Below are 57,671 nucleotides of genomic sequence, written 5' to 3'. Positions count from 1 at the left end.
GTGGCAAGGGTGGATAATGAGTAACCAAGTGTTAATATAATGGAAGCAATTACTTCAACTTTTGAAGAGGTGATTTCCCCAGCTAGTAAACCTGATTCTTCCGTTAAGTCCTCTGCCTTGTTTTTTTTCATCTTTTCCCCTCCCATACAGCTAATATATGGGATATGTAGCCCTAACGTATCTTGTCCACTTTTTATCTTTAGCAAGCAAATGATTCATCATGAACAGAGTGTTTACCATTGATAATTTTTAAAAAGGATGTCTCCAAAATTCTTTGAGACATCCTTTCTATGTTAAATTTCAGTTACTGTTACTGGAGGAGCACCAAAGCGAGATTTCGCTCCATGCATGACTGGTCCTACATATTCATTTAGCGCCCAGCCATGGGCAATGGCAGCAGATACAAATTCTTTCGCTTCAATGACAGAATCTTTAATAGAAAGACCGTTAGCAAGGTTGGCTGTTACAGAAGCTGCAAATGTACAACCAGCGCCATGATTATAAGTAGACGCGACCTTTTCCGATTCTAATAAGAAGAATGTTTCACCGTCGAAGAAAAGGTCTGTTGCTTTTTCAGTAGCTAATGCTTTTCCACCTTTAATGACAACAGCCTTAGCCCCTAGTTCGTGAATTTTACGAGCAGCAATTTTCATGTCGTCAATGTTTTTTGGTGTACCTGTGCCAGCTAATTGTCCTGCTTCAAAAAGGTTTGGTGTTGTTATAGTTGCTAGTGGTAGAAGATGTTGCACCATAGCATCAGTATTTCCAGGATTCAGTACTTCATCGTCACCTTTACATACCATAACAGGGTCGATGACGACATTTGAAGTGCCAGATTTTGCGATAGCTTCTCCAGCGATACGAATAATCTCTTCTGTTGAAAGCATTCCTGTCTTAATGGCATCAATTCCTGTTGAAAGGGCGGTATCAATTTGTTTTTGAAGAAGCTTTGTTGGCAATGGTGTGACGTTATGTGTCCAGCCATTCGGATCCATTGTTACGACTACTGTTAAAGCCACCATCCCATATGTACCGTGCTCCTGGAATGTTTTCAGGTCAGCTTGCATACCTGCGCCACCTGATGTATCTGAACCAGCAATTGTTAATGTTTTTTTTAGAGTCATCTGAAAGATCCCCTTTAGCATTGAGAGTTGTAAAATTACCATCTAGTATAATCCGAAACTGATTCTATAAAAATAGTCAGAATATGATATTTACATATGGTCAGTTTGAACTGATGCTTGAATTCATGTTTGATTTTTTGTACCGTTGTAAGAAGAGAAAGGGGCTTAAAGAACGATGAAACAAGTATTCCCGAATGATTGGCAAGAAATACTCGCAGAAGAATTGAAAAAACCATACTATCACAAACTACGTCAATTTGTAGCAAATGAATATTCGACGCAAATGATTTATCCACCAATGACTGATGTGATGAATGCCTTTTATACAACAGCTTACCATGATGTAAAGGTTGTTATTTTAGGGCAAGATCCTTATCACGGTCCGAATCAAGCACATGGCTTAAGCTTTTCCGTTAAACCAGGTATTCCACATCCACCAAGCTTGCGAAACATGTTGCAAGAGCTGCAAGATGATTTAGGCTGTCCTATTCCTCCAAATGGAACATTAACAAAATGGGCAGAGCAAGGTGTTATGCTTTTAAATACTGTGCTTACTGTTCGAGCAGGACAGGCTCATTCTCATAAAGATCAAGGGTGGGAGCAATTTACCGACGCTGTTATCGACCAATTAGCAGCAAGGGAAGAGCCGCTAATTTTTGTACTGTGGGGTAAACCAGCACAGCGTAAAAAGCAATTGATACGTAAATATAAAACACCACATGTTATACTCGAAGCGCCACATCCGAGTCCACTCAGTGCTTACCGAGGATTCTTTGGTAGTAAACCTTATTCAAAAATTAATCAACAATTGGTGGAATGGGGCAAACAGCCAATTGATTGGTGTCTAGTATAGATTGGCACAAATCGTTTTCTTTATACACTTTATAAATCATGATACAGTTAATATAGAAGAAAGTGTGGGACAATAATGAAGGTGAATTGTTTCAAGTGTCAATTTTTCAAAGTAACCTGGGACCCTCAAACGCCACGAGCCTGTGCAGCATATGGCTTTAAAACAAAGCAAATACCATCCGTTGTCGTGAAGCAATCTTCAGGCATGGAGTGTTTAAAATTTGTGCCAAAAATAGAAGGGGGGAGAATGTCATGATTCCTTATCAAGCCGTGATACAGCAACTTGAAAAACAATTATCTGGCGCAAAAAATGCAGGAAATGATCAGCAAATTCGCGAGGCACTTACAGCTATTCGAGCATTATGTGATGTGGTATTAGATTCTCCAAACGATACGCCAGCCATCACAACACCTAAGCATATACCTCAAATGCTTGTGTCTGAGTCAAAACAAGCAACTTTATACACATCAAAAATTGAAGAAGATGGAGCAAATGGTGACTCCATTTTTGATTTTTAATCCATTTAAAAGGTAGGGTACGAGAAATGAAAAGATTCATCGTGACAGGTGCTCTTCATGGCCTATTAGCAGTGGCATTGGGTGCATTTGGTGCACATGCGTTAAAGGAAATATTAGATGAATATAGCCGAGGAATTTGGGAGACTGCTGTTCAATATCAAATGTTTCATGCAACAGGGCTGCTGGTCATTGGTCTATTAATGAGCTCTAAACTATTAGGTGAAGTAAAGCAATTAAATGTAGCAGGTATTTTCTTTAATCTGGGCATTGTGTTCTTCTCAGGTAGCTTATATGTACTGGCGATAAGTGGAATTAAAGTATTGGGTGCCATTACACCAATTGGTGGCGTCCTATTCTTAGCTGGATGGTTACTCATTATTTTATCTGCTTTAAAACATGCTCGCTAATTTAAAGTTAAGACTCTCTTACATTATTTGTAGGAGAGTTTTTTTGTTATAAACGAATTTTTTACGTTGGCGATTTAAATCCTATTCATTTTGTAAGAATTTATAGTACACTACTAATATTACTTGCAATATTTCGAAAATACAAAAAGAGAGGTTATGTAGTATGGAAAAACTATTTGCATTAATAGATGGGTACTATAATGAAATGGTAGGGATTCGTCGTCATTTACATGAATACCCTGAATTATCCTTTGAGGAAGTGGAGACGCCAGCCTATATAGCTGCTTTTCATAGAGAATTGGGTCATGAGGTTCGTGAAGGAGTAGGGGGACGTGGCGTAGTAGCTATATTATGTAGCGGAAAACCTGGTAAGACAGTAGCATTACGTGCTGATTTTGATGCATTAGCGATACAAGAGGAAAATGATGTATCTTATAAATCTAAAGTAGCTGGAAAAATGCATGCATGTGGACATGATGGTCATACAGCAACATTGCTTGGGCTAGCTAAAGCACTCAATGCGATGAAGGATGAAATAACAGGCAATGTGGTGTTTATTCACCAGCATGCAGAGGAAGTAGCACCAGGTGGCGCAAAGCCGATGATAGAGGATGGTTGTTTAGATGGCGTAGATGTTATTTTTGGTACGCACTTATGGGCGCCTATACCACTAGGAGAAATTTTAGTGAAGGATGGAGCCATTATGGCAGCTGCGGATAAAGTAGAAATCACGGTTCAAGGGAAAGGCGGTCATGGCGCAGAGCCACATCATTCCATCGATGCTGTTACCCTTGCCTCACAATTTGTGGTCAATGCTCAACAACTTGTTTCAAGACGCATTGATCCATTAAAATCAGCTGTTTTAACAATTGGTCATTTGGAGGCTATTAATCCGTTTAATGTGATTGCGGATCGAGTGATTTTAGCAGGAACAATTCGTACCTTTGAAGAAGAAGTACGTTCACAAATGGAGCAGGAACTAGAAGCAGTTTTAAATGCGACATGTCTGGCATTTGGGGCAAGCTATGAATATCGTTATACAAGAGGTTATCCGCCTGTATATAACCATCAAAAAGAAACAGAGTTTGTAGCACAGTTGGCGTCTACTGTTCCAGGTGTGGAGCAAGTAATAACATGTCCACCGTTTATGATTGGGGAAGATTTTGCCTATTATTTAGAAAAGGTACCGGGTACTTTCTTCTTCACAGGTGCTAAAAAGCCGGAATGGGAAACTGCCTATCCACATCATCATGCACGCTTTGATTTTGATGAACGTGCCATGCTAATAGCTGCGAAAACTTTAGGGAAAGCAACTTTAACGTATCTAAAAGAGCACTAAATATAGTGAATGATAAAAATCCGCCTACACTCATCGACTTTTGTCAGTGAGCGTATAGCGGATTTTTACATTACAAGATGGCATTATGGATTTTGATTAAAGTAAGCCATTTCCTCATCGTATTCAGCAAAATCGAAATAAATCATAGGGAATAGGAAGCGATGATTGGATTTTAGTTCACGAATAATGACATGATCACGACCAGCGGCTTCTACCACACCACGAACAGTTTTTGTATTTTTTCCCTGTTCCACAGCATGTTCGAAAGAAAAATGGAAGGTAGCTGGTTTTCCGCGATTCAAACGTAAAATATTTTCTATATAGGACTCCTCACGACCAGGTGGTCGTCCGCTCGGAAGAGTGACTGGAGGAGGAGTCATTTGTTGTTGCGTTGTTGGTGTCCAATAATAAGGCATCATCAATTATCAACCTACTTTCTTTTTAAATTTGAGGACAATCTTGTTCAGATGGCGAGAAAAAGCAATGAGATTTGAATCTGCCAGTATTCCATTGACCATACCATTGTGCGGGACAATCCCCCGCTGGCATGAAAAACCACAAGGAGCGAGTAGCTGGATGAAATCTTTCCCCTTGAATCACCCTTTTCGCTAAACGAATGTCTTGTTCACGGGCCCGCTGATAAAAATAACCCTTTTGTGTTGCTTCAAAGCCTCCCGGACGCTGATAAACCATTTGCTCAATCGTTCGAATATCACCAAAATCTAAACAGTCACCTCTTACACGATTAACGCCAACATTCCCAACCATCAGCATGCCTAGCTCTCCTTCACCTTCTGCTTCGGCACGCATTAGCCTTGCTAGTAGGGCAGTCTGTGCATCATTCGTCTTGATAACAGCGATTTTCATACCTCCTCGCAGACAGTATATGCACGAGGGTATTGTAGACATGTTCAATTTTGATAAGAAAGACAATCACACATTAAAGTTACTATGCATATAGTAATCATAACGATAAGTGCCTAGAAAATAATTGAAAACGCTACAAGATCCGATAGTCTTTTAGTCAAAACGGGTAAATAGAAAAAGATAGAATTAGGGGAATGTGAGATGGATGATTTGCATGTGTATTCAATACATGTGAGGTGAGTACTTATGGAAATTGGAGTTTGGTTTGGAATTTTATTAAGTGCGGTACTGGCTTTTCTATTGGGCGAGTTTTATGGACAGCCGCTCCATTGGTATCTCTTTATTGTCATAATTGTAATCGGTTTTTTTATTCAAACTGTTATTTTGATTTTAAAAGTAAAGGACGAACACTCTTGAGGAAGTATGCAAAAATTGAATGGATGAATGAACAAAGTGTCATCGCAGAGAGATGGCACTTTTTTATATTACAAGTATATTAAAGATAGAGCGAGACATACTAAAAGTGACTTTATTTTTGCTTTCAAGAAGGAGCGTTTTCATGCGTATTTTTAGTATGTTTGTAGCCATTATCATCAGTGCTTTTTTAGCAGTTGGGATAGCAGAATACTATCATCAACCATATAATTGGTATTTAGTTTTTCTCATGGTTCTTACTGGGTTCTTTATTCACATCATTATTTTAATATTTGAATCTGAGAATGCTGAAGAAAACGAAATTTAAAAATGCGAGTCCGTTGTGGAGGACTCGCATTTTCTATGTGTATTAAACAGTTAAGAACTTAACTAATTTATCGTTATCAAGTAGGTTTCCGACGAAGAATGCACCGAACTCACCATAGCGAGCAGACACTTCATCAAAGCGCATTTCATATACTAATTTTTTGAATTGTAATACATCGTCTGCGAATAGTGTTACGCCCCATTCGTGATCATCGAAGCCTACTGAGCCAGTAATAATTTGTTTCACTTTACCTGCATAGCCACGACCAATCATTCCATGAGAACGCATTAATGATTTACGCTCATCCATTGATAGCATGTACCAGTTATCGTTGCCTTGACGGCGTTTATCCATTGGGTAGAAGCATACATATTTGGCACGTGGAAGTTCTGGGTATAAACGTGCACGTACATGTGGGTTTTGGTAAGGATCCTCATTTGATTCGCCAGCTAAATAGTTTGAAAGCTCCACAACAGATACATAAGAATATGTAGGAATTGTAAAATCAGCAATTGCTAATTTATTGAATTCTGCTTCAATCTCTTGTAGTTCATCCATTGTTTCACGCAATGTCATAACCATAAAGTCAGCTTTTTGACCCACGATAGCATAAAAGGCATGAGCGCCTGTTTTAGCGATATCTGCTTCGTTCAATTTTTCTAAATAAGCAATAAATTCCTCTATTGCTGCTTGACGTTCTTCTGCAGAAACAAGTTTCCAAGAAGCCCAGTCGATTGAGCGGAAATCATGTAAAGCGTACCATCCATCTAATGTAATTGCTGCTTCATTCATTATTGAAACACTCCTTTATAAGTGAATACCATTCAAAATTAGTTTATCATAGTTTGTACAAAATCCCTAAGTTCATGACAGTAATTCACGAATTTGACACCAACTAAAGATGATGTATTCTAAGAAGAAGATATGTGACTAGAGGAGTATCAATATGAAAAGTATTTTACAACAGCCAATTTGGCGTTTTTATGATCAATCCATTAGTGCCAAGCAACGATCACCATTAGAATCGTTTGCAACGGATGATACGTTGTGCCAATTAGTTGGACAATTAACTTCTCCGCCAACTATTCGTACATGGGTCCATGAGGCATCCGTTGTGCTTGGTATTCAAGATCATCGTTTGCCGTATGTTCAGCAAGGTATGGATTTACTAGAGTCTAGAGGCTATCATCCAATCGTTCGTAACTCTGGTGGATTAGCAGTTGTGCTAGATGAAGGAGTCCTCAATATTTCTATTGTATTGTCTGAACAATCAGAGTCGCTTAGTATAAACGATGGCTATGATGTGATGGTAGACCTTGTGAAGGGATTGTTTCCAGAAGTAGCTGATAAAATAGAAGCTTATGAAATTGTAGGCTCCTATTGCCCTGGCTCTTATGATCTAAGTATTGAGGGGAAAAAATTTGCTGGTATATCCCAAAGACGCTTACGCCAAGGAGTGGCTGTGCAAATTTATTTATGTATTGAAGGAAGTGGCTCACAACGTGCGGCACTCATTCGTGACTTTTATGAAGTAAGCTTGCGACAAGAGGAGACAAAGTTTATTTATCCTCAAATCGTACCTGAAGTGATGGCATCATTATCAGAGCTTGTTGACCCCGATTTAACAGTAGAAGGGGTGGTTATTCGTCTACAGCAATTACTTCATCAGTTGTCCGAGGAAGTTCGTCCACAATCTTTCTATGATGAAGAATTAATATTATACGGTTTCTATTTACAGCGAGTATTTGAGCGTAATGCCAAAATGCTTGAACGAAAATAATAGGCTGATTATATGAAACATAAAAGGGAAAAGCGATGCTGCTAATTTAGCGCATCGCCATTTTCTGATTGATAAACTGGGCCACTTGTTACGAGATTTCCGTTTTTCTCCATTTTGAAAACGGGTGCAATTCGCTCTTCTTCTTCATCCAGTGTTACAAGACGTCGAGCACGATTCATAATTTGAACAAACTGCTCGTAATCTTTGCGGATTGCTCGATTTTCTTCCTCTAGTTTTGTAATAGTTTTCTCTAGTTTTTTATTTTTCTCAGATGTTACATGTACTAGCTGTCTCCATTTTGAAGATTCATTTCCTACTTCACCAGAATGCTGTAAACGTAGTAAATAAGCTATCACAATATCAAGAGAAAGAGCAGATAGCGGAATTGATTTTCCTTCCGCAGCACTATTATTCACGGTAAACATACTAGAGGCACGACGTCTCGCTGGTGCTCCTAACACTCGCATTCTCTCTTTTCTTTCTTTTTTAGCCTCTGCTAATTGTTCCTCATATTCTTTACGAACAACCGCATTCCAACGGAAACCACAGGCTGCAGCAGTACGATTTAATGCATCACCAGCTTCTTCAAAAGCATTGAGCTGTGTGCTACCTTCCGTCACATGACGAATAACCGCCTCTGCTAATAATTCATCGTTTTCTTGTAACCAAGCATCTTGTCTTATTTTACTCATCTTAAAATCCTCCCACCTTTATTTGGAACTTGTTATGTAAGACTAGCATGACCAATCTTTTAACCTTTTATTCATCTATGTAGAAGGAATTATGCTTGAATAGAAGGGGAAAAGTACGATACAATACCCGATGTAGGTTTGTGCACATGCTGCATACTTAAATATGTGAAGGTCATGTGTTCAATAGAGCGATATTGTGTTGAAAAAATACTATATAGAAAGGGTTGTTGACAAAATGGCAAACGAATTTAAAGTTTGCGATGAATGTCAGGCCGTTAACTTAAAGACGTTAATTCCAAAATTAAAGGAAATCGATCCTGATGCAACCATCGAAATTGGCTGTCATTCTTATTGTGGCCCAGGACGCAAAAAAACATTCACCTTTGTAAATAGTCGCCCTGTTGCAGCACTAACAGAAGACGAACTAATGGAAAAGGTTTTAGCAAAATTAAAGAATAAGTAAAATAAAAAGCTATCTCTATTTGTTAGGGATAGCTTTTCATGTTGTTGAAAAAAGATAATGTCATTAGTAGAAAATGACCTTTTGGCAAGGTGAGGAGGTGATTTCCGTTCCGCCAGCGTCCTTTCCAGGGAGACGTCACTCTAATCAACCGTACTACAAAAGTGTCTTTTTTTGTCTTACATACTAGTAGTGAATAAAATAGTCCATGATTTCTATTTTTAAAGAAAGGATAGCCTCTTAATTTTCAATGTGGAGAAGTGATTGATTTCAACAACCATCACCTTCGTTTGATTTGTGAAAGCTTTGCTAAATTTTGTTGAACGGAAAATCTTTCCCACCTCTCATCTTTCATAAAAATGCCATTGTTTTGTTTTTCAACACTTTGCTATCTCTACATATTAGGTATAGCATTTGCTTTGTATATTTTTAAGTTGCTGTGAATATTAGATCAATAGAAATTTACAATAAATAGGCATATGGCGAAAAAAGGTTGTTAGTATCTATAGAAAAAAGTTAATAAGTATGCTAGTCCTAGATTTATGGCATATAATAGAACTATCACAAAATGGAGGTGCTATCCAAATGACATATGCAAACGCTAAATTACAAGAAGAGAAGGTATTTAAAGACCCTGTTCACCGATATGTACATGTTCGCGATCAAGTGATATGGGATTTAGTGGGTACAAGAGAATTTCAGCGTTTACGCAGAGTTCGTCAGCTAGGTACCACATTTTTAGTATTTCATGGGGCGGAACACAGCCGCTTTAGTCATTCACTTGGTGTTTACGAAATTGTACGCCGCATAGTAGATGATATCTTCGTCGGTCGTCCCGATTGGGATGAAGGGGAAAGACTATTAGTATTATGTGCAGCCCTTTTGCATGATTTAGGGCACGGTCCATTTTCACATGCCTTTGAAAATGTCTTCGAGCTGGATCATGAATACTATACAAGGCAAATTTTATTAGGGGATACAGAGGTAAATGCTGTTTTAAGAAAAGTAGCAGATGATTTTCCAGAAAAGGTCTCGCAAGTGATTGAAAAGACATATCCGAATAAGCAAGTCATCAGTTTAATTTCCAGCCAAATTGATGCGGATCGTATGGATTACTTACAACGTGATGCTTATTTTACAGGTGTCAGCTATGGTCACTTTGATATGGAGCGGATTTTAAGAGTAATGCGTCCACGTAAAAACCAAGTGGTTATTAAAGCAACAGGCATGCATGCAGTGGAAGATTATATTATGAGCCGCTATCAAATGTACTTGCAAATTTATTTCCACCCTGTGTCACGGAGTGCGGAAGTTATTTTAAATAATATTTTAAAAAGAGTTAAACAATTAAGCCAAGAAGGTTATACATTTAAGCATGAACCTACTCACTTCTTAGCATTTTTTCGCAATGCTATTACATTAGAGGATTATCTTGCTTTAGATGAGAGTATACTTTTTACATATTTTCAGCTATGGATGCAAGAGGGGGATGCTATTCTAAGTGATTTAAGTCGACGCTTTGTTAATCGTAAGCTATTCCAATACATTGATTTAGATCCCGGTGTTGAGCTAGATAAATATCAAAAACTACAAGAGCTTTTCAAGCAAGCAGACCTGAATCCAGATTATTATCTTGTTCATGATACAACGGCAGATTTGCCCTATGATTTTTATAGACCTGGGGAGGAAGAGGTGCGTGTGCCGATTTTTCTAGAAATGAAAAATGGCGAGCTACGAGAGCTTTCGCGTGAATCCATCATCGTTGATTCCATTTCAGGTCGTATGAAACGAGACCATAAAATCTATTTTCCATTAGATTTCTTAGAGGATGACTCTATTCACTCAACTATTAAAAAACAAATCTTAACACTGTTAAGAGAAGACAGCAAATAAAATAAGAATAAACAAAGCAGTAAACACGTTCAAATAAGAGCGTTGTTTACTGCTTTTTTGTATGTATACATGATTTGTTTAGAATTTGTTCAGGACCCCTAGTTATAATGGAACAAAAATCCTAAAGGGGGGTGAGGCCAATTATTGTAGGTGTCACAAAAGTAGTGCTTATAAAATAAAAAGTGAAAAAGGCTATAATTTGTTAATTCTTATGACCTATGTTAGCATACAATTTGGCTTTTATTCACAAGAGTGACAAGTTAATTTTAGGAAAGAGGGAGCAACTGATTGTTTGTAGCACGCCTTTCCTAAACAGTGAAAGGAAGCTATCGTCATAGCAAACAATTCAAGCTCTCTATCTATTAGAAAAGAGGAGAGACATGAGGAAAAAAATGAACATTGCTATGCTGACCATGTTGTTAGTGTTCCAAACACTACTAAGTCCACTGTCAGCATTTGCAGCAGATGACCTTTCAACACCACCAGTCGCAAATGACAATGGTGCGGAGGCCGGAATGGCAGAAAACCTATCTACGCCTGTCGACGATGGCACAGATTTGACAGAAGACAACACAGGTGAAGAAGACCTTTCTACAACTCCATCGGAAAATGAAAACACGGAGCAAGCTCCTGAGGGCGAGGCTCCTGAAGAAGAAAAAGCAGCAGATGAGCCTGTGAAAACATTGCCAATGAATGAGGCACCATTAGCGGCTCAAGAAATTCCAGCTTCACTATCATCATTTGTGATGAAAATTGGTGGAACAACGGTTGGAGCAGGTGAATTTGGTACAGAGCTAGATCCAAATACAACAGCTAACTTCACTGTTAAATTTTCCGTACCAATGCAAGATAGTCAAGGCGAAGCATGGGGAGACGGGAGCTGGTTTGAATTCCAACTGCCGCAATCATTAATTGACTTTGATGGGGCATTTACAGGAAGCAGAACAGTGAACGGTATCACATATAATTATGTAACTACAGATAATAAAGTACGTGTAGAGTTAAGCGGTATGGAACCAGGCTCAGGCAGCTCTCAACCGGAGGAATTAAGCATTACATTTAATTCTGGATTTAACCTCCTTTCTGATAACATTGAGCAAGAGCTGGAAATTCCAGCAGCCACTGGTGGTAGTGAGATAATTAAAGCTCAATTTAGTTTTTTACCTTCAACGAGCAACAAAAAGGTAAGTAAGTCAAAACTAGGCACTCCTACACCAACAGCAAGTGGTAACCATGAAATGGAATGGCAAGTATGGGTTAATGAAGCGGGTAAATCATTAAGCAATCCAACTTTGACAGACGATCCAACATCACATGAAATTATGGCTAATTCCGTGAATGTATATCAATATGTGGTTGGTCTTAATGGTGTAAGAACAAGTACTGAAACGAATGTTCTTACAAATGGTAGTTGGAGCGATATTGAAAGTAAGTTGACTGGTAAATATGCATATAAAATTACGTACAAAACGTCTGTAACATTAGATGCTGATAAACGTGATGGTGCAGTTAACTTTCATAACAAGGTACTATTTACTAACAATGGGCAACTAGAAACTTCTAATACGGCTACTCACACCATTACGTATGGTAAAGCACTAGATAAAAAGCTAGTGAGCAATACAAACTATGAAACAAAATGGCGTATTGATTATAATCATAATCTGTTAAGTATCGATCAAGCTGATGCCTATATTGAAGATACAATCCAAGGTCCTCACGAAATTGATGCATCAAGCATTAAAGTATATAAAATGAATGATGCGGCTGGCAATGTGGCGACAACAGTTTCGGAAGCTAATAGAGTAACAAGTGGATTTACTATTACTCCTACTCCTGCAACTGGAGATGTTAAAAGTTTCACATTAACCTTTGATAACGGTATTTCAGATGCCTATACAATAGTGTATGATGCGAACTATACTAAACAGGATTTTTATGAAAATGAAGCAGGTCTGTTTAACAATAGTGTGACAAGTGGTTCAGGTAAAGAGAAGAATATAGACTATGCACTTACAGAAAACTTATTAAAAAAATCATATACAGTTGATTTTGATAAAAAAGTAATTACATGGACGGTCGACATTATATCTGATAATCCAACTAAACCAATTAACAACCTAAAACTAACAGATACATTTACAGCAGGTGCTGCAGATGGGGTGCATGAGTTAATAGATAACACTGTAAAGCTTAATGGTATAGCAACAACTTATATTCTAATTGATGGAGATAAGAAAAAAGGCTTTACAATTTCAGGTATTAATGTACCAGCAGGTAGTACATCAACTATCACTTATCAAACGAGCTTCGCAATTGGTGATGAGGGTACTGTACAAAAGCAAGGGTATGGCAATACAGCTGCTACAGAGTGGACTAGTGGCGGTAAAACATATAAAAAGTCATCTTCAACGAGTTATATCCCACAGTCAACTACTGTTAACAATGGCAGCAAATCGGGAACCTTTAACTACTCCACGCAGCGATTTACATGGGATGTGAAAGTGAATATCAATAAAAAGGATATTAATGGAGCCGTTTTAATTGATACAGTTGGTGAGGGACATAAGTATTTACCAGGAACAATTGAAGTATTACCTTTAACTGACTTAGGTGGTAGTGATACAGGTGGAACGATTGGTACTACACCGATTAACTCGAGTAATTACACAATCTCGGCTGAATCAGATAAAGGCTTTACATTAAAATTCAGTGATTCCTTAGCAGGAGACATAAACTACCAAGCATACGTTGTTCGTTATAACACAATGGATGACGATCATATTTTAGGTATTGGTTCTGATACGGCTACTGATAGAGGGAATGTTTACACGAATGATGCCACATTTAAAACAAAAGGTACGCAAGAATTTACGCTTGAATCAAAGCCAGTAACGATTGACGAGGATGTAGCGAATAATTTAGTGACAAAAAATACACCACAACAAAACGCGAATACAGAAACAATTACTTGGACATTAGATGTGAATAGATCTCATTCTAATTTAGGTCAAAATGTCATCTTAACAGATTTACCAGGTAATAATTTAATGTTATTGGAAAGTAGTATTCTATTAACACCATATACAGTATCTAAAACTGGTATTCAAAAAGGAACTACTTGGCAAACACCTTCGCAATTAGGGGTAACGGTCACATTCGATACACAAGGTGGCTTTAGCCTCGAATTTCCTGATTTAAATCAAAAGGGGTATCAAGTACAGTATAAAACAATAGGCTTTGGTCAATTTGGGGATGCATTGGAAAATACAGCAACATTGCATTATACGGGTCAAACAAAAGCTAATCAAAAAACAGAGAGCGACTATAAGGATAAATTTAGCTTTAGTAGCTCTGAATCAGATTTTACGTCAACACGAGGCAGTGCTAAATTTAAAAAGATTGGTATCGATTCAGCTACAGGCCAATTTAAAGAAAATTTAGCTGGTGTTGAATTCCAACTTATTAAAAAAACTGCAAAACCGAATGAATATATTATCCAAACAGCTACTACAGATGTAAATGGTGAATTCACATTTGAAAATGTACCGTACAACGATTATCTTATTCGTGAAGTAGCTGCACCAACTGGTTATAGTAAAATGTCTGACTTTAAATTTAAGTTAGATGAAAACACGACACTAGATAAGCAACCAGACTTCATTACACAACTTGTCAATACAACACCAATCATTGGTGGTAGTTGTACACAATTTGAAATAGCGATTAAGGATGTTGATGGTCATTCCATTACAACAGGCACAGTTACATTAAAGGATCACAATGGTATAGAAACAGCGCCGTACACAGTAACAAATGGCAAAGTGACATTACCGAATCATTTTACTGCTGGTGAGTATACAGTAACTCATTCAGTTGAAGGTGAATTAGGGAAGGTAACAGTGAAATATGACGGCGGATGTAAAGCTGAGGTTCAACCAGTACCAAAATGTGAAAACTACACAATTGTTGTGAAAGATGATCAAGGTAATATTCGTACTAATATTTTAGAATTAACATTAAAGCAAGGTACTACAGTAGTGACAAAGGTATCTCCTGACGCATCAGGTAAGTTTATTGTTGAATCCAATCAAAACGATCCTACTAATGGTGTAAAACCTGGTGAATATACATTGTATGAGGGTAATCAATTCTTAGGTACAGTCACACTAACGTACAAGAAAAGCTGCGATTATGAATTTACAATTATACAAGCACCGAAGTGCGAAACATTCGAATTAACGGTCAAAGATGTTGATGGAGAATTAGTAGCAGATAAAACGGAAGTAACAATTAAAGATATAGATGGCAAGACGGTAGCTACTGAAGAAACAAAAGACGGTAAAGTAGAATTAAAAGATTTAGAACCAGGTGTTTACGTAGTATTTGATAAGGATGGCAATAAAATTGGCGATTTCGCAAGTAATATTCATTGTCAAGCAACGGTTCAACCAAAACCGGCTTGCGAGCGCTTTACTGTAGCATTGAAAGATGAAAATAATGTGTTGGTTAAGGCTGGTAAAGATGTTGTCATTAAAGATAAACAAGGTAACATTATTTCAACAGTAATAGAAGCAGATGGTAGTATTACATTTATTTCTGAAGATGTACCTGCAGGAAAGTACGAGGTTTACGACAACAAAGTTTATTTAGGCGAAATTGAAGTTTCTTATAAACAAACTTGTAAAGCTGAATTACCTATTGCTCCAGCTTGTCCAAACTTCACATTAACAATCAACAATATGTATGGTCAGCCACGTGAAGGTGTGAAAGTTACGTTTACAGATGAAAATGGTAAAGCGGTAGAAGAGAATGGGTTAATAGAATTTGTTACAGATAGCAAAGGGCAAATTAAGATTAACCACTCATTGATCAAACCAGGTAAATATATAGTTAGGGAGAATGGTAATACCATTATTGGGACAGTTACAGTAGGTAATACATGTGAGGCTAAAATACAGCCGACACCACCTACAACAGATCCAGGACAACCAGTGGAGCCGAACAATCCAAACCCAGATCCGACTAAACCAGTAGATCCAAATAACCCAAACCCAGATCCAACTAAACCGGTAGATCCAAATAAGCCAAACCCAGATCCAACTAAACCAGTAGATCCAAATAATCCAAATCCAGATCCAACTAAACCGGTAGATCCAAATAAGCCGAACACAGATTCAAATAAACCAGTGGATCCAAGTAAGCCAACGACAGATCCTAACAAACCAACGACCCCTGATAATGGTGGTACATCAGTACAAAATGTGATTGATCAAGGGAAGCAATTACCACCATATCATCCATCTAACGCTACAAAAGATACGTTAGATGCCTATAAAGATTTCCTTAATAGATATAGTAAGCTATCTAAAGACCAACAGGCAGAGGTAGCCCAAGCGATTGATATTAATCAAATCAAGGCAGACACAGCACGCTTAGAAGCGCTGCTAAGAGCACAAGGTAAATTACCACAAACAGATGGAGCAAATCAAACAGCTCTTGTCTTTGTTGGTTTACTACTTGTAGCTGGGGCAGTATGGTTTATGCGCCGCCGTGAAACAGAGGTATAATAAGAAAAAGCGTCATCCTTTTTAGGATGGCGCTTTTTGCGTATTGCTTGCATCAAAAGGTTCCTTTGGCATTTTCTAACGAGTAGCTTTGAACAAAATCTGCTTGTAATGCCAGTCGTTTAGAACCTTTTTCTGCACATGTAATCAATGTTAGTGTAGTTTGATTGGGAATATCGTCAATGATATAAACATCAGTTGCAGCAATGATTTTTTTCGTTGTTAATTTATACTCATAGACATCTTTCATATCCGTGATATAGATGATATCGCCAATTTGTGCTTGATAGAGTGGGCTGAATAAAATATCTTTTTCCTCAAAGTAGTGACCAGCCAATGCATAGTTCCCTTGACCGAGCTGTTGGTTGGGTTTCATCGTACCTGCTCCAATAGCAAGTACAGAATGGCCAACACCTTTTAAAATTGGTAGCTGCATATGTACACTTGGAACAGTAATACTGCCGATAACAGGCATATTACTAGCTTTTACTTGTGCTTGGAGTACCTCAGCGATAGATAATGATTGAACGGCTTCAAACTCAAAATCAGCTGCTGCTTTTTTGTTTTTTTCAATGTCTTTAACGCTGTAGTCAGTTGTATTTAATTGGTCACTCAAATGAGCGATAATAGCATGTTGAATCGGATTAATAAATATTAATAATAGGCCAAAAAGTAACACGCAAACGAGCAAGGTCAGTCTAAATTTATTCATTTTGTATAACACATCCTAGTTATTGAAATAACGGAACGATGATTGTCAGTTTAAAAATGGGTAGAGCTAAGATGCTCTACCCATCTTCATCTTATTTATCACTAAAACGAACGCCTGCAACCCCATAATGGTTTTTTGACATTTCTTCGATAAAAACTGTTACATTTTCTGCAGGTGCATTAACTGTACGCGAAACGGCCTCTGTTACTTCCTTTACAAGGGCGCGTTTTTGCTCCTCTGTACGACCTTCAAGCATTTTCACTGTTACGTATGGCATAATATTGCCTCCTTTATAGAATAATGTTGTATAGTTAGTTTATAAGAAAGTATAAACTTCTTACTTGCGTTGAGGCATAAGTGCGCGTTAGAAATAGTGTGTTATACGACAAAATATACGCGATATGCTTTCCTTTATAATAGCAGAATGGAGGATATTTAAGTATGGCAAATGAAGAAAAACCAAAACAAAAAATGGGTTTTACCATTATAAAAAACGATCCAACAGATGGACATAAAGGGTTTGGAATTGGTTCACTTTCATTAGAGAATGTATCGCCTGTTATGATTGATGTAGAAGAGGGGACAGCTACTGTTGAAATTGGTGCCATGCATGCACGAAGTGATGTTGAGCGAGGTATTAAATTTACGATGGACCGTGCTGATTCAGAAGGTGGGAAATCCTATTGGTTAGTGTGGGTGACGGTAGACCATAAAGAAGATGGACCCTATTATGCGGGTGTAACAGCTTGTGAAATGGTCGTTAACCGTGAAAAGAGACGTGGCTATAAAATTCTAGCTGACCATGTGAACAAAATGGATAAATCCATGAAGCGTCAGATTATTGTAGAGCATATGGATGCACCATCTAAAAAAGTGTTGGCTACTTTCCTAGAGCAACTTAATCCAGATTTGTGGGGACGTAGTGATGAGCAACTGCGTCAAGACTTATTTGTCGAATAGACCAATAATGATTGAACAATCTGTGACATTTTGCGATCGCTTTCGATATTAGGTTGAAAGTGGGTTTGAAACAAAGTACACTTGATGCAGAGCTTACATTTTAGTAAGCTAGGACACTTGGTATCGCGAATATGATGAGCGCTATGCGGCATTTGAATAACCCAAACCCAAGCCAAATGCCCCATGATGCTCATACTTCGCGTACCATAAAAAAAGAAAAGCTTTCTGTTCCCACGGACACGTCTCCGGGGAAGAGAAAGCTTTTCTTATTTATTCGTCTATTAGTTACTTTGTCGAGAGCCTTCATAACATAGAACGAGAGCTGTTCAAAAAGGTTTCCGCATTATTGTTTATTTTTATTATCACCTTTAAAAAGTGAGAATGGCAGCATGTTCCAAAATTCTCCCCATGTATCACTGTCGAGAATATCGAAGTTTGTACATTTTTCAGTTGGTACATCCTTAGCTTCTACATAAACAAGACGTTGTTTTGGACAAGCATCGGTAGCGAGTTTACCTGTTTCGATATCAATGACAACGCCCTCTACACCTTTAGGTTTTTTGAAATCCTCATTTTTCGTTCCTTTGTTGACGCTCTCCATAAAGTCAATCCAAATTTGCTTAGTGGCAGCAGTATCTTCCTTCGTTGTAAGGTTTTTACCCTGATCATAGCCGTTCCACACACCAGCAGTTAGACTTGGTGTAAAACCAATTAGCCATTGGTCACTGTTGGTAGAACCTGATTTAGCCGCATAGGTGTGTGTCATGCGGGAACGAATACTAATGCCTGTAGCAGGAGAATAATCACTGAAAACCGGGTCAAAAATACCTGTCATCATCTCAGTTAAAATGTATGCATTTTCTTTTGAAATGGCCGTTTCCGCCTTGCTTGAAACATCTTTATTTTCATAAATAACGTCTCCATGAGCATTTTTTATGGACACAATGGTTGTTGGAATGGTTTGCTGTCCCTGAGATGCTAAAATATTATAAGCATTCGTCATCTCATATAATGTCGTTTCAATTGTACCGAGAGCGATAGATAAATTATCTTTAGCACCAATCCCTACACTAAAACGGTTTGCCATATCATGAAATTCCTTGAAGCCAATGTCCTCTAACGTTTTTACGGCGTAAATATTGTCTGAGATCGCAATCGCTTGAGCCATCGTCATATCATGATCTGCAAACTGACCATTGACATTTTTAGGTGCATAAGTGCCACGTCCGTTATCATAAGTAAAGGTTGTCTCACCAACATCTAAAAATGTAAGCGGTGTGTAACCATTTTCTAGTGCCGCTGCATATAAAATCGGCTTGATAGTAGAGCCTGGTTGACGTTTAGCCTGTGTGACACGGTTAAATGAACTTACTGAATAGTCACGACCTCCAACTAATGCAGTGACAGCACCTGATTTCGATTCCATACTAACGAATGCTGTTTGAAGATCATTGGCAGGCATGTTTTTTACTACTGCTTCTTCAGCGGCTTTCTGGTGTTCCAGATTAAGCGTTGTTTGAATTGTCCAGCCACCTTCGCTAATATCGAGATTTTTTGACTTTAAAATTTCGCTAGCCTCTTGCCATGCCACATCAAGGAAATAAGGGGCGACAGATTTTGTGGCAACCCAGCTATCATTTTTTAAGACAAGCTGTTCATTTTCAGCTCGTGTTTTTTCTTCTTGTGTAATGGCACCTTGATCCGCCATTAGTTTTAAAATTACGTTTTGGCGATTCGTAGCCTTTTCTAAATTGGCAATAGGTGAATAGATACTTGGTCCCTTTGGTACGCCTGTTAGCATTGCAGCTTCCGCAAGTGTTAAATCAGCGGCAGATTTACCGAAGTAAAATCTACTTGCTGCTTCTACTCCATACATGCCGTGTCCATAGTATACCGTATTTAAATAGCCCTCTAATATTTCGTCCTTGTCATAAAAAACTTCTAATCTATAAGCATACAGGGCTTCATTTAATTTACGTGTCCAAGATTTTTCATGGGAAAGATAAAGATTACGTGCATATTGTTGCGTAATGGTACTAGCCCCTTGGACTTTTCCGCCCGCCTTAATATCCACTAAAATGGCACCAGCAATACGTGAATAATCAAAACCACCATGTTTATAAAAATCTTTATCCTCAACAGCAACTACTGCTTCTTTTAAATAAGGTGACATCTCATCAAGACCAACCCAATAACGTCGTTGATTTGTAAAGTGATCTCCAATTTGGTTCTCATTTTCATCTAAGAAGATGGAAGCTTTCGGTACGGTTAAAGGCGGTGCACCAGCCACTTGAACATAGATGCGTAGAGCGACAAATGCTACGACAATTGCAGATGCAAAGGCGACAAAAAGAGTAAGGGATTTCCGTGTGCGCTTTACACGCTTTTGCTTTCGATGATAGCTTTTTCGTTTCATCCGACTTCACCTCGTTTTCTTACAACTTCTAATTTTAGCTTTAGTATGTGTTTGAACACTCATCTTTAATCGAAATTCTAACTAAAAACTATTGCACTTTATTCAAAAACATCTATACTTTTTTTGTACTACTTGAAATGCGAGCATTCGACAGAAAAATCACACCTTGTAGATTTTAATCGAAATTTGCTAGATGTTCCAATAATGTATACGAGGACGAAAGGATACAGGTTTCATTACAATCCTGTAAGCCATAATAGAAGAAGTTGAAGAGAATTGATAATCAATACAATTTGTTAATGATATGGAGGGCAAGCAATGAGATTTGATGAAGCTTATTCAGGAAATGTTTTTATAAAAAGTCATCCTACCTATGAGGATGCACAAGCCGTTATTTATGGCATGCCAATGGACTGGACAGTAAGTTACCGTCCAGGATCACGTTTCGGTCCACAGCGTATCCGTGAGGTATCGATCGGTCTTGAAGAGTATAGCCCATATCTAGATCGCGAGCTTGAGGAAGTAAAGTACTTTGATGCTGGTGATATTCCACTACCTTTCGGGAATGCACAGCGCTCATTAGATGAAATCGAAAAATTTATTGAAACATTATTAGCAGATGGCAAGATTCCTGTCGGTATGGGTGGGGAGCATTTAGTGTCTTGGCCAGTTATGAAGGCTGTCTCTGCTAAATATGATGATCTTGCCATCATTCATTTTGATGCACATACCGATTTACGTGTGGAATATGAGGGAGAACCACTTTCTCACTCAACACCAATTCGTAAGATTGCGGAACATATTGGACCGAAAAATGTTTATTCTTTCGGCATTCGTTCAGGCATGAAAGAAGAATTTGAATGGGCAAAGGAAAACGGCATGCACATTTCAAAATTTGAAGTGCTTGAGCCGTTAAAAGAGGTTTTACCAACATTAGCTGGGCGCAATGTGTATGTAACGATTGATATTGACGTTTTAGATCCAGCACACGCTCCAGGCACTGGTACAGTAGATTGTGGAGGTATTACATCAAAAGAATTACTAGCTTCCATCCACGCGATAGCAGCTAGTGGTGTAAATGTTGTAGGCTTTGATCTAGTAGAAGTCGCACCTATCTATGATTCATCAGAAATGACGGCAAACACAGCTTCTAAATTATTACGAGAAATGATTTTAGGCTGGGTAAAATAAGTAAGGCATTGAAAACAGATTGATTGGATGGGGTTAGCTATAGGCTTGCCCCATTTTGTATTTTCTATTGAAATGAAGAATAGCTATACGTCATAAATTTGAAACTTATTTTACGTAGTTGCGTAGATAAGTTAAGTAATAGTTTCTATTTTATAGAAGAGAGAAAAATTGATGAAACAACTGTCATCTATTGGTCAGTAGAATGTATGGTTCTTTAATTTAATTAGTGATAGGAAGGAGGAGTATTATGATTTGGTCACTTCTCATCAATGATTTATTCATTATTGTCAGTACAATGGAATACTTTTGGCTATTAGCTTCTTTGGTTTTAACTGTGCTAAGTGTTCATTTGCATCTGTATCTGGTTAATAAAATAACAATTCAAGAAGTAAAGGACGAAGCGTTTGAAGTTGACTATAATATCACGAATACTTGGACTCCACCTATGCTAACGTGGTTTGTTCTATGTATTAGGACGTCGGAAAACAGTGAGGAAGAAAGTGTATCTCCTAGTTTCATGTAAACTTTTAAACTAGGAGGAATATCATTGTTAACCTTTTTAGCACAACCGATTATTTACTTCATTCATTTCATCCATTCATTTACAGGTAGCTATGCAGTGAGTGTCATTGGCATTACGATTGCAGTAAGATTAATTCTAATGCCGCTATTTATTCAATCTGCAAAACATCAAAAGCGCTCGAAAGAACTAATGTCAGCCATTAAGCCTGAACTAGATGCGCTTACCACTAAATATAAGAACAGTCAAAATGAATCTGAAAAAATAATAGTACAACAAAAAATGCAAGCATTAACGTCAGATTCATTGAAAAGTTCTTTATTAGGCTGTTTACCTATTATTGTTCAATTGCCTGTATTATTTTCACTGTATTACGCGATTAAGTTAGATACCGTCATCGCAAGTGAAAATTTCCTATGGATGAATTTAGGTACGATAGATATTGGCATTTCGATCATTGCTTGTTTGATTTATTTGATGCAAAGTGTTTTCTCCTTAGAGAAAAGCCAACCACTTAATATGAAGATTATGGTGTTCATTAATCCAATCATGATCCTCATTTTTAGTTTGTTCAATCCAGCGATTATCCCTATCTATTGGACAGTTAGTGCTATATTATTAATAGTTCAACAATTAATCATTAAAAAATGGTATAGATAAAATGAAACTTCTCTCTTTCGATTATGTAAAGAGAGGAGTTTTTATTTATTCTCCATCTATATTTGTGAGATGCTTTACATGACTTCTATCTTGAAAAAACAGGAGTATTCATCCTATAATAAAAAGGTTATAGTAAAAGACTAAAAGGGAGCGTCCATTATGGCGAACGAAATAAGATCGCAAGTGAACATTAAGCTCATTTCTACAATTCGTCCAAGTGATGGAGAGTCCGAAAGTTATGAAATGTGGCTCAAAGGGCAGCTACTTGAAAAAGCAGGAAGCTTATATTTGAAATATGATGAGGTGCAGGAGGATAAAACTATCCGCACAACAATGAAATTAGGACATGAGAAAGCGCTGATTATGCGTGCTGGCTCGGTCAATATGCGCTTACCACTTAACATAATTGAGCAACAAAAAGGGCATTATGAGAGTGAGTTTGGTTCCATGCCACTCATTATTGACACGAAAAAAATGACCTTTACGAAACAGGCATTAAGCGGAGATTTCCATGTACAGTACGATTTACTAATGGGTGGGCAATCCGTTGGCAACTATACATTAGATATTACATTTACGGAGGTACAATGATGAACGCAGTAGAACAAGTACAACAGGCTATAAAAGCAGCAATAGCTCAGGCTGTTGAAAAAGCAGGCTTAGTTGAGGCTGGTACAGAATTATCGATTCACTTGGAATCACCAAAGGATAAAGCGAATGGGGACTATGCAACAAACATTGCAATGCAATTAACGAAATTGGCTAAAAAACCACCTCGTGCTATTGCGGAAGCTATTTTAGAAAATCTTGATACAGCAGGTACAGATATTGAAAAGATCGACATTGCTGGTCCTGGCTTCATGAATATCACAGTACGTAAAGATTTCCTAACTGGGGTAATTACACAGGCTCTTGAACAAGGTACTGACTACGGCCGTTCAAATGCTGGTGCTGGGGAAAAGATTCAAGTGGAGTTTGTTTCAGCAAACCCTACAGGGGACCTTCATCTAGGACATGCACGTGGAGCTTCTGTTGGAGATTCATTATGTAATGTATTAGATATGGCTGGTTACAGCGTCTCTCGTGAATATTATATTAATGATGCGGGCAATCAAATTAATAACCTAGCTTACTCATTAGAAGCACGCTATAAACAAGCACTAGGTATGGAAGCGGAGATGCCAGAAGACGGCTATCATGGGCAAGATATTATTGATATTGCGGGTAAATTAGCGGAGGAGCATGGTGAAGCTATTTTAGCAAAATCAGAGGATGAACGTTTTGCATTCTTCCGTCAACACGGTTTAGCCTTAGAATTAGATAAATTAAAAACAGACTTAGCAAACTTCCGCGTGAACTTTAATGTCTGGTATTCTGAAACGTCTCTATATGAAAACGGTAAAATCGAAGTAGCGTTAGATAAATTAAAAGCAAATGGTCATGTCTTTGAAGAAGATGGTGCTACTTGGTTCCGCTCTACAACATTTGGTGATGATAAAGACCGTGTGTTAATTAAAAATGATGGTTCGTTCACATACTTAACGCCAGATATTGCTTACCACGAAGACAAAATTGTCCGTGGTTTCGATAAATTAATCAATATTTGGGGAGCTGACCACCACGGTTATATTCCACGTATGAAAGCAGCTATTCAGGCCCTTGGCTATGATCGTGATACATTAGAAGTAGAAGTTATTCAAATGGTTCAGCTTTATAAAAACGGTGAAAAATTCAAAATGTCTAAACGGACAGGGAACGCGGTAACAATGCGTGAGCTTGTAGAAGAGGTTGGCCTTGATGCAGTACGATACTTCTTCGTGAAAACTGCAGGCGATTCTCATATGGACTTTGACCTTGATCTTGCTGTATCACAATCCAATGAAAACCCAGTGTACTATGCACAATATGCACATGCTCGTATTTCATCTATTTTACGCTCAGCAAATGAGCAAGGATTTGCTGTAGCAACAGATCATCTTAATCTGTTAACAGCAGAAAAAGAAATTGATTTACTGAAAAAGATTGGCGATTTCCCGAGAGTGGTGGCAGAAGCGGCGAAACACCGTACACCACACCGAATCGCTAACTATATTCAAGAGACAGCAGCAACATTCCATAGCTTTTACAATGCAGAAAAAGTATTGGATGCTTCCAACAAGGAGTTAACAGAGGCTCGTTTAGCATTAATCACAGCTGTACGCACAACAATTGCTAATGCACTACGTTTAATCGGCGTATCTGCACCAGAAAAAATGTAATACTTTTTAAGCCCCTAACATGATGAATGTTAGGGGTTTTTTAGTGGCTAGAAGGCCAAAAATGGACGATAACATTCTAAAAGTGGTTGATAAAACAGTAAATGTGAAAGATAAAAAGGCATAAGGAACGGATAGCACTAAAAATTAGCTGTTTCAAACTTAATTTTTCTGTTAATTTCGAAAATTTTGTTGAAGTTTACGTCAACGTCAATGATATACTGTTGACAATAAGGAAAGGGGAGATGGTTTTGAAGACGATTCAGGAGGTAGCAAAGGAATTCAATGTGTCTACTCGCACAATTCGTTATTATGAAGAACTTGGTCTTCTTCGTCCCGATCGCTCATCTACCAATCAACGAACCTTTTCAAAAAAAGAATTGGCGAAGCTCAAGCTTATTTTCAGAGGCAAGCGTTACGGGTTCTCACTAGAGGAAATCAAAGAGATGGTTTTACTTTTTGATTTTGATCGCTCAGGTATTCAGCAATTAGAGCGAACAGTAGAGTATGGAGAACAAAAAATTCAAGAGATTGAGAGTAAAATTGCTGAGCTGACGCAAATGAAACAGGAATTACAGCAAATGCAAGGCATGTTTAGTGAAAAATTAGCTACTTTAAAGGGAGAGATGCATGATGAATAGTTCCAGTTTGTTAGCACGAAATGCCCGTAAGTATCCAAAAAATGAAGCCATTATTTGTCATGGCAGAAGAGTGACCTATCGTGATTTAGATGAACAAGTAACACGTTTTAGTCATGCTTTGCTAGAGCAAGGAGTAAGTCAGGATGATAAGGTTTTAATCTTTATGCCGAACGTTTTAGAGTTTGTTGTAAGCTATTTTGCTATTCAGCGTATCGGGGCAATCGTTGTTCCAGTCAATGCGAAATTTACATTGCAGGAAGTAGAGTATGTGGCACAGCATGCCGAAGCGAAGGCGATTGTTGTTCATGAGGCGATTTTTGCCGCAGTTGAACAACTAGCTGCTGTACCATTAAAAATTAAAACCGGCCAAGAAAAAGCAGGTTGGCAGCATTACGAAACAATGCTTCAAAATGCGAGCACACAAACAATTGATTGCCAACTACAAGAAGATGACCCTTCGACTATTTTGTATACATCTGGTACGACAGGAAAACCAAAGGGTGTGTTATTTAGCTACCGTAATATTTTAACAGTGGCACAAATGATTGCTGTTGAAATGGAAGTGAAACCTGAAAGCCGTATATTGCTCATGATGCCATTAACTCATTCAGCACCATTGCATTTATTTTTAATGGCGGGCGTATTTGTAGGGTCAACAAGCGTATTAACACCAACCTTTACACCAGACCTTTTTATCGATGCCATTGAGCAGGAAAAAACGACGCATTTCTTTGGAGCGCCTGTTGCTTATTTATTAACGGCTCAGATGCCAAGGCTACAAACGGCTGATTTGTCTTCCATGAAGTGGTGGGTATATGGTGGAGCACCATTATCTCAAAATGAGGTTCGCTTCATTCAACAGGCATTCCGAACAACTAATTTAACCTGTGTTTATGGATTAACAGAGGCGGGTCCGAGTGGCTCACTGTTATTTGGCAAGGAGCATGAAACGAAGGCTGGGAGTATTGGCCAACGGGCGCCACTTGGCACAGAGCTTCGTATTGTCAATGACAATGGAGAAGATGTAAATGTGGGCGAAGTAGGAGAAATTGTCTTATTTGGTGAGGGTAATATGCTTGGCTACTTCAAGGATGAAATAGCAACCAAGGCTGCTTACATTGATGGGTGGTTAAAAACAGGAGATCTGGCTCGGATGGATGAGGACGGCTTTATTTGGATTGTGGATCGCAAAAAAGATGTCATTATTTCAGGTGGTGTCAATATTTATCCGAAGGAAATTGAAGATTGCCTATTAAGCTTTGAAGGGATATTTGAAGTTGCTGTCATTGGTATACCACATCCGCAATGGGGGGAAACCGTGAAGGCTGTATATGCTACGAAACAAGACATAGATGAGGATGCATTGAAAGCTTATTTAGAGGAACGGCTTGCGAAGTATAAACTACCACGTATTTTCGAAAAAGTGGAAGCGCTACCACGCAATGCTTCAGGCAAAATTTTAAAACAATCCTTGAAAGGACAAGAGGTGAGATAGCATGAAGGTTTTACAGCAGGAAGAAATGCGTGCAACAAACTTTTTTACAGAGGAAGAAACGCTTCAAAAAGTGTTAGAAATGATGTTAGATAAAGAGTTTTTGTCTTATGCACACAGAGAACTGACAGATTTCGGTGAGTTATGTGCAGGTGATATTGACGTAAGGGCAAAACATACTGATCGGCAGGGAGAGCCCCGCCTTGAACGGTATAATGCTTATGGAGAAGAGGTATCAGAGGTTTGGGTGAATGACGGTTACAAAAAAACAATTGAAGAGACATATAATACGGGAATTGTTGGCTACGTGTACAAAGAAATTCCACAGTTAGGTCACAAAGGGAATTATGTCTATAGCTTTGCACAAGGTTATTTACTATCTCATGCAGAGCCCGGTTTTTATTGTCCCGTGACTTTGACGATGGCTACGGCTTATCTATTAGATCATTATGCTGATGAGGATGTAAAGCAGCGTTTCTTGCCACATGTTTGTGCAACAGGAGAGACGGAGCTATACGAAGGAGCAACATTTTTAACAGAACGTCAAGGAGGGTCAGACGTTGGGGCGAATGTTGTGGAGGCCAGAAAAGTAGGCAATGAGTACCGTCTCTATGGAGAAAAATACTTCGCATCCAATGCAGGTATGTGTGGCGTAGCAATGGTGTTGGCACGTTTAGAAGGCGCACAAGCAGGCTCTAAAGGGTTAACGTTATTTGCAGTTCCATGGAATAATGAAGATGGTACGGCTAATCATCTTCGTATTCGTCGATTGAAAGATAAATTAGGCGTTCGAGCAGTCCCATCGGGCGAGGTAGAGTTTGATGGTGCCCTTGCTTATATTGTAGGGGAACAAAATAAAGGGATTTATTACATGCTAGAAGCACTAAATCTTTCAAGAATTTGTAATGCAGTCGCATCGATTGGTATTATGCGTCGAGGCTTTTTAGAGGCAAAGCATTATGTGACCAATCGATATGCATTTGGCAAGCCCTTAACACAATACCCAATGATCCAGGATACATTAGGGAAGTTTGCTGCTAAGCTGCATGTGGAAGTAGCGACAGTATTTGATCTTATTCAATTATACGATAAAGTGACAAGTGGGCAGGGAACACAACAAGATCTCATTATGAATCGTTTATATATTGCCATTATGAAAAAGGAAACGGCAGAGCAAGCCGTTCATTATGCTAGTGAAGCGATTGAATTACATGGTGGTAATGGCTATATTGAAGACTTTGTAACACCACGCTTACTAAGGGATGCACAAGTATTGACGGTATGGGAGGGAACGGCAAATATTTTGGCTTTAGAACTTATTCGTTTAGTGGATAAATTCCATGCACATGAACTGTTTGTCCGTGAAATGGAGACAAGGCTAGAGAAGCTAGCGGATAGTCCACTAGTGCAAATTGTGGAAGAGCAGTTGGTAAATCTTGCGGCTACATTACAAATTTTTAGCGCTTTAGATGAAGCAACTAAAACTTTTGAAGCCAAAGATATAGCGAAAAAGATGGCCCATCTTTATGAAAGTGTTGTAGCGGTGGAATGGGCACTAAAATTTGGCGGGAAGTACGAAAAGCTAGCGGATATCTATTTAGAGCAAACGTGGTCATTGCGACAAATAGGTGCACAAATGAAAACCGTACAATATTTTTCTGAAATTGTATAATTGCCAAGGAGTCGTCTGGAATGGAGGCGACTTCTTTTATTTTCATGTATAATGAAATCAACTGAATATTATAAAGGTTCTTTACTTAAGTAAAGTGAAAAGGGAAGTCGGTGTAATTCCGATGCGGTCCCGCCACTGTAAGTGTGAGTTTTTTCAAATAATGCCACTGAAGATTTCGGGAAGGCTTGAAAAACGCAATAAGCACGAGCCAGGAGACCTGCCTTTATAGTATAGACATGACAACCTACGAGGATAGGGTGGTGGATTTTGTATCAGTTTTTTGGTGCGATTTTGACCCCTCATCATTCGAAGATGAGGGGTCTTATTTTGATGGAGAAAATATTTCTAACCAATTGACGCACGGATCAACAAAGGAGGATTCACATGAAGAAATTTTGGAAAATAGGATTATCAGCATTTTTAGCAGTAGGTTTGTTAGCAGCATGTGGGCAAGAAGCCAAAAATGACAAGCCAGTAGCTACGGAGCAGCAAACACAGCAAGAGACTCCACAGGTGGATGAAGCAACATTCCCAATGACCATAACAGATGCCATTGGCAAGGATATTACACTTGAAGCACCGCCTGAAAAAATTGTTTCTCTTATTCCAAGTAACACAGAGATATTATTTGAACTTGGTTTAAATGATGAAATAGTTGGGGTGACAGACAATGATGATTATCCACCAGAAGTCGCTGAAAAGGAGAAAGTTGGGGGCATGGAGTACAATATTGAAAAAATTATTGCCTTAAAGCCAGATATCGTGTTTTCGCATGAATCTAGCATGTCCCTTTCAGAAGCGGCGATTGAACAGCTTGAGTCAGCAGGTTTGAAAGTATTTGTCGTAAAAAATGCACAAGACTTTAATGAAACTTACACAACGATTGAGCTGCTTGGTCGTGCAACAGGGAAATTACCAGAGGCTGAAAAAATCGTTGCTAATATGAAGGAAAAAGTGGAAGATGTTCTGACAAAAGTAAAGGATGTCGAACCCAAAAAAGTGCTAGTCGAAGCATCGAATGAACCTACTATTTATACGGCGGGTAATGGCACATTTATGAATGCTATGCTGGACATGATTCATGCAGAAAACGTAGCGGCAGATGCGAAGGATTGGTATGAAATTAGTTCAGAACAAATTATTACGAAAAACCCAGATGTCATCGTTGTGACATATCATTATGTACCAGATATTTTAACAAAAATACCACAACGTGCTGGTTTCGATACTGTTAATGCCGTGAAAAATAAGGCAATCGTTCAAGTAGATGAAAGCACAACAAGTCGTCAAGGTCCCCGTTTAGGAGAAGGTCTTGAAGAATTAGCAAAAGCTATTTATCCAGAGGTTTTTAAGTGAAAAAAATAGCACTAGCCTATGTACTAACATGTACGCTTCTTGTCATTAGTATCTGGTGTGGCGTAGCAATAGGCTCAGTTCATATTCCGTTAGAAGTTTTATGGAATCAAGCAGTTGATGAAACGGCTGCTAATATCTTTTGGAAAATCCGTCTGCCACGCGTGTTGTTAGCGGGACTAGTGGGAGCTTCTTTGGCCATTGCTGGAGCAGCTTTCCAAGGGTTGTTAAAAAATCCATTGGCAGATCCATATACATTAGGCGTTTCATCAGGGGCATCTGTTGGTGCTGTTATTACGATTTTTTTTAGTATATCTATACCGGTCGTAGGCTTGTATGCCCTACCCACTTTTAGTATGATAGGCGCAATCATCACGATGGTAGTGGTCATGAGCTTTGCTAGAATGGTAGACCGTTCATTGAAGATGGAAACGTTAATTTTAACAGGTGTTATTTTTAGCTCATTTCTAGGTTCTCTCATTTCATTAATGATCGCTTTATCTGGAGAAGAGCTACGCCAAGTAATTGGCTGGTTACTAGGTTCTGTGTCAATGCGTGGATGGCCATATGTCCAAATGATCACGCCATTTGTTATTGTTGGTTCCATTATGCTTTGGACGCAAAGACGAGAGCTAAATGTTTTGTTATATGGTGAAGAGCGCGCGAAGCATTTAGGTGTCAATGTGAAACGTAGTAAGTATTTGATTTTAGCGGGTGGCTCCATGTTAACAGGAGCTGCTGTAGCGGTTTCTGGCACAATTGGCTTTGTAGGATTAGTTGTACCGCATATGACAAGGATGATTTGGGGTTCTGACCACCGCCATTTATTGCCATTATCGTTTTTCAATGGCGCAACTTTACTCATTGTTTGCGATTTAGTAGCACGAACAATTATTGTGCCAAGAGAGCTACCTATTGGTGTTATTACGGCGTTTATTGGTGCACCTGTTTTCTCCTATATTTTTTATAAGCAACGAAGAAGTAAGGGGGTACGGGCATGATTATTGTCGAACATCTATCAGGTGGTTATGAAGATGTACCAATCGTCAAGGACATTAGTTTTACTGTGGAAAAAGGGAAAATTCTTGGTATTCTGGGACCGAATGGTAGTGGGAAATCCACATTATTAAAGGTAATGAGTGGGATATTACCAGCTACTGCTGGAACAATCACAATTGATGGACAAAATATCCTTTCTTATAATGCCCGTGCTTTGGCGCAAAAGATGGCTGTACTACCACAGCTTCATGCAAATGCTTTCTCAAACAGTGTAAGGGAGGCCATTTCACTAGGGCGCTACCCCCATCAAACAGGTTTTTTCTCAAGTTGGTCTGAACAGGATGAACAGGCTGTTCAGCATGCCATGCTGCAAACAGGTGTGAAACGCTATGAGCACACCCCGTTAGAATTTTTATCGGGTGGTGAACAACAAAGAGTATTTGTTGCCCAGGCATTAGCGCAAACAGCAGAAATTCTACTGCTGGATGAGCCAACCAATCATCTAGACATTGCACATCAACGGCAAATCTTAGATATGGTCAGGAAGGAAGCTGTGGAGTGTGGTTTAACGGTCGTTATGGTACTACATGATATGAATTTAGCCTCTCTCTATTGTGATGAATTATTGCTTATGGAGGGTGGGCAAATGAGAGCACTTGGAGTACCGCATGAAGTATTAATAGCCTCCCAAATTGAAGAAGTTTATCAAGCACGAGTGGCTACATATGCCCATCCCGAAATACCAAAACCTCAAATTACAATGATGCCCGCAACAACTGATTACCAGCAGCGAGCTGTCATCAAAAAAGAACATTTCATGATAACGGAACACTATATTCAACTTCAATCAGAGATTCCGTTAAAAACAGTGTCCTCTGCTGTTCATAACCCAGGTATTGGCTGGCATAATTGCTTGTTAAACCGCTCTGTACCTGGTGATTATGTGATAAGTGATGTAAAAAGAGAAGTTAGTGATTTTTTGCAAAGAGAGAATTTTTCCCCAACAAGTACTGTTGTGATGCTGACAGCAGTGCCAACAGCTCTTGTTGCCATTAATGAATTTTCAGCGCCTTTTGGCAGTATGATAGTAGCTGTAACAGCTGGTGTGGGCAATGCGGTTGATGTATCACGTGTACACGAAAGACAGGATGATCCATATATTGGTACTATCAATACATGGATCATAATCAATGGCTGTTTATCGGAGGAGGCATTTTTCCAGGCACTGATGACAGCTACAGAGGCGAAAACAAAAGCTTTGCAATCAGAAGATATTCGTGACGAGCGTAGTGGAACTATTGCTACAGGAACTGCTACAGATAGTCTGTTAATTGCAGCAACTCAAAAAGGGGAAGAAATGCTGTATGGTGGCCCGATTACGGAAGTTGGTAAAATGATTGCCAAGGGTGTTTATGAAACAACAGTTCAGGCCATCAGAAATTATAAAAATCAGTTTTAGGAGATGAGAGAAATGAAGCTTTACACGAAAACAGGCGATACGGGGAAAACAAGTCTAATTGGCGGACGCGTTGATAAAGATAGCTTACGTGTTGAAACATACGGGGCGATTGATGAATTAAACTCTTTTATCGGGAAGGCAGTAAGTGAATTAGATCAAGCACTTTTTAAGGATATTTTAACAGATCTTGAAACAATTCAGCATGAACTATTCGATGCTGGTGGTGACCTTGCCAATGTGATGAAAGAACGCCACTATAAATTAACAGAGCAACCGATTGAAGTGTTGGAAGCTCGTATAGATGCTTTATCAGATGAGGCACCACCATTACAACGTTTTATTTTACCAGGTGGCGCACCAGCAGCTGCAACTTTACACATTGCTCGTACAGTTGCACGACGAGCAGAGCGTGAAATGGTGACACTTATGAAAGAAGTGGAGGACGTGCCGAAAGTTGTACAAAAATATTTAAATCGATTATCAGATTATTTATTTGCAGCCGCACGTGTTGTAAATGCTCGATTAAACGTAGCGGATATTGAATACATTCGCAGTGGCAATGTCTTCAAAAAATAAACTTGTTATGTGGATGTCGCAGCTTTTATTAATTAAATTTTAAAAAAGAAAAGTAAAAAAATGCTACTTTGAATAAATTTCAGGGTGGCTTTTTTTCTTGTAAAGTGTAAGAATATAAAATTATCAGAAATATTTCCGTTTTATGTTGACTGAATGCTCACTCATTTATTAGAATAGGAATATATTGATATAGTGACGCACATTTCCGTATGAACTAGCAAATTTGCCGCAAAGAGAGAAAATTACGACAAACTAAAGGGGGGACCAACCATGAGTCCATTATTAATTGCTAACATAGTCTTAACAGTCGTGGTTGTGCTTTATGCAGTAGGATTGTTCTTCTATCTGTTGAAAACACGCTATAAGTATGTGCAATTGGGGAAAAAGGTTGAGTTTGATGAAAGTGTTAAAGAGCGACTACGCTATATTATGGTCAATGTATTTGGTCAAAACAAGCTATTAAAGGATCCAAAGAGTGGATTAATTCACGTGATGTTTTTCTATGGATTTTTGATGGTTCAGTTAGGGGCCATTGATTTAATTTGGAAAGGACTAGCACCAGGATCACATCTGCCATTAGGTATTTTCTATGGTGTCTTTACATTCTTCCAAGAGCTTGTAGTTTTAATGATTTTAGTTGCGGTAGTGTGGGCATTTTACCGCCGCTATGTAGAAAAGCTAGTGCGTCTAAAAAGAGGATGGAAAAACGGTCTTGTGTTAATTTTCATTGGTGGCTTAATGGTCTCAACATTAATCGCTAATGGTATGGGATTAATCTGGCATGGTGAGGGGTTAACTTATACGGAGCCTGTTGCTTCAAGCATTGCTGCTATATTTGGCTTCCTACCTGCATCAGTAGCTGCTGGAGTATTTTATGTTATGTGGTGGGCACATCTTTTAATTCTATTAACATTCCTTGTGTATGTACCACAATCTAAGCATTTCCATTTAATTGTCAGCCCACTGAATGTTTACATGAATCGTTTAGATCGTGTGGGTACATTAACGCCTATCGATTTTGAGGCATTAGAAGAAGCAGGAGAAAATGCTGAAAGTGAAGAGGATATGCCTTCAATTGGAGTTGGACGCATACAAGACTTCACACAAAAGCAAATGCTCGATCTGTATTCTTGTGTGGAATGTGGACGTTGTACCAATATGTGTCCTGCAACTGGAACAGGAAAAATGCTGTCTCCAATGGATTTAATCGTAAAATTGCGTGATCATTTAACATTTACTGGCGCTGTTGTAACAAAGCAAAAGCCTTGGGTACCTTATCAATTCTTTGCCAATACCAAGGGTAATCAGCTTGCGATGGCTGCTGGTGCTGAAGGCGCAGTAATTGAAGATATTTACAGCCCATCTTTAATTGGCGATGTGATTACAGAAGAAGAAATTTGGGCTTGTACGACTTGTCGAAACTGTGAGGATCAATGTCCAGTAATGAATGAGCATGTTGATAAAATCATCGACCTACGTCGCTATCTAACAATGACGGAAGGAAAAGTTAATCCTGATGCACAACGTGCCATGACAAATATCGAACGACAAGGGAATCCTTGGGGCTTAAACCGTAAAGAAAAAGAGAATTGGCGTGATCTTGATCCAACAATCCATATTCCAACAGTAAAAGAGTTAAAAAAATCTGGCGAAGAAATGGAATATCTATTCTGGGTTGGTTCGATGGGGGCATTCGATAATCGCTCTCAAAAAATTGCTTTAGCTTTCTGTCGTCTATTAAACGAAGCTGGTGTGAAGTTTGCGATCTTAGGAAATAAAGAGAAAAACTCTGGGGACACACCTCGTCGTTTAGGAAATGAATTTTTATTCCAAGAATTAGCTACAGCAAATATTGATGAGTTTGAGAAAAATGATGTGAAGAAAATAGTGACAATCGACCCTCATGCTTACAATATCTTTAAAAATGAATACCAAGACTTTGGCTGGAATGGCGAAGTGTATCATCATACTGAAATACTAAATCAGTTGATTGAGGAAAATCGTCTGGCACTCAATTATGAAGTTCATGAAACAATTGTTTTCCACGATTCCTGTTACTTAGGCCGTTACAATGATGTTTATGATGCGCCGAGAGAAATTCTACGTGGTATCCCGGGTGTGAAGCTTGTGGAAATGGAACGAAATCGCGAAACTGCTATGTGCTGTGGTGCAGGTGGTGGCTTAATGTGGATGGAAGAGCATGTTGGTAATCGCATTAATGTAGCTCGTACAGAGCAAGCTCTTGCTACTAATGCATCCGTTATTTCATCTGGCTGTCCTTATTGCTTAACAATGCTGGAGGATGGTACAAAGGCAAAAGAAGTGGAAGACTCTATTGGCACATTCGATGTAGCAGAATTACTAGAGCGTTCAGTGTTCGGTGAAAAAGTGAAGGCTGTTGATCCTTCATCTGAGGAAGCTGAAGAAGAAACATTAGAAGCAGTGGTAGCATCCGTAGAAAATGTTCAACAGGACGAGAATACGGAATCGAACGCAGAAAAATGATTGCTATTGTAGAAATATTTTAGTTATCTGAAAAATATAAATTGCACAATAAAAAATTGTTTTGTAGAATAAGATTAAATGGAAATGGGAGTTGCAACTAACAAGCTCCCATTTTTCATCGATAGAAGTCGAGCGAGCGTTCAGTCAATGAAATGCTATACTACTTCATCGAGTACGTAAAACAAAAGGGGTGTTTTACTTGAATAGAGCTGTCATTTTAGCAGGAGCAAGAACTGCATTTGGTAAATTTGGAGGTTCATTATCAACATTACATGCAAGTAATCTAGGGGCAATTGCAATAAAAGGTGCGCTAGAGAAAGCAAATATTGCATCTGACGAAGTAGATGAGGTTATTTTGGGCTCTGTTTTACAAGGGGGACAGGGGCAAATACCTTCGAGGCAAGCTGCGATAAAAGCCAATTTACCAACAGCGGTAAAAACAGAAACAATCAATAAAGTTTGTGCATCAGGGATGCGTGCAGTGACATTAGCAGATCAATTGATTCGATTAGGGGACGAAGAAGTGATTATTGCTGGTGGAATGGAGTCTATGTCCAATGCTCCGTACTATCTGTTAAATGGTCGAAATGGCTTGCGTATGGGAGATTCCACAATGGTGGATGGCATGCTTTATGACGGTTTAACATGTGCTTTCGATAAAGCGAGACCGCATATGGGGAGCTATGGTAATGCAACAGCTAAGGAATTCTCGCTCAGTCGTGAGGAACAGGACGCTTGGTCTGTTCGCAGTCATGAGCGCGCACTAGCGGCGATTGAACAAGGTTACTTTGCTGAAGAAATCGTACAAGTGGAGATTCCACAACGTAAAGGACAACCACTGGTCGTCGATACAGATGAAGCACCAAGAGCAGGTACAACGTTGGAGGTACTAGCAAAACTGAAACCAGCCTTTGACAAGGATGGCACGATCACAGCAGGTAATGCACCTGGCGTTAACGATGGTGCATGTGCCCTCGTGGTTATGAGTGAGGAACGTGCCACACGTGAAGGAAGAGAGCCATTAGCAATAATTTTAGGTCATGAAGAGCTTGCCATTGAGCCAGAAAACTTCCCACAAACACCAGGTCTTGTTATTAATAAATTGCTGAAAAAAACCAATAAATCATTAGCAGATATTGATTTGATCGAAATCAATGAGGCCTTTGCAGCAGTCGCCTTGGTCAGCAAGCAGTTAGCTGATTTAGATGCTGAAAAGGTGAATGTTAATGGCGGTGCGGTTGCTTTAGGTCATCCTATTGGAGCATCTGGTGCACGTATTATTTTAACGCTTGCACAAGAATTGAAGCGTCGTGGTGGAGGCATCGGTATTGCTGCAATTTGTTCAGGTGGGGGTCAAGGTGATGCGATTATGATTGAAGTACCAAAAACAGGGGGACTGAACTAATGGGAATTCAAAAGGTAATGGTCATTGGTGCAGGGCAAATGGGCTCTGGTATTGCACAAGTTTGTGCACAAGCAGGCTATGATGTGAAATTGAATGATATCAAACAAGAGTTCTTCGAGCGTGGAATAGGAGTTATTACAAAAAATTTATCACGTGATGTAGAAAAGGGCCGTAAAACGGAGGATGACAAAGCGGCTGTTTTAGGTCGAATTAGTATGTCACTAGATTTACAGGATGCTAGTGATGTAGATATTATCATCGAGGCAGCAGTAGAGAATATGGACATTAAGCAATCCATCTTTAAGCAACTTGATGGCATTGCACCAGCACATGCCATTTTAGCTACGAATACATCTTCGTTGCCTATTACTGAAATTGCAGCGGTAACAAATCGACCAGAGCAAGTAATTGGTATGCATTTTATGAATCCAGTGCCAGTAATGAAGCTTGTTGAAATCATTAGAGGCTTAGCAACTACGGATGAAGTATACAAAGCTGTTGAAGCGATGACAGTCAAGTTAGCGAAAACACCAGTAGAAGTGAATGACTTCCCAGGATTTATTTCAAACCGTATTTTGCTACCAATGATTAATGAAGCAATTTATGCACTTTATGAAGGTGTAGCTACGAAGGAAGCAATTGACGATGTGATGAAGCTAGGTATGAACCATCCGATGGGACCATTAACATTAGCAGACTTCATTGGCTTAGATACTTGCCTTTACATCATGGAAATTTTACATGAGGGTCTAGGAGATAGTAAATATCGCCCTTGTCCACTGCTTCGTAAATACGTTGCAGCTGGCTGGCTAGGAAAGAAATCAGGAAGAGGCTTTTACGTTTACGAATAATCCTATGGGGATGGGGTTATGTAGATGTTGCGGACAACTTAGAGGGGTGACATTATAGATGCAATTGCAATTTACAGATGAGCAAATGATGATGCGCGATATGGTTCGTCAATTTGCTCAGGAAAAAATTCAACCATGGGTAGGGCGGATGGAAGCAGGAGAATTTCCACGTGAGCTTCTACAACAAATGGGTGAACTTGGCTTAATGGGGATTACGACACCAGAAGACTTAGGTGGCTCTGGTATGGATTTTACATCGTATATTATTGCGATTAATGAATTGTCAAAAGTAAGCGCTGTAATGGGGGTTATTTTATCAGTGCATACTTCGGTTGGAACAAATCCGATCATTTACTTTGGAAATGAGGAACAAAAGAAGCGTTATGTACCAAAGCTTGCAGCCGGGGAATATTTAGGCGCATTTTGTTTAACAGAGCCAGGTGCAGGCTCTGACGCAGGTTCTCTACAGTCAAAGGCAGTACGAGATGGCGATGAATATGTGATTAACGGCTCTAAAGTTTTTATTACAAATGGCGGAGAGGCTGATGTATATATCGTATTCGCCTCAACCAACCCTGCTGAAAAAACACGAGGTATTTCAGCTTTTATTGTTGAAAAAGGAACACCAGGTTTAATCATTGGTAAAGATGAACAAAAGATGGGTTTACATGGCTCACGCACTGTTCAACTGACATTCGATAATTGCCGCATCCCAACCGACAACCTTTTAGGGGAAGAGGGAGAAGGCTTCAAAATTGCGATGGCGAATTTAGATGTAGGGCGAATCGGTATTGCAGCACAGGCATTGGGGATTGCTGAAGCAGCACTAGAGGCGGCTACTACTTATGCAAAAGAGCGTGAGCAATTCGGAAAACCGATTGCTGCTCAACAAGGAGTTGGCTTTACACTCGCTGATATGGCAACAGCTGTTGAATCGGCAAAACTATTAGTGTATCGTGCAGCAGATTTACGTGCAAAAGGTTTACCGTGTGGAGCAGAAGCTTCAATGGCCAAACTTTTCGCATCACGAACAGCTGTACAAACGTCAATAGAAGCGGTTCAAGTTTTTGGCGGCTACGGCTACACAGAGGACTATCCAGTAGAGCGATATTTCCGTGATGCAAAGGTCACGGAAATCTATGAAGGTACAAGTGAAATTCAAAAACTAGTTATTAGTAAACATTTACTGAAATAAAGCCTGATGATAGGCTATTCTCTTAGGGATGACTTATTAAAGTGGAGTAAAGACCTCATCAAGAATGGAAACTCGCTCCAATGCTCCAATATGATTGACAATCGCTGAACCCAGAACAACACACAGGTAACATAGAACAGAGTCTAATTAAAAAGGGGAAATGGACAATGAACTTTCAGTTAACAGAAGAGCATGAACAATTACGTGAAATGATTCGTGATTTTGCTATAAATGAAGTGGCACCAACAGCTGCTGAACGTGACGAGAATGAAGAATTTGACCGTGCAATTTTCGATAAAATGGCGGAGCTTGGGTTAACTGGTATTCCGTGGCCAGAGGAATATGGTGGAGCTGGGTTTGACTACCTTGCATATGTCATTGCTGTTGAAGAATTATCACGTGTCTGTGCCTCCACTGGGGTAACATTATCAGCACATACTTCACTGGCAGGATGGCCACTGTACAAGTTCGGTACAGAAGAACAAAAACAAAAATACCTTCGTCCAATGGCAGAAGGAAAACATATTGGTGCGTATGGTTTAACAGAACCAGGTTCAGGATCTGATGCGGGTGGCATGAAAACATATGCTAAACGTGATGGCGATTATTATATTTTAAATGGCTCAAAAATCTTTATTACAAACGGCGGAGTGGCAGATACATATATTGTGTTTGCAGTAACAGATCCAGAAGCTAAACACGGTACATCAGCATTTATCGTGGAAGCTGGATTTAAAGGTTTCTCTGTAGGGAAGAAAGAAAAGAAATTAGGAATTCGTTCATCTCCTACAACCGAAATCATTTTCGACAACTGCCGTGTTCCAAAAGAAAACCTACTAGGAGCTGAAGGGGAAGGTTTTAAAATTGCTATGACGACACTAGATGGTGGACGTAATGGTATTGCTGCTCAAGCTGTAGGAATTGCACAAGGAGCGCTGGATGCAGCAGTTGACTATGCCAAAGAACGTGTGCAATTTGGTAAACCAATCTCTGCTAACCAAGGTGTATCTTTTAAATTAGCAGACATGGCAACTCAAATTGAAGCTTCTCGACTTCTTACATACCAAGCGGCTTGGTTAGAGTCTAATAACCTACCATATGGTAAGGCTTCTGCAATGGCGAAATTAATGGCTGGCGATACAGCAATGAGTGTAACGACAGAGGCGGTTCAAGTATTTGGTGGCTATGGTTATACAAAGGATTATCCAGTAGAGCGCTTTATGCGTGATGCGAAAATTACTCAAATTTACGAAGGTACGCAGGAGATTCAACGTCTTGTAATCTCGCGTATGCTAACGAAATAATTGATGACAGAAAAAGATAAAAGGCCCCAAGTACAGTCAACTGTAAAAGATGAAAATTTAATCGCCATTCGTCGTGAACAAATGATTCAAGGAGCTATTAAGCTATTTAAAGAAAAAGGCTTTCATCGTGCCACGACGAGAGAAATCGCAAAAGCTGCAGGCTTTAGTATTGGTACTTTATACGAGTACATCCGTACTAAAGAAGACGTTCTTTATCTTGTTTGTGATAGTATCTATCATCATGCAATGGAGCGGCTTTCAAGTTACGAGATTAAAGCTGGAACAATTGATGAGTTAAAAGAAATGATTCGAGAATATTTCGTGCAAATTGATAGCATGGTTGATGAGCTAACAATCATGTATCAAGAAACAAAATCATTGTCAAAAGAAGCACAACGCTATGTTTTTAGTAAAGAGTTTGAAATGGTTGCCACTTTTGAACGCTTGCTACAGCGCTGTGTGCAGTCTGGGGAACTAACAATGACAGACAAGCAAATCCATTTAGCAGCCAATAACTTAGTTGTCTCAGGACAAAGTTGGGCGTTCCGCAAATGGGCATTACATCGTCAACATTCAATTGATGAGTTCATCGACATGCAAATCACCTTGTTCATTTCAGGCATAAAGGGGTTCTAATATTTCGTAAGGGGTTTGTCGGCAATTGCATACATCGACATTGCAATTGTCGGCTTTTTTCAATTCATTAAGGGGAGAGAGTGGGGAATTCATATGACAAAGGTAGAAGTATATCGTCCAAAAAATCACGTACGTTTTGTGACAGCATCAAGTCTTTTTGATGGACATGATGCTTCGGTCAATATAATGCGACGCATATTACAATCGAGCGGTGTAGAAGTAATCCATTTAGGGCATAACCGTTCTGTCGAAGAAGTCGTGAATGCCGCGATTCAAGAAGATGCACAAGGTATTGCAGTTTCTTCTTATCAAGGCGGGCATATGGAATACTTTAAATATATGTATGATTTGCTGCGTGAAAAAGGGGCACCGCATATTAAAATTTATGGCGGTGGTGGTGGGGTTATTTTACCTCGTGAAATTAAAGAGCTTCATGCGTATGGCATTGCAGGCATTTTCTCACCAGAGGATGGCCGTGTTTTAGGGCTACAAGGGATGATTAATGAGCAAATTAAAGGAACGGACTTTCCAACTGCAACAGGCAACTATTTAGATAAATTAGAGGCTTTAACGACAGAAACGCCTGAAATTTTAGCCAATCTAATTACAGCAGCTGAGTCAAATGAGGATGAAGCTACGAAAGAGATGTTAATTGAGGCACGAAAGCGTTCAAAAGGTACACCTGTCATGGGGATTACAGGAACAGGTGGCGCAGGGAAATCTTCATTAACGGATGAGCTGATTCGCCGTTTCCTGAAAGAATTCCCAGATAAACGTGTAGCCATTCTTTCAGTCGATCCAACAAAGCAAAAAACAGGTGGAGCATTACTTGGCGATAGAATTCGCATGAACGCCATCTTCAATAACCGCGTTTATATGCGTAGTTTAGCAACACGAGGCTCTCGCACTGAATTATCTGCATCTATTGGTGATGTAATAGATGTAGTACGTGTAGCGGGCTATGATTTAATCATCGTCGAAACAAGTGGTATTGGTCAAGGTGATGCCGAAATCACAAGGTATACAGATCTTTCCATGTATGTTATGACAAGTGAATTTGGTGCACCTACACAGCTTGAGAAAATTGATATGATTGATTTTGCAGATGTCATTGCGATCAATAAGTTTGAGCGTAAAGGCTCGGAGGATGCGCTACGTCAAGTACAAAAACAATACCAACGATCTCGTGAGCTATGGGAAGAATCACTTGATAGTATGCCTGTTTATGGAACAATTGCTAGCCAGTTTAATGACAAAGGGACCAATGCATTATTCGCAGCTTTAGTTCATATTATTAACGAAAAAACAGGCTACAATTGGGAAACAAGCTATGAGCAATTTGCTAAGACGCAAAAGCAAGATGTCATTATTCCAAACGATCGTCGTTATTATTTACGTGAAATTACTGACACGGTTCGTGGCTATCATAAAAAATCAGAACAGCAGGTGGGATTTGCTCGCCGTCTGTTCCAATTAGAAGGTGCTATTACGGCAGTTAAGGAAAAAGCACCAGAGGATGCACTTATAGCATCGCTTTCTTCTTTAGCACAAGGTGCCAGAGATGAATTATCAGCAGAATCCAAGCGTATATTGGATAATTGGCAAACTTTAAAAGAAGCTTATGCTGGTGATGAGTTTGTGACGAAGGTTCGAGACAAAGAAATTCGCACTATTTTAAAAACAACAAGTCTTTCTGGTACAAAAATTCCTAAAGTAGCATTGCCGAAATTTGAGGACTACGGTGAAATATTACGCTGGGTGTACAAAGAGAATGTTCCTGGTGAGTTTCCTTATACAGCAGGTGTTTTCCAATTCAAACGTGAGGGAGAAGATCCGAAGCGTCAATTTGCTGGTGAAGGAACACCTGAACGTACAAATAAACGCTTCCACTATTTATCGAAGGATGACGATGCGAAACGTTTATCTACAGCCTTTGATTCTGTAACTCTCTATGGGGAAGATCCAGATTACCGTCCAGATATTTATGGTAAGGTCGGGGAATCGGGTGTATCGATCTGTACATTAGAGGATATGAAAAAGCTTTATGCAGGCTTTGATTTATGTGCACCGTCTACATCTGTATCTATGACCATTAATGGTCCAGCGCCTATTATTTTAGCGATGTTCATGAATACGGCGATCGATCAACAAGTTAAATTGCGCGAACAAGAGCTAGGACGGACTTTGACAGTAGAAGAGTTTACCGAGACACGTGAAAACACATTGCAGGTTGTACGTGGAACAGTACAAGCTGATATTTTAAAAGAAGATCAAGGACAGAACACATGTATTTTCTCGACAGAGTTTGCTTTACGTATGATGGGTGATATTCAGCAATACTTTATTGATCATAAGGTGCGTAACTACTATTCCGTTTCTATTTCGGGTTACCATATTGCAGAAGCTGGGGCAAATCCTATTTCCCAATTAGCTTTCACCTTAGCAAATGGCTTTACGTATGTAGAGTATTATTTAAGTCGTGGCATGAATATTAACGACTTTGCACCAAATCTATCGTTCTTCTTCTCGAATGGACTTGATCCAGAGTATACAGTAATTGGACGTGTTGCTCGTCGTATTTGGGCCATTGTAATGCGTGATAAATATGGTGCCAATGAACGTGCGCAAAAGCTAAAATATCATATTCAAACATCTGGTCGTAGTCTACATGCGCAAGAGATTGATTTTAATGATATTCGTACAACATTACAAGCATTGATGGCATTACAAGATAACTGTAACTCATTGCATACAAATGCCTATGATGAAGCTATTACAACACCTACAGAGGAATCTGTACGTCGTGCCATGGCTATCCAAATGATTATTACGAAAGAGCATGGCTTGGCAAAAAACGAAAATCCTCTGCAAGGTGCATTTGTTATAGAAGAATTGACAGATCTTGTAGAAGAAGCGGTCCTTGAGGAATTTGATCGTATTAATGATCGTGGTGGTGTTTTAGGTGCAATGGAAACGCAATATCAACGAGGTAAAATTCAAGAGGAGTCCATGTACTATGAAATGTTAAAGCATTCAGGGGAGCTACCAATCATTGGTGTCAATACGTACCTGAATCCAAATCCACCTTCAGACGCTGCTATCGATAATATGGAAATTGCTCGTGCATCCACAGAAGAGAAGGAAACGCAAATTCGCAATTTACAAGCATTCTGGAAGACGCATGAAGAAGAAAGTGAAGCTGCAATCGCACGTTTACAAGAAGTTGCTGTTAACAATGGTAATATTTTTGCTGAGCTTATGGAATCAGTAAAAGTAGCAAGCTTAGGACAAATTACAAAAGCTTTATATGAAGTTGGCGGACAATATCGTCGAAATATGTAATTGTAGACATTCAAAACTGCTTTTTTTCTAACATTTTTTTCTAATTTATGTAACAAGCTTCTCTAGTTTCTAGTGTCTAGTCTTAAGATTAGGCACTTCTTTTTATTTTCGTTATAATAGAAATGTAAAAAAAGGGGAGGCGCAGTAGGGATGAAATCATTTATTCACTACATAATTATATTAGCTTTAGTATTGGTAGCCATTTTCCTGTATAATAAGCAAATTGGCGCTATTCCTTTACTACTATTATCTGTTTATTTGTTTTATCTTGGAATAAAAAAAATGCGTAATATAAAAAACAGTAATTGAAGCTAGCAAAGGGGCTAAAACTTTGTATATAATGGGTATTATGCTTATGTATAGAAAGTACCTTTTGCGTGGCCTTTTTTGCTGCGCTTGGAAAATAAAGCACCATGTAATTTTAAAACGTCCATTGTGATGAGGGAAAGGAAGTGCACGAATTGAATTTTCGTGAAATGACAAAGGAACAATTAACGGAAGAATCGTTAATTAACTTAGCTTATGCAATTTTAAATGAAAAACGTGCCTCAGTGTCTTTTAATGATTTACTAAAATTAATTCAAGAGCTTGTGGGCTATAGTGATGCAGAAATGAAATCCCGTCTGTTACAATTTTATACAGATATTAATATTGATGGCCGCTTCTTATATAATCAAGAAGCAGGATGGGGCCTACGTGAATGGTTTAAAGTAGAGCAAATTGAAGAAGAAACAGCACCTTCTGTTAAGACTCAAAAGAAAAAATCTAAAGCTGCCTTTGATGATGAAGATCTTGATGAGGATGTAGATTTAGAAGAAGAAGATATCGACTTTGACGAAGACTTCGAAGAGTTTGTTGATGAAGAAGATATTGAAGAAGAGGACGAAGAAAAAGAAGAAATCGATTTTGACGATGAAGAAATCGAAGATATTGATGAAGAAATTGATGAAGACTTTATTGATGAAGAGGAAGAAGAGTTCGACGAAGAAGAGGAAGAAAACTAATACAGTACTCTTAGAATTTTCTTTCTATTAGGCATGGAGTAAAAAATCTTGACTTCTATCACGGTTCCGTTTAATCTTTTACTTGGGCTCCTTAAAAGAAGGAGAAAGACCGTGTATATAATACGCTCCCCCTGCAAACCTATGCAGGAGGAGCGTTTTTTTGTTTTTAACTATATTCAGTTCTCCCATACGTTCATCCAGAAATGAATATAAAAGTTTGGATTTATTCATGATGTATAGTAAACGGTGACTGGATAAATGTTAGAGTTTTAAGGTTTAAAGGAAAGTGGAAAAGAGATAGAACCGATTACAGCTTCGAATCGACTACATTTTTTGTAGACATTCTCGGCTTTTCTTTTTTTAGGGTATTAGAATATAAAGGATTCTGTTCCCCCCTAAGCGAGCTAGTAATTTTAGAACATCATAAGGAGGAATTTATTCATGACGAAGTATATTTTTGTAACAGGTGGGGTTGTATCATCACTTGGAAAAGGGATTGTTGCAGCATCTCTAGGTCGTTTATTAAAGAACCGTGGTTTAGAAGTTACGATTCAAAAGTTTGACCCATATATCAATATTGACCCAGGTACAATGAGCCCTTATCAACATGGTGAGGTTTTTGTAACAGATGATGGTGCTGAGGCTGATTTAGACTTAGGACATTATGAACGTTTCATTGACATTAACCTAGGGAAACATTCTACAGTAACTTCAGGTCGCGTTTACCAATCTGTATTACAGAAAGAACGTCGTGGTGATTATAATGGTGGAACAGTACAAGTAATTCCTCATATTACAAACGAAATTAAAGACCGTATCCAACGTGCTGGTCGTGAAACTAATGCAGACGTTGTTATTACAGAGGTTGGTGGGACAGTAGGGGATATTGAATCATTGCCATTCCTTGAAGCGATTCGCCAAATGAAAACAAATTTAGGTCATGACAATGTGATGTATATTCACTGTACACTTATACCTTATATTAAAGCAGCTGGTGAATTGAAAACAAAGCCTACTCAGCATTCTGTTAAAGAATTACGCTCTTTAGGTATCCAGCCAAATATTATCGTCGTACGTACAGAACAAGAAGTACCACAAGATATGAAAGAGAAATTAGCATTATTCTGTGATGTGCAACCACATGAAATTATTGAATCTCGTGATGCAGAGCATTTATATGAAGTGCCATTAAACCTGCATGCACAAGATATTGATGATATCGTTCTTGATCATTTTGGCATTGAAGCACCAGAGGCAGATATGGAAGAATGGCGCGAGCTGGTAGACAAAGTGAAGAACTTACCAAATAAAAGAAAAGTAGCATTAGTAGGGAAATATGTGGAACTACAAGATGCTTACATTTCAGTAGTTGAGGCATTAAAGCATGCGGGCTACGCATTTAACTCTGATATTGAAATTGACTGGATTAATGCAGAACATGTCAATGCAGATAACGTTGCTTCACTATTAAAAGGTGCAGATGCCATTTTAGTACCAGGCGGTTTTGGTGATCGTGGTGTTGAAGGGAAAATTTTAGCGACACAATATGCGCGTGAAAATGATGTACCGTTCCTTGGTATTTGCTTAGGTATGCAATTAGCAACAATAGAATTTGCTCGTAATGTCCTTGGTTTAAAAGGTGCACATTCTACAGAGCTTGATGCAAATACAGAGTACCCAATTATCGACTTCTTACCAGATCAAAATGATAGTGTAGATATTGGCGGTACATTACGTTTAGGATTATACCCATGTAAATTGAAAGATGGTTCAAAGGCAAGCAATGCATACGGTAAAGAGCTTGTTTATGAGCGTCACCGTCACCGCTATGAGTTTAACAATGAATATCGTGAGGCAATGGAAGCAGCAGGTCTTGTCTTCTCAGGTACAAGCCCTGATGGCAAATTGGTTGAAATTATTGAGCTACCAGGTAACAACTTCTTTGTAGCATGTCAATTCCACCCAGAGCTAGTTTCACGTCCAAATCGTCCACAACCATTGTTCCGTGATTTTATCGGAGCAACATTTAAATAATCAAAAAGAGTTGTCTCTCTATTAATGAGACAACTCTTTTTAAATGAATGTTTATAGTTCTTCTTCATCAATACCAAGCATTTCATCATAAGCAATTTTCACTGCTTCATATACAAAAAGTCCAGCAATTGCATGTGGTACAACGATTCTTTGCCCTAAATCATTAGGCAATAAACCACCTTTAACGCGTGTAGAAACATACGTATAGGCCAAATCTGCAAGAGGATTTTCCGTATTCGCTACTTCACTCGCAACAGCAGCGAAAGGAATAAACCGTTTATTTAAGTCTTGAGCTAAAGCCAGTGCCTCCTCATCGTGCGCACTGCGTGTAAAAATGCAAACACGATCAGCTTCAGTTAAGCTTGTACTCAAAGTCCAAGGAGCTAATTTGCTAAATGGTTCAACTGCTTGAGATGCATTGGATTCAATAACTTGCATTTCACCAAAGCAAGCGAAATACACATGACCTTCTCCAATGGCTGCTTGTGCAAGGAGTCTTGCTGTTTCCTCAATAGCCTCCTCTTCATTTTGTGTTATTCTTTGTAATAATCCACTTAATTGTGTTGTTAGAATTTTTGACATGTTCCCACCTCTAACCATATTATAGGGGCGGAAAAGGTAGAAAGCAAAAGCAGATAATTTATAATACTAGAAGGTATTAAGCTGAAAAAGGAGAATTATACATAATAAAGAAAGTTTTTGTGTAAGAATAAAACTAAAAAAGGGCGGAATGAAATGTGAAACGATTACTAATTGTCGATGATCAGCAGGGAATTCGTTTACTTTTAAATGAAGTGTTGAAAAAGGAAGGTTATCTTACATATTTAGCGGCTAATGGTTCAGAGGCATTAAAATATGCAGATGAGCAACAGATGGATTGTGTTTTACTGGATATGAAGATTCCAGGGATGGACGGTATTGAAATCTTGAAACGCTTAAAAGAAAAATTTCCGAAGTTACCTGTATTTATGATGACAGCATATGGCGAATTGGATGTAGTGCAAGAAGCTTTAGAATTAGGAGCTATTCGTTACTTTACAAAACCATTTGATATTTTTGAGGTGCGAGATGAAGTAAATAAGGCTTTACAGGTGTAAAAAACAGACAGTGGACACACGGTCTGTTTTTTATGTTTATTTTGAAAGAAGCGACAGGGTATTGCCTTCAATTTCAGTGTGTTGCACTATGCTGTCGTGTAGAAAATAAGAGCCTCTGCATTTCAGGTGCAAGCCTCTGTTGAGTTACACTCCACAACGGCAGACACTGTCGCTACGTTATACTGCGGCTATCGTGTAGAAAATAAGAGCCCCTGCATTTCAGGTGCAAGCCTTCGTTGAGTTGCACTCCACAACGGCAGACACTGTCGCTACGTTACACTGCGCTATCGTGTAGAAAATAATAGCCCCTGCATTTCAGGTGCAAGCCTTCGTTGAGTTGCACTCCACAACGGCAGACACTGCCGCTACGTTACACTGCGCTATCGTGTAGAAAATAAGAGCCTCTGCTTTTCAGGTGCAAGCCTCTGTTGCGTTGCACTCCACAACGGCAGACACTGTCGCTACGTTACACTGCGCTATCGTGTAGAAAATAAGAGCCCCTGCTTTTCAGGTTCAAGCGCCGCCGTTACGTTGCACTACACTTTGGCGACACTGCCGCTACGTTGCCCTCCGCTTTCGTGTAGAAAATAATAGCCCCTGCTTTTCAGGGGCTATTATTTTTGCTATGATTGAGGGGCATGTTTATGTAAAGAATAGTCCTATGAGGAGGATTTTTAGTATGGCATTAGTATCTATGAAAGAGATGTTAATTAAAGCAAAAGCAGAAGGTTATGCGGTTGGTCAATTCAACATTAATAACCTTGAATGGACTCAAGCAATTTTACAAGCAGCTGAAGAAGAAAAATCTCCAGTGATTCTTGGTGTTTCTGAAGGTGCAGGTAAATATATGGGCGGATTTATTTCCGTTGTTCATATGGTAAAAGGTTTAATGGAATCTTACGGTATTACAGTTCCTGTAGCGATTCATCTTGACCATGGTTCTAGCTTTGCAAAATGTAAAGAGGCAATTGATGCAGGCTTTACTTCAGTGATGATTGATGCATCACATCACTCATTTGAGGAAAATGTAAAAATTACTTCAGAAGTAGTAGAATACGCACATGCTAAAGGCGTTTCTGTGGAAGCAGAATTAGGAACAGTTGGTGGAGATGAAGATGGCGTAATCGGTGGTATTATTTATGCTAATCCAGAAGAATGCCGCAAAATGGTTGAACTGACAGACATCGATTGCTTAGCACCAGCACTTGGCTCTGTACATGGTCCTTACAAAGGAGAGCCAAACTTAGGCTTTAAAGAAATGGAAGAAATCTCTAAATTAGCGGATCTTCCACTTGTCTTACATGGTGGTACAGGTATCCCAACAAAGGATATTCAACGTTCCATTTCATTAGGTACAGCTAAAATCAACGTCAATACTGAAAATCAAATTGAAGCAACAAAAGTAATCCGTGAAATTCTAGACAACGACAAAGTTGTTTACGATCCACGTAAATTCCTTGGTCCAGCACGTGAAGCCATTAAGGCAACGGTTATTGGTAAAATTCGTGAATTTGGTAGTGCACAAAAAGCATAATTTTTGCATTTAATATGTTACAAAAGCATAGTTAAATACACATACTAAGAGAAGTGTTGATGCTTTCAATCGACCTTCTCTTGTTTTTGAAATAATGAAATTTTGGAAAATATTTAATAATATAAGAAAAATGATCAGGAGGAAATAAAAATGAAATTTTTCATTGATACAGCAAACTTTGAAGAGATTAAAGAGGCACATGCATGGGGTATTTTATCAGGGGTTACAACAAACCCATCATTAGTGGCTAAAGAAGAGAATGTTTCTTTCCATGATCGTCTTCGTGAAATAGCTGAGCTTGTTGATGGCTCTGTAAGCGGAGAAGTTATTGCACTTGATGCGGAAGGTATGATTAAAGAAGGTTTGGAATTAGCTGCGATTGCTCCAAACATAACAGTAAAGTTACCAATGACACCAGCTGGATTAGAGGCATGTCGTTTCTTTGCAAACAAAGGTATTAAAACAAACGTGACATTAATCTTTAGTGCGAACCAAGCATTAATGGCTGCGCGTGCAGGTGCTACATACGTATCACCATTTATCGGCCGTTTAGATGACATTGGTCAAAATGGTGTCGAGCTAATTGAAACAATAGCAGATATTTTTACCATTCATAATATCGATACGCAAATTATTGCTGCTTCTGTTCGTCATCCTCAGCATGTTACAGCAGCAGCTTTAGCTGGCGCACATATTTCAACTACACCGTTTAAAGTATTAAAGCAACTTTTCAACCATCCATTAACGGAAAAAGGAATTGAAGGATTTTTAACGGATTGGAATACGAGAAAAGGTGAATAATAAGATTATAAAGTGAGCCAATTGCAAAAAATACTACTTTCCAATCATGAGGGAGAACGCAAAATGGATGTTTATAAAATTACTGGCGAAAATCGTCTACGAGGTACAATTAAAGTTAGTGGTGCAAAAAATAGTGCAGTCGCCTTAATTCCTGCATCAATTTTGGCGAACTCTCCAGTGACTATTGGGGGGATACCCGAAATTTCAGATGCTTGGACGTTAAAGGCTTTATTAGAGGAAATTGGTGGAGAAGTTTCATTTGAGGATGGCACAATGACAATTGATCCTACAGATATGATTGCATTGCCTTTACCAAATGGAAACGTGAAAAAGTTACGCGCTTCTTATTATTTAATGGGTGCTATGCTTGGACGTTTTAAGAAAGCAGTCATAGGGTTACCTGGAGGCTGCTTTTTAGGACCACGACCAATTGACCAACATATAAAAGGCTTTGAGGCATTGGGAGCTAAAATTACCAATGAACATGGAGCCATCTATTTACGTGCAGATGAATTGATTGGGGCAAAAATTTATTTAGATGTAGCAAGTGTTGGGGCAACGATTAATATTATGTTAGCAGCAGTGCTTGCAAAGGGACGGACTGTCATTGAAAATGCCGCAAAGGAGCCTGAAATCATCGATGTAGCGACACTTCTGACGAATATGGGGGCCAATATTAAAGGTGCAGGTACAAGTGTCATCCGTATTGAAGGTGTAGAAGAGCTACATGGTACCGAGCATACGATTATACCAGATCGCATTGAAGCATCTACATTTTTGATAATGGCTGCAGCAGTTGGTGATGGTATTACCATTGATAACGTTATTCCACTGCATTTAGAAGCGATTATCGCAAAGCTTCGTGAAATGGGTGTGAAAATCGAAATTGGTGAAGAAAGTATTTATGTACCAAAAACAGATCTCTCGACATTACAGGCAGTGGATGTCAAAACGCTGGTATACCCCGGATTCCCAACGGACATTCAGCAGCCACTTGCGGTGTTAATGTCACAGGCATTCGGTTCTTCTAAAGTAACAGATACTATTTATACAGCTCGATTTAAACATATTGATGAGCTTCGTCGTATGAATGCAGATGCTCGTGTAGAAGGAAATACAGCTATTATTAAAGGGCCGAGTAAATTACATGGCTCAACGGTAACAGCTACAGATCTTCGCGCGGGTGCAGCTTTAGTTTTAGCTGGTCTCTTAGCTGAAGGCGAAACAGAGGTTCAGGATATCTATCATATTGAACGTGGCTATAGCTCACTTATTGAGAAATTACGTGATTTAGGCGCTGATATTCGACGTGAAACAATCATGGCACGTGTAGCTGAGACAAAGGAATAATGAGAGCTAAAAGTTTTCAGCCAATTATGTTACAATAGAGGTAATTTGAATGTTTTGGCATAAAAAGATGCCGATAACGGGAGGCAAAGCAACAATGGAACGTAGTTTATCGATGGAAGTAGTACGAGTAACAGAAGCAGCAGCAATCGCATCCGGGAAATGGATGGGACGCGGTTTGAAAATTGAAGCAGATGATGCAGCAACAACAGCGATGCGCAAAATGTTCGATACAATTCCAATGCATGCTACAGTAGTAATTGGTGAAGGTGAAATGGATGAAGCACCAATGCTTTATATTGGTGAAGAACTTGGTTTACGAAATGGTGGTCCAAAAGTAGATATCGCAGTGGATCCTTTAGAAGGTACAAATATTGTGGCAAAAGGTACGAACGGTGCCATGACAGTACTTGCTATTGCAGATAAAGGCAATTTGTTAAATGCGCCAGACATGTACATGGAGAAAATTGCTGTAGGGCCAGAAGCGGCTGGAAAAGTGGATATAAATGCTTCTGTCACTTATAACTTATTACAAGTAGCAAAGGCTAAAAATAAAGATATTTCTGATGTAGTTGCTACTCTTTTAGATCGACCTCGCCATCAAGCAATTGTTGATGAAATTCGTGAAGCTGGCGCACGTATTAAGTTTATCCAAGATGGCGATGTTGGCGCAGCAATCAACACCGCTTTTGATGAAACGGGTATTGATATTATGTTTGGAACAGGTGGCGCTCCAGAGGGTGTTATTTCGGCAGTGGCCTTAAAATGCCTCGGTGGGGACTTCCAAGCAAAACTAGTACCAGAGGATGAAGAGCAATTAGAACGCTGCACAAAAATGGGTGTAGATGTTGAGAAAGTGCTTTATTTAGATGACCTAGTAAAAGGCGATGATGCTATTTTTGCAGCAACTGCTGTAACAGATTGCGAGCTTTTAAAGGGTGTTCAATATAAAGGTGCTTATGCCCTAACACACTCAGTAGTTATGCGAGCTAAATCCGGTACGGTTCGCTTTGTAGAAGGCCGTCACGCTCTTGAGAAAAAACCTAGATATTAATGATATTTTCTTCTAAAATATACCTAGTACATCTATTGTGCTAGGTACCTTCTTCTTAAATTAACCATCCCATATTTTAAGGCAATGTTTAGTTGTATGGTAGAAAGTGTATCAGTAGTTATTATTAAACTCAGGCTACCATATAAGCATTAACAGAGCCTATCGAAAACTTCAATGATAACCCCAATAATTGTATTATATTTTGAAAAAGACTGGAGTTGTGCATATGTCTACATTGACAATCGCTCAATTAGAAAACATGACGTTAAAAGAGCTTTACGCCCTCGCACGCCAATATAAAATTTCATATTATAGCAAGCTAACGAAAAAAGAATTAATATTTGCTATTTTGAAAACGCGTTCAGAGCAAGAGGGCTATTTCTTTATGGAAGGCGTATTAGAAATTGTTTCGCAAGAGGGCTTTGGCTTCCTACGACCAATAAACTACTCACCAAGTAAAGAAGATATTTATATTTCTGCATCTCAAATCCGTCGCTTTGACCTACGTAATGGGGACAAGGTGTCTGGGAAGGTGCGACCACCGAAGGAAAATGAACGCTATTACGGCCTTTTACAAGTAGATGCTGTCAATGGCGAAGATCCTGAAGTAGCAAAGGAACGTGTGCATTTCCCTGCATTAACACCTTTATATCCTGATCGACAAATTAAGCTTGAAACAACACAGCGCAATTTATCAACACGTATAATGGATTTAGTGGCTCCTGTAGGTTTTGGTCAGCGTGGTTTAATCGTTGCACCACCAAAGGCAGGGAAAACATCTTTATTAAAAGAAATTGCAAACGCTATTACAACCAATCATCCAGAAGCTGAATTAATTGTCTTGCTGATTGATGAACGTCCTGAGGAAGTGACAGATATTGAACGTTCTGTAAATGCAGATGTTGTCAGCTCAACATTTGATGAAGTACCAGAGAATCACGTGAAAGTGGCAGAAATTGTATTAGAACGTGCACGCCGTTTAGTTGAACATAAGCGTGATGTTATCATTTTAATGGACTCTATCACGCGTTTAGCACGTGCTTTTAACTTAGTCATTCCGCCAAGTGGACGTACACTTTCAGGTGGTATTGATCCTGCTGCTTTCCATAGACCAAAACGTTTCTTTGGTTCAGCTCGTAATATTGAAGAAGGCGGTAGCTTAACAATTTTAGCAACAGCTTTAGTCGATACAGGCTCTCGTATGGATGAAGTCATCTATGAAGAATTTAAAGGTACAGGTAACTTAGAGCTTCATCTAGACCGTCAGTTGGCGGAGCGCCGTATTTTCCCTGCGCTTGATATTCGCCGCTCAGGTACACGTAAAGAAGAGCTTCTTCTTGAGCCAGAACAGCTTGAAAAACTATGGGCGATCCGTAAAACATTTTCAGATGCGCCTGATTTTGCAGAGCGCTTCCTGAAAAAGCTGCGCACGACAAAATCAAATGAAGAATTTTTTGAGAAATTGAACGAAGATATGAAAAAAGCCACAAAAGGTAAGGGGCTACTTTAACTTAAAATTTAGTTAGCTCTTCATATTGCTGATTATAATCTTCAGAAAAGAATCACCATTAACTAAAATTAGTTGATGGTGATTATGTTGTTGAAAAAAGGTAATGTCAACGGCATAATAAGCAGTTTTGTAAGGCGAGGGGTTGATTTCCGTTCCGCCAGCGTCCTTTCCAGGGGGCGTCCGATGAGCCGCTTCACTCACTGCGTTCGCTCCAGGGTCTCCTCTGTGACGCTAAATCCCCTAGGAGTGACGCTGGCTCCACTCCAATCAACCATTCTGCAAAAGTGTCTTTTCCTGAACAAAATAGCCCATTATTTATATTATAAGAGAGGATAGCCTCTTACTTTCAATGTGGAGAAGCGATGTGTGCCAACACCCCTCCATAAAAGAGTAGTGAATACCTTCACTTTTTTGCTAAAAAGTGAACATTTTTATGGATTGGAGTGGAAGGCTACTTGACTCCCGTGGGAATAGCGAGACAGGCGAGCCCCTGCACGGAGGAAGCGGCTCGGCGCTCGCCCACAGGAAAGCAAGTAGCCTGCAACGGAAATCCATTTTCACCTTTCACATAAATTCTATGGATGGTTTTGTTTTTCAACACTATGATCACCATTAACTAAAATTAGTTGATGGTGATTTTTTGTAATATAAAAAGGAAAATATTGTATGATTGTATAATCATTTTCCTAATACTATTTTACTGATAAAGGGAGCTAGAAACTAAATGTATCAAAATAGAAACTATGAAATTTGAATTAAAAAACTACAATTTACCATAAATGTATTGTATAATTATGTTATTATACATAAGGAATGGTGATTTTTAATGAGATTTTGCATAAGTTGTGGTGAAAAAAATAGTGAAGAAGTATTGTATTGTACAAATTGTGGTAATAGTCTTAGCGATGTACAAGATAAAACATCTATGAAAATTGAACCAAAACTAAGTGCTCAAAAGAAGCATCGTAAAAAAATGACTAAAAAACAGAAATGGATATTTTCTATCTCAAGTGTCCTACTATTAGTTCTTGCTATTACACATTTCGTTTTAAGTAGCATTTATGAGCCAACTAAGCAGATTAGTGCGATGAATGATGCGTATAATAATCAAGATAAAGATGCTTTCTTTCAAGAGTTTGAAGTTAAAGAGGGCACTGTAGCAGATGCTCAAAATTTTTATGCGATTGTTAAAGAGTACGGTTGGACAAATTTGAGAAATCAACTTACATATGAAGTAGAACGTATTATGAATAATGAAAATCCAGATATTATATACAATGGGGGTGAATTTATTTCTGTACATAGTAAACCTATTTTATTTGGGTTGTATGACAGGGTTGAATTCATCATTATTCCGACTGAAGTGTTTATTTATGCACCTTTTAAAAATATGACTTTACAGTTTGGGGATAAGGAAATTGTCAGTAAGAGTGATGAGGAAAATGTAGGATTTGGTCACTATATTCCAGGAGAGTATGCTTGGTCTTATAGTTATGAAGGTGGTTATATACCTTTAGCAGACGAAGGAAAACTAATGCTTGAAGCACAAGCAGACAATATTGCACAAATTGATGTAGACTGGGGTTTCCAAACAGTATCTGTAGACTCCGATTTAGAGGATGCGATTTTATATGTAAATGGAAAATCGACTGAAAAAAAAGTAAGTGAATTAAGAGAGCTTTATCCTGCGAAACTAAATAGTAAAATAGAAGTTTATGCACAAAGTCAAGATAAGGATGGTAAAACGGTAAAGTCAGATGTATTGCCACTAGATAGTGATACTATTTATTTACCATTTGAACATATTCGAACGGAACAAAAATTAGCAGAACATGAAGATATCATAAGGGATATTTATAAAAATTTCCGCTCAGACTATTCCTCTGCTATTCGATACACAAATTTTGATTACATAGGTGATTATTTCAGAGAAGGAAGTAAAATAAAAAAAGATTATGCGAAATTTGTAACGGATCATGATAATATTCCTGGCTATAACTATGAATTTTTGTTAAATGAAATAATATCATTTAATACATTATCAGATAAACAATTTGAGTTACAGTCATATGAAACTTTTAATTATTCTTCAGATAAAGAAGGTTCTATTAACTATGAACGTAAAAAGAAATATATTTTCTCATTTGAAAATGGAAAATACTTTATTGATGAAATTGTGGATTTAGATACGAAAAAGACAAAATTATAGTGAGGTATGTGTAGATGAAAAATTGTTTAACATGTGGACATTCGCAGGAGGATGGAAAATTCTGTGGGAAATGCGGGACTCCACTAGAAAGCGCTGCTCTTGAACAAGCAGCAACAATAAATAATATGACGGATTATCAAAATCAGCCGCAGCCACAAGCCGGACAGGCTGCTCAGGAAACTTCGCACAGTAGTGATCAAATTGAATTATTAAAAAAACAATCTAAATTATACTTTAATCATTTTCTAGAACAATTAAAAAAACCATCTGCAGATTTTAATGTAGAAATAGCTTGGAAAAATAATCTTACTAGTATGATTATCTATGTTTTAATTACGGCTTTATCTGTATTTTTATTAATAAAAAGTTTCACTTCACGGACGTTTGGGCTTTTCGAAAGTTATGGACCTTCTATAATTCAAGTGATTCTATATGTGTCATTATTTCTAATTTTACTAATGGCGATAAACGTATTAGCCATATTCTTAACTTCAAAATTATTTTCTGAAAACCTCAGTTTTACAAATGTGATTAGTAAAATAGGAAGTTACTACGCTCTTCCTATTGCAGTTACGATTTTAAGTATTTTATTTGGCTTGTTGAAATCTTATACATATTCCATGATTATGTTATATATTGGATTTGTGTTAGCTATCGGGATCATACCTATTTTTGTTATGGTTAAATTATTGAGT

General features: G+C 38.7%; 51 protein-coding genes, 1 pseudogene and 1 riboswitch (2 of these 53 only partly in view). Of the genes and pseudogenes, 42 read left to right on the top strand and 10 right to left on the bottom strand.

Annotated features, from left to right (window positions below; genetic code table 11):
• Together CRI88_RS05635 and thiD are read right to left on the bottom strand one after the other, a co-directional pair.
• Positions 1-131, bottom strand: the 5' portion of a protein-coding gene (locus CRI88_RS05635; protein ID WP_058844322.1) for a hypothetical protein. 151 nt of this gene lie to the left of the window's left edge; 131 of the gene's 282 nt are visible here — the first part of the coding sequence; its start codon is at positions 129-131; the stop codon falls past the left edge of the window.
• A 162-nt stretch (positions 132-293) separates the two neighbouring features.
• On the bottom strand, positions 294-1,124 hold the full coding sequence (gene thiD / locus CRI88_RS05630) for a bifunctional hydroxymethylpyrimidine kinase/phosphomethylpyrimidine kinase (RefSeq protein WP_036117391.1): 831 nt from the start codon (positions 1,122-1,124) through the stop codon (positions 294-296).
• A 175-nt stretch (positions 1,125-1,299) separates the two neighbouring features.
• Between thiD and CRI88_RS05625 the strand changes: the two genes are divergently transcribed.
• The 5 genes from CRI88_RS05625 (at position 1,300) to CRI88_RS05605 (ending at position 4,241) form a co-directional block, all read left to right on the top strand.
• A complete protein-coding gene (locus CRI88_RS05625) occupies positions 1,300-1,977 on the top strand; it encodes a uracil-DNA glycosylase (RefSeq protein ID WP_036117389.1) in 678 nt (225 codons plus the stop codon).
• Between the two features lie 75 nt (positions 1,978-2,052).
• A complete protein-coding gene (locus tag CRI88_RS22730; RefSeq protein ID WP_036117386.1) occupies positions 2,053-2,232 on the top strand; it encodes a hypothetical protein in 180 nt (59 codons plus the stop codon).
• Positions 2,229-2,495 (top strand): YwdI family protein, encoded by a 267-nt coding sequence (locus tag CRI88_RS05615; protein WP_036117384.1) that lies wholly within the window; start codon positions 2,229-2,231, stop codon positions 2,493-2,495. The genes CRI88_RS22730 and CRI88_RS05615 overlap by 4 nt, the downstream gene beginning before the upstream one ends.
• Positions 2,496-2,521: 26 nt before the next feature.
• Positions 2,522-2,902 (top strand): DUF423 domain-containing protein, encoded by a 381-nt coding sequence (locus tag CRI88_RS05610; RefSeq protein ID WP_036117383.1) that lies wholly within the window; start codon positions 2,522-2,524, stop codon positions 2,900-2,902.
• Positions 2,903-3,065: 163 nt separating this feature from the next.
• Positions 3,066-4,241: a M20 family metallopeptidase gene (locus CRI88_RS05605; RefSeq protein ID WP_058844321.1), complete on the top strand. Its 1,176-nt coding sequence runs from the start codon at positions 3,066-3,068 to the stop codon at positions 4,239-4,241.
• Between the two features lie 83 nt (positions 4,242-4,324).
• On the opposite strand, the gene gerQ is transcribed toward CRI88_RS05605, so the two are convergent.
• Positions 4,325-4,660 carry a spore coat protein GerQ gene (gene gerQ / locus CRI88_RS05600; RefSeq protein WP_004227629.1) on the bottom strand — a complete coding sequence of 112 codons (336 nt, stop codon included), beginning with the start codon at positions 4,658-4,660 and terminating at the stop codon, positions 4,325-4,327.
• Between the two features lie 22 nt (positions 4,661-4,682).
• The gene (locus CRI88_RS05595) at positions 4,683-5,108 is read right to left on the bottom strand and encodes a cell wall hydrolase (RefSeq protein ID WP_036117377.1); all 426 of its coding nucleotides are present in this window, start codon (positions 5,106-5,108) and stop codon (positions 4,683-4,685) included.
• 246 nt (positions 5,109-5,354) lie between these two features.
• Here CRI88_RS05595 and CRI88_RS22425 point away from each other — a divergent pair, with 246 nt between their 5' ends.
• Positions 5,355-5,525 carry a hypothetical protein gene (locus CRI88_RS22425; RefSeq protein ID WP_170829838.1) on the top strand — a complete coding sequence of 57 codons (171 nt, stop codon included), beginning with the start codon at positions 5,355-5,357 and terminating at the stop codon, positions 5,523-5,525.
• Positions 5,526-5,667: 142 nt separating this feature from the next.
• Positions 5,668-5,850, top strand: coding sequence for a hypothetical protein (locus CRI88_RS05590; RefSeq protein WP_036117367.1), 183 nt, complete (start codon positions 5,668-5,670; stop codon positions 5,848-5,850).
• Between the two features lie 42 nt (positions 5,851-5,892).
• Here the strand turns inward: CRI88_RS05590 and hemQ are convergent, their stop codons facing one another.
• Complete coding sequence (gene hemQ / locus CRI88_RS05585) at positions 5,893-6,642, bottom strand: hydrogen peroxide-dependent heme synthase (RefSeq protein ID WP_036117365.1); 750 nt, start codon at positions 6,640-6,642, stop codon at positions 5,893-5,895.
• A 154-nt stretch (positions 6,643-6,796) separates the two neighbouring features.
• Between hemQ and CRI88_RS05580 the strand changes: the two genes are divergently transcribed.
• The gene (locus CRI88_RS05580) at positions 6,797-7,630 is read left to right on the top strand and encodes an octanoyl-[GcvH]:protein N-octanoyltransferase (protein WP_058844320.1); all 834 of its coding nucleotides are present in this window, start codon (positions 6,797-6,799) and stop codon (positions 7,628-7,630) included.
• 41 nt (positions 7,631-7,671) lie between these two features.
• Here the strand turns inward: CRI88_RS05580 and CRI88_RS05575 are convergent, their stop codons facing one another.
• The gene (locus CRI88_RS05575; RefSeq protein WP_036117361.1) at positions 7,672-8,322 is read right to left on the bottom strand and encodes an RsfA family transcriptional regulator; all 651 of its coding nucleotides are present in this window, start codon (positions 8,320-8,322) and stop codon (positions 7,672-7,674) included.
• 235 nt (positions 8,323-8,557) lie between these two features.
• Between CRI88_RS05575 and CRI88_RS05570 the strand changes: the two genes are divergently transcribed.
• The 3 genes from CRI88_RS05570 (at position 8,558) to CRI88_RS05560 (ending at position 16,245) form a co-directional block, all read left to right on the top strand.
• On the top strand, positions 8,558-8,785 hold the full coding sequence (locus CRI88_RS05570) for a YuzB family protein (protein ID WP_036117359.1): 228 nt from the start codon (positions 8,558-8,560) through the stop codon (positions 8,783-8,785).
• Between the two features lie 582 nt (positions 8,786-9,367).
• On the top strand, positions 9,368-10,675 hold the full coding sequence (locus CRI88_RS05565; protein WP_080717019.1) for an HD domain-containing protein: 1,308 nt from the start codon (positions 9,368-9,370) through the stop codon (positions 10,673-10,675).
• Between the two features lie 380 nt (positions 10,676-11,055).
• Entirely contained in the window at positions 11,056-16,245 is a 5,190-nt protein-coding gene (locus CRI88_RS05560; RefSeq protein ID WP_058844319.1) for a collagen binding domain-containing protein, read from the top strand.
• A 52-nt stretch (positions 16,246-16,297) separates the two neighbouring features.
• On the opposite strand, the gene CRI88_RS05555 is transcribed toward CRI88_RS05560, so the two are convergent.
• Together CRI88_RS05555 and CRI88_RS05550 are read right to left on the bottom strand one after the other, a co-directional pair.
• Positions 16,298-16,954: a class A sortase gene (locus CRI88_RS05555; RefSeq protein WP_058844318.1), complete on the bottom strand. Its 657-nt coding sequence runs from the start codon at positions 16,952-16,954 to the stop codon at positions 16,298-16,300.
• Between the two features lie 91 nt (positions 16,955-17,045).
• Positions 17,046-17,231, bottom strand: a complete 186-nt coding sequence (locus CRI88_RS05550) for a 2-hydroxymuconate tautomerase (protein WP_004231516.1) — start codon at positions 17,229-17,231, stop codon at positions 17,046-17,048.
• 164 nt (positions 17,232-17,395) lie between these two features.
• Between CRI88_RS05550 and CRI88_RS05545 the strand changes: the two genes are divergently transcribed.
• The gene (locus tag CRI88_RS05545; protein WP_036121521.1) at positions 17,396-17,914 is read left to right on the top strand and encodes a YwhD family protein; all 519 of its coding nucleotides are present in this window, start codon (positions 17,396-17,398) and stop codon (positions 17,912-17,914) included.
• 343 nt (positions 17,915-18,257) lie between these two features.
• Here the strand turns inward: CRI88_RS05545 and CRI88_RS05540 are convergent, their stop codons facing one another.
• Positions 18,258-20,330: a transglycosylase domain-containing protein gene (locus CRI88_RS05540; protein WP_058844317.1), complete on the bottom strand. Its 2,073-nt coding sequence runs from the start codon at positions 20,328-20,330 to the stop codon at positions 18,258-18,260.
• 318 nt (positions 20,331-20,648) lie between these two features.
• Between CRI88_RS05540 and speB the strand changes: the two genes are divergently transcribed.
• From speB to CRI88_RS05435, 21 genes are all read left to right on the top strand, one after another.
• Entirely contained in the window at positions 20,649-21,521 is an 873-nt protein-coding gene (gene speB / locus CRI88_RS05535; protein WP_036121512.1) for an agmatinase, read from the top strand.
• A gap of 247 nt (positions 21,522-21,768) precedes the next feature.
• Entirely contained in the window at positions 21,769-22,044 is a 276-nt protein-coding gene (locus CRI88_RS05530; protein ID WP_036121509.1) for a hypothetical protein, read from the top strand.
• A 24-nt stretch (positions 22,045-22,068) separates the two neighbouring features.
• Entirely contained in the window at positions 22,069-22,701 is a 633-nt protein-coding gene (locus tag CRI88_RS05525) for a YidC/Oxa1 family membrane protein insertase (protein ID WP_101966469.1), read from the top strand.
• Between the two features lie 159 nt (positions 22,702-22,860).
• Complete coding sequence (locus CRI88_RS05520) at positions 22,861-23,292, top strand: YwiB family protein (protein WP_036121502.1); 432 nt, start codon at positions 22,861-22,863, stop codon at positions 23,290-23,292.
• Positions 23,292-24,959 carry an arginine--tRNA ligase gene (gene argS, locus CRI88_RS05515; RefSeq protein WP_058844297.1) on the top strand — a complete coding sequence of 556 codons (1,668 nt, stop codon included), beginning with the start codon at positions 23,292-23,294 and terminating at the stop codon, positions 24,957-24,959. Before CRI88_RS05520 ends, argS begins: the two co-directional genes overlap by 1 nt.
• 248 nt (positions 24,960-25,207) lie before the next feature.
• Positions 25,208-25,597, top strand: coding sequence for a MerR family transcriptional regulator (locus CRI88_RS05510; RefSeq protein WP_036121497.1), 390 nt, complete (start codon positions 25,208-25,210; stop codon positions 25,595-25,597).
• Entirely contained in the window at positions 25,590-27,092 is a 1,503-nt protein-coding gene (locus CRI88_RS05505) for a class I adenylate-forming enzyme family protein (RefSeq protein WP_036121494.1), read from the top strand. Before CRI88_RS05510 ends, CRI88_RS05505 begins: the two co-directional genes overlap by 8 nt.
• Position 27,093: 1 nt before the next feature.
• Positions 27,094-28,761, top strand: a complete 1,668-nt coding sequence (locus CRI88_RS05500; protein ID WP_058844296.1) for an acyl-CoA dehydrogenase family protein — start codon at positions 27,094-27,096, stop codon at positions 28,759-28,761.
• Positions 28,762-28,818: 57 nt separating this feature from the next.
• Positions 28,819-29,000: riboswitch (cobalamin riboswitch) on the top strand.
• 145 nt (positions 29,001-29,145) lie between these two features.
• Entirely contained in the window at positions 29,146-30,117 is a 972-nt protein-coding gene (locus CRI88_RS05495; protein WP_058844295.1) for an ABC transporter substrate-binding protein, read from the top strand.
• Positions 30,114-31,115 carry a FecCD family ABC transporter permease gene (locus CRI88_RS05490; RefSeq protein ID WP_058844294.1) on the top strand — a complete coding sequence of 334 codons (1,002 nt, stop codon included), beginning with the start codon at positions 30,114-30,116 and terminating at the stop codon, positions 31,113-31,115. The genes CRI88_RS05495 and CRI88_RS05490 overlap by 4 nt, the downstream gene beginning before the upstream one ends.
• Positions 31,112-32,572, top strand: a complete 1,461-nt coding sequence (locus CRI88_RS05485; RefSeq protein ID WP_036121471.1) for an adenosylcobinamide amidohydrolase — start codon at positions 31,112-31,114, stop codon at positions 32,570-32,572. The genes CRI88_RS05490 and CRI88_RS05485 overlap by 4 nt, the downstream gene beginning before the upstream one ends.
• 12 nt (positions 32,573-32,584) lie before the next feature.
• Entirely contained in the window at positions 32,585-33,148 is a 564-nt protein-coding gene (locus tag CRI88_RS05480) for a cob(I)yrinic acid a,c-diamide adenosyltransferase (protein WP_036121468.1), read from the top strand.
• Positions 33,149-33,418: 270 nt separating this feature from the next.
• Positions 33,419-35,653: a heterodisulfide reductase-related iron-sulfur binding cluster gene (locus CRI88_RS05475; RefSeq protein WP_058844293.1), complete on the top strand. Its 2,235-nt coding sequence runs from the start codon at positions 33,419-33,421 to the stop codon at positions 35,651-35,653.
• Between the two features lie 199 nt (positions 35,654-35,852).
• Entirely contained in the window at positions 35,853-37,058 is a 1,206-nt protein-coding gene (locus CRI88_RS05470) for an acetyl-CoA C-acetyltransferase (protein ID WP_058844292.1), read from the top strand.
• Positions 37,058-37,909, top strand: coding sequence for a 3-hydroxybutyryl-CoA dehydrogenase (locus CRI88_RS05465; RefSeq protein WP_036121460.1), 852 nt, complete (start codon positions 37,058-37,060; stop codon positions 37,907-37,909). Before CRI88_RS05470 ends, CRI88_RS05465 begins: the two co-directional genes overlap by 1 nt.
• Positions 37,910-37,967: 58 nt before the next feature.
• Positions 37,968-39,104 (top strand): acyl-CoA dehydrogenase, encoded by a 1,137-nt coding sequence (locus tag CRI88_RS05460; RefSeq protein ID WP_058844291.1) that lies wholly within the window; start codon positions 37,968-37,970, stop codon positions 39,102-39,104.
• 167 nt (positions 39,105-39,271) lie between these two features.
• Positions 39,272-40,408: an acyl-CoA dehydrogenase gene (locus CRI88_RS05455; RefSeq protein WP_058844290.1), complete on the top strand. Its 1,137-nt coding sequence runs from the start codon at positions 39,272-39,274 to the stop codon at positions 40,406-40,408.
• Between the two features lie 3 nt (positions 40,409-40,411).
• The gene (locus CRI88_RS05450) at positions 40,412-41,044 is read left to right on the top strand and encodes a TetR/AcrR family transcriptional regulator (protein WP_036121448.1); all 633 of its coding nucleotides are present in this window, start codon (positions 40,412-40,414) and stop codon (positions 41,042-41,044) included.
• Between the two features lie 93 nt (positions 41,045-41,137).
• Positions 41,138-44,386, top strand: coding sequence for a fused isobutyryl-CoA mutase/GTPase IcmF (gene icmF / locus CRI88_RS05445; RefSeq protein WP_058844323.1), 3,249 nt, complete (start codon positions 41,138-41,140; stop codon positions 44,384-44,386).
• 461 nt (positions 44,387-44,847) lie between these two features.
• Positions 44,848-45,390: a DNA-directed RNA polymerase subunit delta gene (rpoE, locus tag CRI88_RS05440; RefSeq protein WP_058844289.1), complete on the top strand. Its 543-nt coding sequence runs from the start codon at positions 44,848-44,850 to the stop codon at positions 45,388-45,390.
• Between the two features lie 441 nt (positions 45,391-45,831).
• Complete coding sequence (locus CRI88_RS05435; protein ID WP_036121444.1) at positions 45,832-47,424, top strand: CTP synthase; 1,593 nt, start codon at positions 45,832-45,834, stop codon at positions 47,422-47,424.
• Positions 47,425-47,475: 51 nt separating this feature from the next.
• Here the strand turns inward: CRI88_RS05435 and CRI88_RS05430 are convergent, their stop codons facing one another.
• Positions 47,476-48,006: a DUF2529 family protein gene (locus CRI88_RS05430; protein ID WP_058844288.1), complete on the bottom strand. Its 531-nt coding sequence runs from the start codon at positions 48,004-48,006 to the stop codon at positions 47,476-47,478.
• A gap of 155 nt (positions 48,007-48,161) precedes the next feature.
• On the opposite strand from CRI88_RS05430, the gene CRI88_RS05425 reads away from it, so the two are divergent.
• The 9 genes and pseudogenes from CRI88_RS05425 to CRI88_RS05385 form a co-directional block, all read left to right on the top strand.
• Positions 48,162-48,521 (top strand): response regulator, encoded by a 360-nt coding sequence (locus tag CRI88_RS05425; protein ID WP_036121440.1) that lies wholly within the window; start codon positions 48,162-48,164, stop codon positions 48,519-48,521.
• A gap of 679 nt (positions 48,522-49,200) precedes the next feature.
• Complete coding sequence (locus tag CRI88_RS05420) at positions 49,201-50,055, top strand: class II fructose-bisphosphate aldolase (protein WP_036121426.1); 855 nt, start codon at positions 49,201-49,203, stop codon at positions 50,053-50,055.
• Positions 50,056-50,205: 150 nt separating this feature from the next.
• Positions 50,206-50,856: a fructose-6-phosphate aldolase gene (fsa, locus tag CRI88_RS05415; RefSeq protein WP_036121423.1), complete on the top strand. Its 651-nt coding sequence runs from the start codon at positions 50,206-50,208 to the stop codon at positions 50,854-50,856.
• A gap of 63 nt (positions 50,857-50,919) precedes the next feature.
• The gene (locus CRI88_RS05410) at positions 50,920-52,206 is read left to right on the top strand and encodes a UDP-N-acetylglucosamine 1-carboxyvinyltransferase (protein ID WP_036121421.1); all 1,287 of its coding nucleotides are present in this window, start codon (positions 50,920-50,922) and stop codon (positions 52,204-52,206) included.
• Positions 52,207-52,300: 94 nt separating this feature from the next.
• Positions 52,301-53,257: a class II fructose-bisphosphatase gene (gene glpX / locus CRI88_RS05405; protein WP_036121428.1), complete on the top strand. Its 957-nt coding sequence runs from the start codon at positions 52,301-52,303 to the stop codon at positions 53,255-53,257.
• Positions 53,258-53,483: 226 nt separating this feature from the next.
• Positions 53,484-54,767, top strand: coding sequence for a transcription termination factor Rho (gene rho, locus CRI88_RS05400; protein WP_036121419.1), 1,284 nt, complete (start codon positions 53,484-53,486; stop codon positions 54,765-54,767).
• An 826-nt stretch (positions 54,768-55,593) separates the two neighbouring features.
• Positions 55,594-55,662, top strand: a pseudogene (locus tag CRI88_RS23190) (zinc-ribbon domain-containing protein); the annotation flags it as partial.
• 30 nt (positions 55,663-55,692) lie between these two features.
• Positions 55,693-56,976, top strand: a complete 1,284-nt coding sequence (locus tag CRI88_RS05390; protein ID WP_139149516.1) for a TcaA 3rd/4th domain-containing protein — start codon at positions 55,693-55,695, stop codon at positions 56,974-56,976.
• A 14-nt stretch (positions 56,977-56,990) separates the two neighbouring features.
• Positions 56,991-57,671 carry the 5' portion of a zinc ribbon domain-containing protein gene (locus CRI88_RS05385; RefSeq protein WP_058843791.1) on the top strand. 132 nt of this gene lie beyond the right edge of the window, so the window shows 681 of its 813 coding nt (coding positions 1-681); it begins with the start codon at positions 56,991-56,993; the stop codon falls past the right edge of the window.

This window comes from Lysinibacillus fusiformis (genome assembly GCF_002845985.1).
Classification (GTDB): Bacteria; Bacillota; Bacilli; order Bacillales_A; family Planococcaceae; genus Lysinibacillus; species Lysinibacillus fusiformis_D.
Note: the sequence above shows the minus strand (reverse complement) of the source record. Positions and strands in the feature narration are given on the sequence as shown.

Coding starts and splice junctions, on each gene's coding strand:
- thiD (WP_036117391.1), bottom strand. CDS start 1,124: ATGACTCTAAAAAAAACATTAACAATTGCTGGTTCAGATACATCAGGT.
- CRI88_RS05625 (WP_036117389.1), top strand. CDS start 1,300: ATGAAACAAGTATTCCCGAATGATTGGCAAGAAATACTCGCAGAAGAA.
- CRI88_RS22730 (WP_036117386.1), top strand. CDS start 2,053: ATGAAGGTGAATTGTTTCAAGTGTCAATTTTTCAAAGTAACCTGGGAC.
- CRI88_RS05615 (WP_036117384.1), top strand. CDS start 2,229: ATGATTCCTTATCAAGCCGTGATACAGCAACTTGAAAAACAATTATCT.
- CRI88_RS05610 (WP_036117383.1), top strand. CDS start 2,522: ATGAAAAGATTCATCGTGACAGGTGCTCTTCATGGCCTATTAGCAGTG.
- CRI88_RS05605 (WP_058844321.1), top strand. CDS start 3,066: ATGGAAAAACTATTTGCATTAATAGATGGGTACTATAATGAAATGGTA.
- gerQ (WP_004227629.1), bottom strand. CDS start 4,660: ATGATGCCTTATTATTGGACACCAACAACGCAACAACAAATGACTCCT.
- CRI88_RS05595 (WP_036117377.1), bottom strand. CDS start 5,108: ATGAAAATCGCTGTTATCAAGACGAATGATGCACAGACTGCCCTACTA.
- CRI88_RS22425 (WP_170829838.1), top strand. CDS start 5,355: ATGGAAATTGGAGTTTGGTTTGGAATTTTATTAAGTGCGGTACTGGCT.
- CRI88_RS05590 (WP_036117367.1), top strand. CDS start 5,668: ATGCGTATTTTTAGTATGTTTGTAGCCATTATCATCAGTGCTTTTTTA.
- hemQ (WP_036117365.1), bottom strand. CDS start 6,642: ATGAATGAAGCAGCAATTACATTAGATGGATGGTACGCTTTACATGAT.
- CRI88_RS05580 (WP_058844320.1), top strand. CDS start 6,797: ATGAAAAGTATTTTACAACAGCCAATTTGGCGTTTTTATGATCAATCC.
- CRI88_RS05575 (WP_036117361.1), bottom strand. CDS start 8,322: ATGAGTAAAATAAGACAAGATGCTTGGTTACAAGAAAACGATGAATTA.
- CRI88_RS05570 (WP_036117359.1), top strand. CDS start 8,558: ATGGCAAACGAATTTAAAGTTTGCGATGAATGTCAGGCCGTTAACTTA.
- CRI88_RS05565 (WP_080717019.1), top strand. CDS start 9,368: ATGACATATGCAAACGCTAAATTACAAGAAGAGAAGGTATTTAAAGAC.
- CRI88_RS05560 (WP_058844319.1), top strand. CDS start 11,056: ATGAGGAAAAAAATGAACATTGCTATGCTGACCATGTTGTTAGTGTTC.
- CRI88_RS05555 (WP_058844318.1), bottom strand. CDS start 16,954: ATGAATAAATTTAGACTGACCTTGCTCGTTTGCGTGTTACTTTTTGGC.
- CRI88_RS05550 (WP_004231516.1), bottom strand. CDS start 17,231: ATGCCATACGTAACAGTGAAAATGCTTGAAGGTCGTACAGAGGAGCAA.
- CRI88_RS05545 (WP_036121521.1), top strand. CDS start 17,396: ATGGCAAATGAAGAAAAACCAAAACAAAAAATGGGTTTTACCATTATA.
- CRI88_RS05540 (WP_058844317.1), bottom strand. CDS start 20,330: ATGAAACGAAAAAGCTATCATCGAAAGCAAAAGCGTGTAAAGCGCACA.
- speB (WP_036121512.1), top strand. CDS start 20,649: ATGAGATTTGATGAAGCTTATTCAGGAAATGTTTTTATAAAAAGTCAT.
- CRI88_RS05530 (WP_036121509.1), top strand. CDS start 21,769: ATGATTTGGTCACTTCTCATCAATGATTTATTCATTATTGTCAGTACA.
- CRI88_RS05520 (WP_036121502.1), top strand. CDS start 22,861: ATGGCGAACGAAATAAGATCGCAAGTGAACATTAAGCTCATTTCTACA.
- argS (WP_058844297.1), top strand. CDS start 23,292: ATGAACGCAGTAGAACAAGTACAACAGGCTATAAAAGCAGCAATAGCT.
- CRI88_RS05505 (WP_036121494.1), top strand. CDS start 25,590: ATGAATAGTTCCAGTTTGTTAGCACGAAATGCCCGTAAGTATCCAAAA.
- CRI88_RS05500 (WP_058844296.1), top strand. CDS start 27,094: ATGAAGGTTTTACAGCAGGAAGAAATGCGTGCAACAAACTTTTTTACA.
- CRI88_RS05495 (WP_058844295.1), top strand. CDS start 29,146: ATGAAGAAATTTTGGAAAATAGGATTATCAGCATTTTTAGCAGTAGGT.
- CRI88_RS05485 (WP_036121471.1), top strand. CDS start 31,112: ATGATTATTGTCGAACATCTATCAGGTGGTTATGAAGATGTACCAATC.
- CRI88_RS05480 (WP_036121468.1), top strand. CDS start 32,585: ATGAAGCTTTACACGAAAACAGGCGATACGGGGAAAACAAGTCTAATT.
- CRI88_RS05475 (WP_058844293.1), top strand. CDS start 33,419: ATGAGTCCATTATTAATTGCTAACATAGTCTTAACAGTCGTGGTTGTG.
- CRI88_RS05465 (WP_036121460.1), top strand. CDS start 37,058: ATGGGAATTCAAAAGGTAATGGTCATTGGTGCAGGGCAAATGGGCTCT.
- CRI88_RS05460 (WP_058844291.1), top strand. CDS start 37,968: ATGCAATTGCAATTTACAGATGAGCAAATGATGATGCGCGATATGGTT.
- CRI88_RS05455 (WP_058844290.1), top strand. CDS start 39,272: ATGAACTTTCAGTTAACAGAAGAGCATGAACAATTACGTGAAATGATT.
- CRI88_RS05450 (WP_036121448.1), top strand. CDS start 40,412: ATGACAGAAAAAGATAAAAGGCCCCAAGTACAGTCAACTGTAAAAGAT.
- icmF (WP_058844323.1), top strand. CDS start 41,138: ATGACAAAGGTAGAAGTATATCGTCCAAAAAATCACGTACGTTTTGTG.
- CRI88_RS05435 (WP_036121444.1), top strand. CDS start 45,832: ATGACGAAGTATATTTTTGTAACAGGTGGGGTTGTATCATCACTTGGA.
- CRI88_RS05430 (WP_058844288.1), bottom strand. CDS start 48,006: ATGTCAAAAATTCTAACAACACAATTAAGTGGATTATTACAAAGAATA.
- CRI88_RS05420 (WP_036121426.1), top strand. CDS start 49,201: ATGGCATTAGTATCTATGAAAGAGATGTTAATTAAAGCAAAAGCAGAA.
- fsa (WP_036121423.1), top strand. CDS start 50,206: ATGAAATTTTTCATTGATACAGCAAACTTTGAAGAGATTAAAGAGGCA.
- CRI88_RS05410 (WP_036121421.1), top strand. CDS start 50,920: ATGGATGTTTATAAAATTACTGGCGAAAATCGTCTACGAGGTACAATT.
- glpX (WP_036121428.1), top strand. CDS start 52,301: ATGGAACGTAGTTTATCGATGGAAGTAGTACGAGTAACAGAAGCAGCA.
- rho (WP_036121419.1), top strand. CDS start 53,484: ATGTCTACATTGACAATCGCTCAATTAGAAAACATGACGTTAAAAGAG.
- CRI88_RS05390 (WP_139149516.1), top strand. CDS start 55,693: ATGAAAATTGAACCAAAACTAAGTGCTCAAAAGAAGCATCGTAAAAAA.